The following is a 41,125-nucleotide window of genomic DNA, read 5'->3' as shown; positions in this document are numbered from 1 at the left end:
CGCTATGTGATGATTGATAGGCATCCACCTAGTAATGCCAAATCCATCGCGAAAACGGAAACTTAAGTACGTCATAAACGGTGCCAAATACGGCACAAGGAAGTGCCAAATCCATCGCGCGTTTACATCTGCTAAGCAAGCACGTGTGGCACAAGGATCCAAATATGATTGAAGTGGCTTAATGGATGTGACCAATCCAGTTTAGGAATAATACCCTCAACTGGAGTCTGTACTACAATGGTTCGGACAGTTTCATGACGCAATAGCGCCGTAGTGACACATCTGCTCAAAGTCGGGCCGGGATTTTATGCGATTGAAGTCCAGACCCAAGTAGGAAGAAAAGCGTTCCAGCAGATGTGCGTTAGCTTTGCGGGTTCTCCAGCGGGCGATAGAAATCACTCGTCTATCGCCTGACTGATGCTGCCGATCCTCAAGCTTAAGCAGGTTCAGCGCGGTCATTGATGCGTTGAAATGGAAGTGCAGCGCCTTTTCCTTGCGTGCCTGACAGTCGTTCAGCCCCAGAAACTGCTTGGCATCGCGAAACAGACACTCAACGCGCCTTGTCGTATGTCACTAATGTCATGGCGTCCAGCGACGTGTCCGTCGAAAACAGCAAGGCGGTTTTCACCTTGCCGCCACAACGCTTGGCTAAATACACCACCCGTAACGATCTGATGCAACCCCAGCGCCACGACGCCCTGGAGATAGCGGGTTTTACTGTAATAGCCATCCGCCACGAGATAACGCACCTGGGGCGGTAGTCAGGCACAACTTGCTGGAGGGGATGAAGATAGCTATCCACACGCGACAATTCACTCTCAGAGCGATCTATCGTTTGTCGTGTAGAGAGGTGATACGCCGTATTCTCCGTCACGTTCACCACGGCGAGCGTGGATATTTCCAGCCCCTTTTCGGCCCTGCCTGTGCCGCCGCTGTAGAACTTACCCAGCCCCTCGGTGTGTCGGCCGCTTTTCGGAATGAAGCTGCCATCTGAGCATCAGGCTTTCTTTAAAACTGTCCGAACCATTGATATAAAACAATAAATTAGAAAACTCTATCTCTTTTTAACTCCTCGACATTACGCCAATTAACGCCATACTGTGTGTTTTGATGGCACAATTTTGGCACATGCCGTGACTTTTCCGCGCCCTATGCTTGGCCAGATTTGCCCCTTGGCCATCACGTCATTTGTGCTCTGGCAACTGATCTGGCTGCGCGTTAAACGCACATAACGCCTCCACTGAAAACCAGGCACGCTACGCACAACCTCCCCTATCTGCCACCGTGCTAAACTCATCGCCAACGCGAACGGTTTATCATGGGAGGCCAACATGTCATCCGCTCATCGTCAGACACTGCCCATTGGCATTCAGTCCTTTGAGAAGCTGCGCAAGGGTCGGTATTACTACGTCGATAAAACGCCCTTGATTCACACCATGGCTGAGACGGGCGGTTACTATTTCCTCTCCCGCCCGCGGCGGTTTGGTAAAAGCCTGCTGCTGGATACCTTGCGTTGCCTGTTTGAAGGGCGCAAAGGCTTATTCGAGGGGCTTTATATTCAAGATAAGTGGGACTGGCAGCAGCAACATCCCGTCGTTCGCTTAAGCTTTGGCAGCGGCGTGATGCAAAACCGCGCTGAGCTAGATATGCGCATTCGCGAGCAGCTGCGCACCGAGCGCGAGCGTCTTGGGCTGACGTTAGACCATAAAACCGATATTGCCGGTGAGTTTGAAACCCTGATTCGTCAAGCTTGCGCTCAGACGGGTAAGCGAGTTGTGGTGCTGATCGATGAGTACGACAAACCCATATTGGATAATATTCTCGATGCTGATCGGGCTCGCGAACTGCGCGAGGGGCTGAAAAACCTCTACAGCGTGATTAAAGATGCCGACCCGCACCTGCATTTTGTGCTGCTCACAGGTGTCTCAAAATTCAGCAAAGTCAGTCTGTTTTCGGGGTTGAATAACCTCAACGACATCACGCTGGATGCACCTTACGCGGCGATTTGTGGCTACACCGACCACGATATCGATACCGTATTTGCCCCAGAAATGCCAGGCCTTGACCGCGAGGAAATTCGCCGCTGGTATAACGGCTACCGCTGGGGTGGGCAGGACGTTGAAGCGGTCTATAACCCCTTCGATGTACTACTGCTGTTTCAAAAGCGCAAATTCAGCCCTTACTGGTTTGAGAGCGCCACGCCCACGTTTTTGGTGGACTTGCTGCAAGCGCGCGGTGTGTTTACCCCGCAACTTGGCACCCTCCAGGCCAAGGCGCAGTTGTTAGGCCGCTTTGATGTCGATGACATCGCAACTGAGGCACTGCTGTTTCAGACCGGCTATATCACCATCAAGGATATGCAGGAGCCGATGGTAGGCTACCAACTTTACTCGCTGGGGTTTCCCAACCGGGAAGTCGAAAGCAGCCTGAACGAGTTTCTGTTGCCCGTGCTGGGCATCCCAGACAGCGAAGCGCAAACCTATCAACTGGCGCTGTTTAAGGTACTGCATGAGCATGATCTGGCAGGGCTAGAAACTCACCTCAAAGCCCTCTACGCCGGCCTGCCCCACGACTGGTACCGCAATAACCCGATTGCCCAATACGAAGGGCATTATGCTAGCGTGTTCTACAGCCACTTCGCCGCACTGGGCGTGGGCGTGACGGTGGAAGACGCCAGCCACCGGGGGAAAGTGGACATGAGCGTCGATTTCGGCGGCCATATCTACCTATTCGAGTTCAAAGTCGTGGAGCAGCTGCCCGAAGGCAACGCGCTAGCGCAGATCAAAGCCAAAGGCTACGCCGATAAGCACCGCGCCAGTGGCAAGCCGATTCACTTGGTCGGCGTAGAGTTTTCAAGCCGCGAGCGTCAGATTGTGGCGTTTGAGGTGGAAACGCTCTAGGCTCAAGCTGTTGTTTTTAAACAACAACGACCGCGTATATTCACGCTGTTATTTAATCGGATCACCCGATATTGCGTTCGATATCGGATTCCAATTAGCAGGTATGTGCAGGCTAACAGCGGCTCTGCCAAAACGCTGATCTGAATAGGCCGATGTTATTGAATGATGGTGAGTAGGTAGCGGCCATCCCAACCAGCCCTTTTTGGAACCCTTCGAGGGCGCTTTCCCGATGACATGAAGCGGGAGTTTGCACAACAGCGCCTGTTTTCAGCACCGTAGCCATAAAAAGCCGGTGGTCATAAACAAAAAAAGGGCCCACGCATTAACGTAAGCCCTTGAAAAACTAATGCTTTAAAAACGCTGGTGCGCCCGGCAGGATTCGAACCTGCGACCCTCGGCTTCGGAGGCCGATACTCTATCCAACTGAGCTACGGGCGCTTAGTGGATGCGTATCGTAACCGGGCACGCCGCTTGTGTCTAGCTGAGCGGCCGCTTACGCGCTAACACAATTGACCCTTTTTACTTCTCTGGTGCATGCTTCCCAAGCATCATTTTCAAGTGGCATTTTCGCGTAACAACGCACCCTGTGTGCCTCTTTGTTTAAAAAGGGAAAATCATAATGAAAACATTTGCACTTAACACGCTGGCACTCTCTGTTTCTCTCGCTTTGGTCGGTACGGCTAACGCCTCCGATTTTGCCGATATGGACGCTGTCACGCTGCGTTTAGCGCACGTAGTCAACGAGCAGGATGGCTTTCATATCGCCGCCACTAAGTTTGAAGAGCTTGTGGAAGAACGCACCGACGGTAAGGTCGATATCGAGATTTACCCCAATGCCTCGCTGGGGGATGAGCGCACCCTGCTGGAAGGCATGCAAATCGGCACTGTGGATATGGGCGTGATCACCAACGGGCCGGTGGCCAACTTCGTCGAAGAGATGGCGGTGTTCGAGTTGCCGTTTTTGTTTCCTTCACCGGAAGCCGCTTACGGCGTGTTAGATGGCGACATCGGCCAAGAGCTGTTGGACAAGCTTTCCGAGGTGAACCTGAAAGGCCTGGCCTATGCCGAACGCGGCTTTCGTAACCTGACCAACAGCGAACGTGCAGTCAACGCGCCGGAAGATATCGATGGCTTGCGCATTCGCGTGATGGAAAACCCGGTGTATGTCGATACCTTCCGCGAGCTGGGCGCCAACGCCGTTCCCATGGCATGGACGGAAGCCCTCACCGCCATGCAGCAGGGCACCATCGACGGCCAGGAAAACCCAGTCAACGTGATCCACTCGTTCAGCCTGGATGAAACCCAGAACTACATGACGCTTTCGCGCCACACGTATGCACCCGCCATTTTTGTGATGGGCATGCCAGTGTGGAACCAGCTTCCCGAAGCGGCACAGATGGTGCTCACCGAGGCTGCGCAAGAGGCCGCTGAACACGAGCGTCAAGTAAACGCCGAGATGAAAGCCGAGCAACTGGCCGATCTGCGTGAAGCGGGTATGGAAATTAACGACGCTCCTGATATCAAGGCTTTCCAAAACGCCGTAATGCCGGTTTACGAGAAGTACGGTGAGCAATTCGGCGACTACCTGCCGCGTATTCAGGAGGCGTTGAACCCGTGATGCCGTTTGCACAGCCGTTACTCACGCTGTTGCAACGCACCGAGCGCGGGCTGGATGCCATTATCCGGCCCGTTGTTTTTGCCTGCATGGTGGCGTTAATCGGCGTGATTACGCTACAAATTGTTTCGCGGGTGCTGTTTACCGCCGTGGGCTGGACGGAAGAACTCGCCCGTTTTTTGTTGGTGTGGCTGACGTTTTTAGGTGCCACCCTGGCGTTTCAGCGGGGGCGACACATCGCCGTAACGTTTATGGTCGATGCGCTACCTGCGCGCTTACGCCAGCTCACTCGATTCGTTGCGCTTATCGTGGTATTGGCCTTTCTGGTCTCGCTGATCGTGATCGGCTATCGCTATATGCAGGTACAAAGCTTTCAAAAATCCGCCTCGCTACGTATATCCATGACCTACGTTTACGCCGTGATGCCGTTCTGCTCAGCCATTATGGCGTGGTACACCCTGGTGGACCTCCTTGAAACGCTTGTTCACGGCAAACCGGGCACGCCTCAGGAGCCGTCGCCATGACGCTTGTGCTGTTCGGGCTATTTTTTGTGTTCATGCTGTTGGGCATTCCCATTGCCTTCGCGATTGGTGCCAGCACGCTTTATGCCCTATACCAATCCGGCGTGCCGCTGATGGTGGTCACCCAGCAGATGTTCCAAGGCATCAACTCCTTCGCGCTGGTGGCCGTGCCGATGTTCATCCTGGCCGGCGATTTAATGGCCCAGGGCAAGGTCAGCGAAAAGCTGGTTAACTTTGCCGACTCGTTGGTCGGTTTTATGCGCGGCGGCCTCTCGGTGGTCTCGGTGATGGCGGGCATGTTCTTTGCGGCGATTTCCGGCTCCGGTGCGGCGACGACCGCGGCGGTGGGTTCGAGCCTGGTACCGGAGCTTAAGCGCAAAGGCTATGACCCAGCCTCGGCAGCCAGTTTGATCGCCGCCAGCGGCACCATTGGCGTGGTGATTCCACCCTCGGTGCCGATGATTATCTACGCGGTCATTGCCCAGCAATCGGTCTCGAAACTGTTCTTGAACGGCTTTATTCCCGGAGTGGTGATGGGGGCAGGGCTTATGGCAATTGCCATTACGCAGGCTTACAAACGCCAGTACCCTCACGGAACGGCCTTCTCGCTGGCGACCGTCTGGCGCACGCTAAAAGACGCCAGCTGGGGGCTGATGACGCCGGTTATTATTTTAGGCGGTATTTTTTCGGGCATTTTCACGCCCTCCGAGGCGGCGGTCGTGGCGGTGAACTACGCCCTGCTCGTGTCGCTTTTCGTTTACCGCGACCTAACGCTAAAAGATGTTTACCACGTGCTCATCCGCTCAGCGATGACCACGGCGGTGATCATGCTGGTGATTGCGATGTCAGCGGTGCTGAGCTGGACACTCTCCAGCTGGCAGGTGCCCGGCGCCATCGCCCAATCCGTATTGTCACTGTCAACCAACCCTTACATCATCATGCTACTGGTTGTGGCCGTGATTCTGCTCACCGGGGTGTTTATCGAGACGGCAAGCGCCTTGATCATTCTCACCCCGGTGTTGTTGCCACTGGTATTGCAGCTGGGCATCGACCCGATTCATTTTGGTCTTATCATCGTGATGGGGCTGGCGATTGGCATGATTACCCCGCCGGTGGCGATCAACCTTTATGTCGCGTCATCGGTGACGCAGCTCCCGCTTGAGCGAATTACGCGGGCGATTATTCCTTATCTGCTCGGGTTGATTAGCGTATTACTGCTGGTGGTTTACGTCCCTATGTGGCTAGGTTGGTAGAGAGTTTAGTTTGGCCGGTTCGGTAGCAAGCTGAGATTAGGCATTGCTTTTGCCGGCCTGCTGTCGAGCCTGTTTTACCTCTGCCTGACGGCGGCGCCATAAACGTCGAACGATAAGCACGGCAGCCGTGATCCCCAGTACGCCAACCCCCAGCAGTAGCCACATCGCCGGGCTGCCTAAATGGCTGTGGACGTCTGTCGGGGCATGGCCAGGGTGGGCGCTAACCGCACTGGTTAGCACTAGTGTGATAAGGCCTAATAGCGGGCGGGAAAGCGTTTTTTTCATCGGGTTCATCACATTCTCCTTGTCTTTTATGGGATCAGGTATTGCCAACCTTTACGCAGTGGCAGCCACCGTGGGGCGACGGTCGTCGAGCATGCCTTGGTCTAAAATAAAACGAATAATGTCTTCCAACCCCACGCCATCGTAGAGGTTGGTAAACACAAAGGGCCGATCGCCGCGCATCTTCTTTGAATCGCGCGCCATTACCTCAAGCGAGGCGTGTACCTGCTCGGCAATATCCATCTTGTTGATAATCAGCAGATCTGACTTGGTAATGCCCGGCCCACCTTTACGGGGAATCTTGTCGCCGGCAGACACGTCGATCACGTAAAGCGTGAGATCAGAAAGCTCGGGGCTGAAGGTCGCCGACAGGTTATCGCCGCCGGATTCCACCATCACCAGCTCCAGCTTGGGGTGGCGTTCCTGCAGCTCATCGATCGCCGCCAGGTTCATGGAGGCATCTTCGCGAATCGCCGTGTGCGGGCAGCCGCCGGTTTCCACGCCCATGATACGGTCCGCCGGGAGTGCATCATGCTTGAGCAGAAAATCGGCGTCTTCGCGGGTGTAGATGTCATTGGTGACCACGGCGATGTTGTAGTGGTCGCGCAGTGCCAGGCAGAGTTGCTTGAGTAGTGCGGTTTTGCCCGAGCCAACCGGCCCACCCACGCCGATACGTAAACAGTGCGTCATTGTTCTCTCCTCTTTAATGTCTAATCGATTAACGTCTAAGCCGTTTAACTTCTGAACCGTTTAACTTCTAAACAGGCGCGAATACTGGGTTTCGTGCAGGGCGCTAGCCAGTGCAAGGCCGGGAAGCACCGGGCCGAGCTCGTCGTCGTCGAGCGACAGTGCCTGATCAACGGCAGTGACAAGCGCCGGGCGCAGCCGCTCGATTACCCGCTGCGCGGCAGTATGGCCGAGCGGCAGCGCTTTACAGGCGACGGCCAGCTGATTTTCCAGCCACGCCCAGGCAAAGCCGAGCAGCGTCTGGCGAACGGGCACGCCACGGGTATGGGCGGTATAGGCAAACAACGTTACATAGCCTGCCTGAGCCGGTAACAAGGGCGGTAGTGAGTCTTCACTTGGCATCAGTTCCAGGCTATTCAACAGGCGTTTCAGCGATGCTCCTAAGCGACTGTCTTCAGCGGCCAGCTCGGCGGTTTCGCGCGTGGCCGCTAGCCACGCGTCCCACTGGGCGAGTGTTTTCCTACCCACCTCACTGTCGCCCTGGTCAATGGCCTGATGCAGCCGCGCCAGCACCGGTAACTCGCAACGGGTTAAGCCATCTTCCAATACGCCGCTTAGCCATTCGGCCAGGCTGGTTTCGTCGCGCACCCAGTCAAGCTCGAAGGCACTTTCCAGGCCTTGCGAGAAGGCAAAGGCACCAATGGGCAGCGCCGGGCTGACCAACTGCATCAGGCCCAGCAGTGCCAACTCATCGTTTTGGCTTTCCCGCGCAGCGTCTTCAGTGGGCATGGTGGTGCTCATGGCCGTGTGAATGTTCGTGGTCATGGTCACGATCTTGAGAATGAGAATGACCGTGTGCGTGGCTGTGCGAGTGCCCGCCGCCGACTTGGTTATAGGCGCCCGGCTCCGGGTCAAAAGTGGCGTTGTGGTGCTCCAGTTCGGCCCCCAGCCGTTCGGCGAGTTCTTCCAGCACGTGGTCCGGCGGGAAACGCACCCAGCCGCCTTTTTCATCTTCACCCTGTTCATCTTCACCCAGAGCCAGCTGCACATGGCGGTTGCCTAAATGGTACGCCAGCCGCGCCAGCGGCAAGCCAGCACTGACTCGCGCGGTCACCACCGGTTCTACGGCCGCGCTGACGCGCACTACTTCGCCGCTTTCCGCTTTTAAGCCTTCGCCGCTGCGCAATACCGGGCCACGATCCAGAAACAGCCCCAGTTCGCGGCCGCTATCGCTTTGCGCTTTTAAGCGCCCACGGATGCGCAGCTCAAAGGGCAATGTCAGCGTATCGCTGGCGGCGCTCTCGTCGATCAGCCCCAGCCGTTCAATGAGTTTCAACATAGTCCCTCTCCTTTTCGCCCGATAAATCGGGCTCCTACATCCAGTCTTATCCGGTAGGAGCGCAATTTATTGCGCGAATTACACCTGTGCCTTAAAACCTAAAAAAGATGATACCGCTGGGCCAGCGGCAGTTCGGTGGCAGGCTCGCAGGTCAAAATTTCACCGTCGCAGCGTACTTCGTAGGTCTGCGGGTCAACGGTCAGCTCGGGGCAGGCGTCATTGAGCTTCATATCCTGCTTGCGCACCTGGCGTACGTTTTTGCACGCGGCCAGTTGGCTATTCAGCCCCAGTGTCTGTTTAATGCTAGCGTCTAACGCCGCCTGGCTGACAAAGCTGAGCCGGGTCTGGCTCGCCGCGCAGCCCAGCGCACCGAACATATAACGGTAATGCACCGGCTGCGGCGTGGGAATCGACGCATTGGGGTCGCCCATAGGCGCGGCCGCGATCATGCCACCCTTGATGATCATCGCCGGTTTGGTGCCGAAAAACGCCGGTTTCCACAGCACCAGATCGGCCATCTTGCCAACCTCTACCGAGCCGACCTCGTGGGCAATACCGTGAGTAACGGCCTGATTGATGGTGTATTTGGCGATGTAGCGCTTGGCTCGGAAATTATCGGCGCCCAGAGCTTCGTCTTCGGGCAACAGGCCGTGCTGGACCTTCATCTTGTGGGCCGTTTGCCAGGTCCGGCAGACCGACTCGCCGACACGCCCCATGGCCTGGGAGTCGGAGGCGATCATCGAGATCACGCCCAGATCGTGGAGGATATCCTCGGCGGCAATGGTTTCCCGGCGAATGCGCGAATCAGCGAAAGCCACGTCTTCGGGAATATTGGGGTCCAGGTGGTGGCACACCATCAGCATATCGAGGTGTTCGTCGATGGTGTTGACGGTGTAGGGCCGCGTCGGGTTGGTGGACGACGGCAGCACATACGGCTTGGCGCAGGCGGTGAGGATATCCGGCGCGTGACCGCCGCCTGCCCCCTCGGTGTGATAAGTATGAATGCAGCGCTCGTTGAACGCCGCCAGGGTATCTTCCACAAAGCCCGATTCGTTGAGCGTGTCGGTGTGGATGGCAATTTGCACATCATATTTTTCTGCCACGTTGAGGCAGTTGTTAATCGAGGCGGGCGTGGTGCCCCAGTCTTCGTGCAGTTTGAGGCCCATGGCGCCGGCTTGAAGCTGAGCTTCTAACGCTTCGGGCAGGCTGGCGTTGCCTTTACCCAGAAAGCCGATGTTCATGGGCATATCGTCCACGGCCTGCAACATCTTGCCGATATGCCATTCGCCGGGGGTGCAGGTGGTGGCATTGGTGCCGGTGGCAGGCCCCGTGCCACCCCCCAGCATGGTGGTAATGCCGCTCATCAGCGCTTCTTCCACCAGCTGCGGGCAGACAAAGTGAATGTGGGCATCCAGCGCCCCGGCGGTCAGAATCTTGCCTTCCCCGGCGATGATTTCGGTGCCGAGGCCAATCACGATCTCGACATCCGGCTGAGTATCCGGGTTACCGGCTTTGCCAATCGCGGCAATGCGGCCATTCTGAATGCCCACATCGGCCTTGACGATGCCCCACCAGTCGAGGATCAGTGCGTTGGTAATCACCGTGTCCATCACGCTGCTGTCGCTACGCTGGCTTTGCCCCATGCCATCGCGGATCACCTTGCCGCCGCCAAACTTCACCTCGTCGCCATAATGGGTGGCGTCTTTTTCGACTTCTATCCACAGTTCGGTATCGCCCAGGCGCACGCGGTCACCGACCGTGGGGCCATACATATCGGCGTAGGCCTGACGGCTGATTTTATTAACCGGCTTCATGGTTTACCTCCATCAAGCGCGCCCATCACTTCGCCACGAAACCCATAAATGTGACGCTTGCCAACAAACGGAATCAGCGTGACGTCGCGGGTCTGGCCAGGCTCGAAGCGAATCGCGGTGCCCGCTGCCACGTCCAGACGAAAGCCACGGGCTTTGCTGCGATCAAACACCAAGGCAGGGTTGGCTTCCGCAAAGTGGTAGTGAGAGCCGATCTGAATGGGGCGGTCGCCGGTGTTGGCCACTTCGACGCTTATCCGCTCGCGGCCCACGCAAAGCGCAATATCACCGTCTTTTAACTGATACTCACCGGGAATCATCTGTTTGCTCCTTCGTCGCTGTGCTGTGAGGGTTACCCTTCACACAATGGGCGTGTGAACGGTGACCAACTTGGTCCCATCAGGGAAGGTCGCCTCTACCTGCACTTCATCGACCATTTCCGCCACGCCCTCCATGACGTCGTCACGACCGAGGATTTCACGGCCGTAGCTCATTAAATCAGCGACGCTTCTGCCATCCCGGGCACCTTCAATGATTTCAAAGCTGATCAGCGCGACGGCTTCGGGATAGTTGAGCTTCAGGCCGCGTGCTTTGCGACGCTCGGCAAGCTGGGCAGCAGAAAACAGCAGCAGCTTGTCTTTGTCTCGTGGGGTCAGTTCCATGGGAGCTCCATTGATTAGAACAGTGGGGGGACTCAACAGAAACGACAGCGCTGGATTCAGAACAATCCTCCCAGACTATCGAAAACCGAGCACACCTATCTGAAGCAATATAGCGCAATCAACGTACCAAAATGGTGAATATAAAAAATAGTTATTAATATTCAATAGCTTGAAAAAAATAAAATTCTCTGTTTTGCTCCAGAAGTGCACCACGCCATTCAATCGCCACCTCTTTTACACCAAAGTAGTGCAAATAAAACCCATTATTTAGCACTACCTATCAAATAGAAATAAAACCTATTATTATTTATGGGCTGTTTTTAGATAGAGTTCTGGTTAAGCCTCTATTTCTACATCATTGTGAGACTCACCACGTGACTATCAGTAACCGCTACACAATTGATCATTTTTTGGGCTACGGACGCCGATATAGCATTGATTACTTTTTCCCTATCAGTTCTAACGTTTCCTGCACACCGAAAACATCGATCGCCCAAGGGCGTGTAGAAGAAATAAGCCTAGCGGCTGGTGTGGAGCTTTTTATTTCCGACTTGGATGTGCTGCGACCTTATCAATCGTTCTCTAAGGGCAATACCGACCTGCTGATTGTGGTGATGTTAGAGGGCTGCGCACATTTCGATATTGATGGCCAAAAGCGTTGGATAACGGCAGGGGAAGCTTGCTGGCTAAGGCTGGACACAGGTTTAACGCTAAGCGCTTTTCATCCTGCTAATCAACGACTTCGCACGCTTTGCCTGTCGCTCGACGCATCAGCCATGCGCGCTTGGTATGGTTCTCACATCTCATCGGCGTCTCCCCATGCCTGGCAACTCAGCCCTGGGTTACAGCTAACCATCGATGAAGCGTGCTGTGCTTCCAGTAGCGCTGAGTCACAACGCATGCGCTTTCAAGGGCTAGCACTGCAAATCATCGCCCAGGGGCTGGACTGCCGTTCGCCATATACGACTGACAGTGGCGCACTGTATCGACAGCGCTTGGCGCTGATACGCCGCTGGTTGGATGAAGAGCCGTCGTTTGACCACACGCTGCAACGCTTAGCGGATCGCGCGGCCATGAGCCCAAGTACGCTAATGCGGCATTTCAAGATGGCTTACGGCCTAGCGCCCATCGACTATTTGCGCAAGCGTCGGCTCTCGCTAGCCCGCGAGCTTCTGCTGAGCGGCCATAGCGTTCAACAAGCGGCACATTTAAGCGGCTACCATCATGCCAGCAACTTCGTGACTGCTTTTAAGAAAAATTATGGCATCTCACCAGGCGCCTTGACAGAAAGCTCCCTTAAACGCCCTTGAAACGACACGGCTGATGTTTGCGCATAATCAATTGCGTGGGGGCCATAACCGCTAGCCCGCCAAAGTTGGAATAATTCTCATAACCAAACACTAACTCTTTGCAATATCCACTTTGGAAAACCGCTCCATGCCATTTTTATATCGATCAACATGCACTGCGCTTATTCTTGCCTATCCTTTGCTTGCCTTCGCTGAAGCTCCTGACGAAACATTGGACAATTTGCTAGTGACCGGCGAGCGTCTCAGCACCAGCAGTGAAGGCACTCAACGCTACACAGTTCCCGCTAGCCGCAGTGCGGTCGGGCTGTCATTAACGCCACGCGAGACGCCCCAGTCAACAAGTGTTATTACTCGCCAACAGATCGACGACCGTGCGGTACAGACAGGCGGTGATGTTTTAGCCCAAGTACCCGGCGTTTCGCCAAGCCGAGCTGACAGCAACCGAATTAGCTATGCCGCGCGTGGTTTCTCGATACGTAGCGTGCAGTTTGACGGACTCAGCATTCCGCTCAGCGGTTTTTGGAATTTTGGCGATACCGACTGGGATGCGGCGATTTATGACCGTGTTGAAGTGGTGCGCGGGGCAACCGGTTTATTAACCGGCGCTGGCGAACCTTCGGCAAGCGTTAATTTTATTCGCAAACGCCCGTTATCCGAAGCGGCTGCGTCTGTTTCCGCAGGCATCGGCCGCTGGGATCGTCGCCGCGCCACGGCGGATGTGTCTGTACCGTTAAGCAGCGATGGCACGACAGGGGCCCGCTTTGTCGTGGCCAAAGGCCAGAACGATAGCTTTATCTCTCATCTCGAAGATGACCATGAGACACTTTACGGTGTTATCAGTAGCGAGCTTACACCTGCGACTCAATTAACCGTAGGTGTCGAATATCAGCACAACGAGACGCTCGGCGCAGGGGCCAGTGTCCCGGCTTTTTATGCCGACGGCAGCCGAACGGACTTTGACCGCAGCGCATCTAACAACACCGACTGGTCAACGTTTTACAACGAGACCACTCGCGTGTTCGCTGATCTTAGCCACCAACTGGATAACGGCTGGACGTTACGCGCCGCGGTCAGCCATAACGATGGTAACTATGGCCTAGAGTACCTTTATCGCGGCGGTTTCCCAGACAGGGAGACAGGCCTTGGTATGTCCAGCTCCTTCTTAAATTACCGCGGCAACCGCACTCAACAAACCGTGAACGTGACGGCCGAAGGTGATTTCAGCTTATTTGGCCGCCAGCACGAGCTGGGCTTTGGCTGGATGCATAACGAAGATGACTTCGAGATAAAACGGGCCACCCCAGTTGGTACACCGCCTTCCGCGGGCAGTTACTTTAATTGGCGAGACAGTGTGGTAGCCAAGCCTCAGTGGGGGCAATTCAACAGCTCAGATAATATGCAGGTAACGCAAAGCGGCGGCTATATGGTGTCGCGCTTTTCGTTGAGTGATCCGCTTAATCTCATTCTTGGCGCACGCCTGAGCGATTGGGAATTGGATCAAACCTACTATGGGTCTGAGCGGCAATATCGATACAGCAACGAAATAACGCCTTATGCGGGCATTATCTACGATATTAATGACTATGCCTCTGTTTACGCGAGTTATACCGAGATTTTCCAGTCTCAGAATGCCCGCCGTGAGGATGGCTCTCTGCTGGATCCTATTCAGGGTCGCAGCTATGAACTAGGCGCTAAGGCAACCCTTCTGAACGGCCAATTGGATAGCAGCATTGCACTGTTTAGAACAGAGCAAAACGGTGTGGCCGAAGCCATTCCTGGCGTAGATGTGATCGGCCAACCTGGAACGTCAGCCCACCGCAGTGTCGATGGTAATCAGGTCAATGGTGTAGAAGTCGAATTGATTGGCGAAGTGGCCTCTGGCTGGAATTTGAGCGCCAGCTACACGCTAGCTAATGCAGAAAATTCCGACGGCGAGCGTACCAACACGACCCATCCGCGCCAACAGATCAAACTGTTTACCACCTACCAACTGCCGGGCGCATGGAGTGGCTTAACATTGGGCGGCGGGGCACGTTGGCAAAGCGATATTTGGCGGAACACATCCAGCCCCAATGGCCAAGTGAAGGTTGGGCAAGACGCTTACGCCATTGCTGACCTAATGGCGCGCTATCGCTTCAACGATCAATTAAGCGCGCAGTTGAACATTAATAACGTATTTGACAAGGACTACTACGAGCAAATTGGTTTCTACAGCCAGTATTGGCTTGGCGAACCCCGTAGTGGCGTCATGTCAATCAACTGGGATTGGTGAGAAGCTAATGATGTTACGCTCATTAATCACGCTGTTGATTGCGGCTGTCCCCATGACGGGGGCAGTGGCTGACGCCGCTCTCTTTCCCGTTGTCATCCAAAGCCCACTGGGAACGGCCACCATTGACGAGCCACCTCAGCGCGTCGTCACCCTTGGCGTTGGTGCTGATGATATTGCTATTTCACTTGGCGTTGTGCCGGTAGGTGTCAGCCGTGCGGAGTGGGGCGGCGATGAAGATGGCTATTGGCCATGGGTACGAGACGCTCTGGAAGCACAGGCAACGCCGCTCCCCACAACGATTACACAATACCCCGAGCTGGATGTTGAAGCACTGCTCGCGCTGGAGCCGGATGTCATTCTAGCGCCTTCCAGTGGTGTTCCAGACGCTATTTATGATCTGCTGTCGCCACTGGTGCCCATTGTCGCTTACCCGGAGCGCCCTTATCTCACTTCTGTCGATGAGCAGATTGAACGTATTGCAGAAGCGCTTGGCGTGCCGGAGGAAGGTGCTGCCTTAATGCGTCATCTCGACACATCGCTGAGGTCTGCAGGCGAGGCTTATCCAGGCCTTGCGGACACCACTTTTGCTTATGTACGGCCCGACCCAGCCTCTGGAAATGTCTCCGTGTACTTAGCAGATGACCCTCGTGTTGGCACACTGACAGGCCTTGGGCTTCACTTGTCACCAACGATTGAAGGCTTATCACCCAGCGGTAATCACTTTGCGCACTACCTAGGGTTTGAACATCTGCCCATGCTGGAAGATGTCGATTTAGTGGTCTCTTGGTATCACAGCGAAGAGCAGCGCGATAGAGTGGCTGAGCTACCGCTTTTTGCCTCGTTGCCAGCCATTTCAGATGGCCGCTATCTGGCGCTGACCGATCAACCATTAATCGTTGCTAGTTCTGCCGGTTCGCCACTAGCGACTCAATGGATGATCGAGCGGCTCTTGCCACGCCTTGCCGAGGCAGCTGAACGGCGATGAATGCTGGAACTGGTATCGTGAATGGTCTATTTCCCTCTTTACGGCAGCGAACACGCTGGCTGGCGGGGCTAATGGGGGCGGTGCTGCTGTTTGGCTGGATCAACCTCTCGGTGGGAGCAGAACACCTCTCCCCTTATCAAGTATGGCGGGCACTTCAAGCGGCAGGCCCCAGCTACGCCAACGACTTAGTGGAAGCTCGTCTCTCACGCGCACTGCTCGCCATCGCTACCGGCGCGGCGCTTGCCGTCGCCGGTACGCTGCTACAAAATTTGACCCGCAACCCACTTTCCGAGCCGGGGCTTCTGGGCATCAATGCAGGCGCAGCCGCGTCTCTGGTCACCGCTGGCTTGGTGCTTGGCTCGTTGCCTGCAGGCGCTTTTTGGTTAGCGCTACCTGGTGCGCTTTTCGTGGCTGTTTTGGTAGGCGTTCAGAGCGCTTATCGCCAGCATGACCCATCACACCTGCTGCTGTTAGGGGCGGCGCTTAACGCCGTTCTATTTGCCTACGTACAAGCCATCACTCTTACCCACCCTGCCTTATTTGCCAACTATCGCTTCTGGATTGTTGGGTCCATCAATGGGCATACGCTAGATGAGGCCCAGCGGCTATTGGGCTGGATAGCGGTCGGGCTTGGCCTGTCGTTTATCCTCCCGCGCTTTTTACACGTCCTGCAAATGGGTGACGGCGTGACCAAAGCGCTGGGGCTGAATGCGGGTTGTTTGAGGCTGGCAGTGCTTAGCGGTAGCGCGTTGCTAGCGGCGATTTCAACCGCCACGGTGGGCCCTATCGCCTTCGTGGGCTTAGCCGTGCCGTTATTGGCCAAAAAAATTGCCGGTCATTACCTTTATTGGCAGCTTGCCATCGCGCTGGTGATGGGCCCCCTTATGATGATACTTGCAGACCTGCTCGCACGCCTTTTGCTAAGCCCTTCTGAAATCATGACAGGGATTCTGACGGCGCTGCTAGGCGCGCCATTTCTGTTAGTCGCTGTGCGCATTAACCAGCGCGGTGTGTGAGTCATGATGAAACGCTTTAATACGTTACTGCCAGCCTCCCGTATTTTGCTCCCCCGTCACTTGCCACCCTGTCTTTTGCCACCCCGAGCTTTAGCCCCCTACATATTGGCCAGCATTATCGCTTTAGGGCTATTACTGGGTTCTCTAATGCTGGGAAGCCAAGGGCTTAGCAAGGAAGCGCTTGGGCACCTTATCCAAGGTAATGCGACAGCGTTTGAACAGTGGCAGGCGTTTACGCTGCGCTTACCACGGGCATTCGTCGCGCTGTTTGCTGGCTTTGCGCTAGGTGTATCGGGTGCCTTGTTTCAAGGCATCACCCGTAACCCATTAGGCAGCCCCGATATTATCGGCCTTACCGCCAGCGCTAGCCTGGGAGCACTGCTGGCAAGCAGTTGGCTGGTGGGCATTGTCTCTACCACGACGGGGGCCGCACTGGGTGCGATCATCGGCACGCTAGCAGTCTATAGCGGCTCTGGGCGCGGTTTTCGCCACCCCTCTTCAATGATTATTGCTGGCATCGCTATCAATGCCTTAGCCCTAGCAGGCGTGCAGCTAAATTTGACCTGGCTGGGCCAAGAGCAAGCGCGAGACGCGATGATTTGGCTTAGCGGTAGCGTAGCAGGACGCCAATGGCACGATCTTTGGCCAATGTTAGGCCTGTGTTTGCTGTTACTGCCCGGTATTGTGCTGATAGCCCCGCGGCTGCGCCTGATGGCGCTTGGCGATCCAGTCGCCAAAAGCCTCGGCGTTAATCTGGCAGCCTCACGCTTATTAAGTGCCGTCATGGGGGCTTTTCTGGCAGGTGGCGCGGTTGCGACGGTAGGGCCGATTGCGTTTGTGTCACTTGCCGCGCCACAGCTAGCGTTACGCCTGTGGCGAAAACCTGGACCTCTCCCCTTAGGAGCGGGCGTGGTCGGAGCCCTGCTCCTGTTAGCGGCAGACTTAGCGGCTCAGTACTCATTACCTTCTGGGGCGTTACCCGTCGGGGTTTTAACAGCCGGGCTGGGCGGCGTCTATTTGGTTTATTTATTAAGTCGCCAGCGGCGGGGATAATTACAGCTGCTGGCGGAAGCGCTCAAACATCGCCAGACCAAGAAATACCACGCCCGCCGAGATGCTTAGACAGCCCAGCCATAGCGTTATTGCCAGCCCTGTGCTCCAGGTTTCCATCGCCAACCAAAGCGGCCAACCGAGTATCGCGCTGCCCGCCCAGAACCAACGTTTTTGTTGAGCAGGTTTAAGGCCACAACGGCGTCGGTGGCGGCTATCCGACAGCGCAGTTAATGCAAAACCCAGCGTACCGAGAACTAGAAGCGTGATAAGCATCATGACGCCACCTGAATAGGTGGCACACGCGGAAGCGTTTTTTTAGCGGCGCGTCTCATCTGCCATACGATGATCAGCGCGCCGATCAAGCACATCAGGTCGACGCTAACACGCTGCCAATTACCTGCGACAAGATCACCTAGAACACGATAGGAAGGCACCAAGAGATTCAGCATTGGCAGGCAAAGCAACAAGATAGCAGTCAGTGTTAACTGCTCTCGCCATGCCTGCGAGGCCGAGCGTCTTAAGGCAGCGTGTAGCAGCGCCAGCAGCCAGGCAGCAAAGAAAAAATGGATTTCCCATTGGGCACGCCCACTAAGCGCCACCGGTAAAAGTCGATTGCTAGCTAAAAAGGCCAATACGGCAATCGGCATGCCAGCCAACGTGGCTATATTAAGCCGCTCGACACACCACATCCCCACCACGCCACCCTTCTTATGCTTACGCTTTGACGTCCACAGCAGTAGCCCAGTTGCCACCATGCCACATCCAGCAGCCCCTAACGCAAAATAGATCCAGCGCATGCCCCAGTCGGCAAAACGGCCAGCATGTAATCCCACCATAATGCCGTGTGCTTGTTCATCAATGCGTTGCGATTGAGTCTCTGCTAACAACGCGCCCGAACTTGCCTCATAGATACGTTGTGGGCGGTGTGCAGATAACGCCTCGTGGGCACTCTGCCAAACCGCGACACGCGCGCCTGCATCGCCAGGGTGGCTGACCCTCAGGGACTGCACCGGCTTCTGCCAATGCGATTCAGCATCACCGACCAGTTCGCTAAGGGCATATAACGCTGCAGGCTGCCCCGTAGCTGGGCCGGAGAGGGGAAAGGCATGTAGCTCGCTGGTCGCTTGGCGGCGCGCGTCAGCATCGGGAAAGGCGCGTTCTACCCCCCAAGGCATATAGAGCGACATGAGTGTTATCAAGCCGGTATAGGTAATCATTAGCTGAAACGGCAGCGTTAACACAGAAAATGCATTGTGAGCATCTAGCCAGCTACGGGCGCCCTTTTGGGGCCGGAAAGCAAAAAAGTCGCGCAGGATTTTTTTATGGGTTATCACGCCGCTGATGATTGCTACGAACATCATCATGGTGGCGATACCAATGAGCCAGCGACCATAGATGGCGGGGAGGTGATGCAATTGAAAATGGAATCGGTAGAAAAAATCACCCCCACGCGTTTCTCGCGGGGTAACCAACGTCAGAGTGGTTGGGTCAAGTATCGACCGCTCTCTCCCATCCTGCCCAAACCAGACGGCTGTCGAGACCGTCTCGCGCTCATTAGGAAAGGTGATCTGCCAGCTTCTCGCTGAGGAAGCATGTTCAGTAAGATAGTGCTGCCAGTAATCCGCCAGGCGTCGATTGTCCCACTCAGCATTCGCGGCGACACTCGGTAGTTCGGGCTGCATCCACAACGAGATACTCTCTTTGAAGTAACTCAGGGTGCCCGTCAGAAAAACAGCAAACAGCAGCCAAGCAGCTAACAAGCCGCACCATGTGTGCAGTTGAGCCATATTACGCCTCACGCTGCGCTTAGTGGATGCCATAGTTAGCCACCACTAGAAGGCCGCAAGCGGCTAGACCGATAGCCCCCCAAAGACGTATCAAACTCGGCGTAATAAACGACCAGGTCGCCACGCCCGCCCAAATAATGAAGCTCCCCATCATTCCGATACGCAGAGACATCATGGTATCTAGCGGTAAGCCAAGCGCGGCCACCGAGAACAGTGCAGCGACTATATAGCCGCCAAGCGTCGCGGCCAGGATGCGTAAGATAAGCAGCCAATACGAGGAGGGCAAAACGTTGAGCAGCATGGTGCATCCCGGTGCAGGTCACAAACCAGCATTTTAATGCAAAAGGTTTTCATTTGCATTAGTGTAAATAACTTATTTAGCACCTGCTGCATAACGTCTAGGTTAACCAGATGCGCGGTGTGTGGGCCTCGCGCTCAATCCAGCGCGGGCGCAGCAGGTGCCAGGCCTGCTCACACAGCGCCCAGGCGTCATTACGGGAGTTTCCCTGGTAGCGAAGCAGCAGTACGCCATGGCGAACGGTGACCGCCCAACGTGGGTTGTCTGGCAGCGCCTCGCGTAGCTCATCAATTGCCGCACCGGCATTTTCCAGGCCGACTATCCATAGCGTGGCCTGCACGGTGGCGCCACCCTGCCCCCAGCGGCCGTTAAAGCGCGGGTGCAAAGGATCAAGAGGCTGGCGTTCCAGCCACAGCGGTTTGCCGTCCAGGGTCAGGCGAAAATGCTGTTCAATTCGGCCTGATGCGTAGGGCAGCTCACTGGCCGGGCGGCCCAGCGCCATGATTTCCCAGCCCAGGCAGCGGGCACTGCCATGCAGCGCTATGTGAGTCCGCTGAGCGCCTTTGGAGCCATCAAAGGCGATCGTTTCTTGAGGAAGCCACTCAAGGATGCCGCCATCTTCCACGTTAAGTTCAGTCTGTTGGTTCCAGGCAACGCCCTGACTGTCAGCTTTATAAAGCTTGTTAGCCGCAGGCGTGGTGAGCAGCGCATGGGCACCACGCTCAATATGGGCGCGAATCGTCAGGGCGTCACCACTGACTAAACCACCGGGTGGATGCAGCACGTACACATGGCAAGCTTCTGTGCTGCCTTCCGGGTAAAACGGACGCTGTACGCGCAGCGGCCCCTGATGGCGCGCCTGCACCAGCCGCGTGGGGCCATCGCGGTTGGCGAACCGCAGTGCCAGCGATGCCGCCCAGTGGCGTTGAGCATCAAAACGATGACCGGAAGCAATTTGTGGTTTTGCGAGGTCGCACAGAATCATGGGTCGCTGTCGCATCCTTACAGTAAGCCTTTAGCTAACCAATGCAATTTATGCGCCAGAAAGAGGAAGAAATGCTTAAGTGGTTTACGAGTGCGGTGGGGGGAAATTATCACGTCGCTTTTTTGCACCAAAAAAGTCAACTAAAAGACAGGTTGCACCATGGTTGTACGTTGATACGTTTTGTACGCCTTCCGTTCACGTCCGCCTGCTCTGCTTACTGGGCTAGGCTAGGCTGCAGCCTACTTTCACTCCCCAGCGGAAGTAATGTAAACGGCATTGCGATTCTCTTGACATTCAATACATAGTGCCAGAAACTTAGCCAAGGCTATACTTATTACCAAATAGAAAATAGGTTTCACCTCACTACATTGGCTAAACCCAACGTTTAAGCTGGCATTCCGACTGGGGGAATCATGACAACAAAATACGCAATCGCGCTGGCAAGCCTACTTCCGCTAGGCAATTTTGCCTCCGCCGACGAAGCCCCGCTTAATGTGGTCGCGACCATTGGGATGATTGCCGACCTCGCCCAAGAGATCGGCGGTGAGTGCGTTAACGTTGACGCGCTGATGGGGCCGGGGGTCGACCCGCACCTTTACCAGGCAAGCGCCAGCGATGTGGCGATGCTACGCAACGCAGAGCAGATTTTCTACTCAGGCTATTCGCTGGAAGGCCAGCTAGGTAACGTACTGGCAAAGTTCTCCGAGCGCACCCCAACACTCGCCGTGGCCCCCGCCTCGATTGCCCCCGCGTCGCTGATTACCGCGCAGGATGTCTACGGCATTGACCCTCATCTGTGGATGGACGTTTCTTTATGGGCGCAAACACTGCCCACGCTCAATGCAGAGCTGAGTGAAGCGCGCCCTGACTGCGCCGCGACATTTGACGCCAATACCGAGCGCTATCAGGCTCAGCTGCTTGCCCTGCACGAATGGGTGAAAGACAGTGTTGCCAGTATTCCCGATGAGCAGCGCATTTTAGTCACCGCTCACGATGCGTTTGGCTACTTTGGCCGCGCCTATGATATCGACGTGGAAGGCATACAAGGCATTAGCACGGAAACCGAAACGGGGATTGCTGATATTCGCAACATGACAGATATTGTGGTGGACCGCGCAGTTCCGGCGCTTTTTATCGAGAGCACCATCAACCCGCGCACGGTTCAGGCAGTGATTGATGCCGCTAAACAACGTGGTCAGGATGTTAAAATCGGCGGTGAACTCTACTCCGATGCCATGGGCGACCCGGATACGCTCGATGGCACTTACATGGGCATGATCTACCGCAACACCCAGCATATTGTCGAAGCGCTCGGCGGTACGCTAGCACCGCTCCCCGATGAAATGAACGATTGGGCTAGCGAGTGGCAGCTCGCTCACTAACCATTCGATAAGGCACCGCACCCATGGCGACACCCGTTACGACCGACACGGCGCTCAGTATTCAAAACCTGACCGTTAGCTATCACAACCAGCCCGTGCTCTGGGATATTAATCTGGAGATTCCTACTGGCGTGATGGCGGGCATTGTCGGCCCGAATGGGGCAGGTAAGAGCACGCTGATCAAAAGCCTGCTGGGGCTTGTACCGTCGCTTTCCGGCGACGTCATGGTGCATGGACGCGCCTACGCCTCGCAGCGCAAGCGCGTTGGCTATGTGCCGCAGCGCTCCAGCGTCGACTGGGACTTTCCAACGACCGCGCTGGATGTCGTCACCATGGGCCTTTATGGCCGCCTGGGGTGGTTCCGGCGGCCTGGGCGCAAAGAACGTCAAGAATCGCTGGAAGCCTTGGAGATGGTGGGAATGAGCGCCTATGCTGACCGCCAGATCAGCCAGCTTTCCGGCGGCCAGCAGCAGCGGGTGTTTCTGGCCCGCGCGCTGGTGCAACAGGCCGATGTGTACTTTCTCGACGAGCCCATGGCCGGGGTCGATGCCACCACGGAGCGGGTCATTATCGACATTCTGCGCCGTCTGCGCGATGCGGGTAAAACGCTGATAGTTGTCCACCATGACCTGCAAACCGTACGCAACTACTTCGACTGGCTGCTGCTACTTAACGTTCGCGTGATTGCCAGCGGCAAGGCCGAAGACGTGTTTACTATCGATCATCTTCGCCAGGCGTACGGTGGTCAGATTGCCCTGTTGAACGATAGCGACTCCCTGATGTTCGCTGCTTCCAAGGTGAAATAACTGATGCAGTGGCTCGACCTTCTGTCTGACTACACTTTTCAAAACGTGGTGATCGGTGCCTCTCTGCTGGGGCTGATCAGCGGCCCATTGGGCTGTTTTGCGGTGTTACGCCGTCAGAGCCTGCTCGGCGACGCCATCTCTCATGCGGCACTGCCCGGCGTGTGTTTGAGTTTCATCATCACCGGTAGCCGCGATATCGGCGGGGTGATCATTGGTTCACTGGTCACCGGCTCGTTAGCCGCGCTGACGATGCTGTTACTGACCCGTCAAAGCCGCCTGAAAACTGATGCGGCGCTCGGGATCTGCTTAAGCATTTTCTTTGCCATCGGCATCGTGCTGCTGACCTATATCCAGAGCACCAACAACGCCTCCCAAGGCGGGCTTGAAGCGTTTCTGTTCGGCCAGGCCGCCGCGACGCTGCGTTCGGATCTCTGGATAATGGGCGGTATCACCCTTGTCACACTCACGCTGCTCGCCATCTTCTGGAAACAGGCCAAGCTGGTCACTTTCGATGTGCAGTTCGCCCGCACCCTCGGCATGCCGACCACCGCCATCGAAGCCGTGCTCACCTCCATGGTGGCGCTCGCGGTGGTGGTCGGCCTGCAAATGGTTGGCGTAATATTAATGGCCGCTATGATCGTGGCACCGGCGGCGGCGGCCCGTCAGTGGAGCCGTCACTTGGGTGGGATGCTGGTCATTGCCGCTGGCATCGGTATTGTCAGTGGCGTCTCGGGGGCCACCATCAGCACCTTATCGCACGGCCTGGCGACCGGCCCGCTGATCATTCTCAGTGCAACGGCCATTGTACTTATCTCGCTGGCGCTCGCCCCCGGACGTGGCCTGCTCTGGGGCATCATCAAGCATTACCGCCAAAAAGAAGCGCTGCAGAAACAGCAACTGCTCTACGCACTTTACAAACATCCCTCTGCCGCCCGACATGATCGCGCAACGTTCGGTGCGCGCAGGGTGCTGAGTCAACTTAAACGCCAAGGCTACCTTGCACGCTCCCCTGACGATGGAACGAGATGGGCGTTAACGTCGCGGGGAGAAAAAGCAGCGAAACAGGTAGTCGCTGCCTTCAAGGAGGTCGCGACATGATCGCTGAGTTACTGACCAACACGGCCCTGCCCATTATCCTGGTCGGTGCCATGGTGGGCATCGCTTCTTCCGCGGTGGGTACTTTTCTCGTACTGCGCGGCAACAGCATGCTCTCTGATGCGATTAGCCACTCGATTGTCTTTGGTATTGTGATTGTCTGGCTGCTGACAAAACAGCAAAGCGGGCCCGTGCAGCTGGTAGGCGCCGCATTAACCGGGTTATTAACCGTGTTCCTCACCGAGGCACTGGCCAACACCAGGCGGGTAAAACAGGATGCCGCCATCGGCCTGGTGTTCCCCGCACTGTTCTCCATCGGCGTGCTGTTGCTCAATGTCTACGCCCACGATGTGCATATCGATACCCACACCGTCCTGCTTGGCGAGATCGGCTTTGTCTGGCTGGATACCATTGACCTGTTTGGCCTGCCCATTCCCCAGGCACTCGTTTCGATGAGCATCATGACGCTGCTTAACTACGCGTTTATCGGCCTGTTCTACAAAGAGCTAAAACTTGCCACCTTCGACCCGGCGCTGGCGAAAACCTTCGGTTTTATGCCAACCATTCTCTTCTATGTGATGCTGATGCTCACCAGTTCCACCGCCGTCGCCGCCTTTGATGCGGTGGGTGCGGTGCTGTTTATCGCTTTTGCCATTGTGCCTGCCTCCGCCGCGTACCTACTTACCGACCGCCTGTGGATGATGTTTATCATCGGCGCCCTCATCTCGATTGCCGCCAGCATTTCCGGCTATTATCTCGCCGTTTACCTGAACGTGTCGATCGGCGGCATGATGGCGGTAATGACCGGCGTGTTCCTGATACTCGCCTTCCTCGCCGGGCCGCGCTACGGCTTGATCACCCAATACATGAAACGCCGCCGCGCCCGCGAGGCACCTGTAGAGCCGCCTCCGTTGCGCTAAGGCTTTGAGCAACGGAGGTTAGAGGCGGTGCTGTTTGAAGTTTTCCGCCTGCTCAAACACATCCCGATAGACTTCGGCATGGGTTACCGGCGGATAGCCATTTTTAGATAGCAGCATAATCAGCTCAACGCGAAGCGCCGCCTTGATATCCTGACGATTGTTCCAGTCAGGATATTTTGTCTTGTCATCAACAACCGCTTTGACGTCTGCTGCGAGCGTTAACAGCCGCGCTTCTTGATAAGCAAACTGATATCTGACAGCGACTGCCTTGAGGATGTCGTAAAACGCTTTCTCTTCAACCGTAATACCCAATTCCTCGAACGACCCCATCTCCTGTTTGAGCGTTGTCATTAGTTCCAAAAAGCTATCGACGGCTTCCTGATGAACCTCGCTAGTGAAGGCATCTTCCTCTTTTCGCTCGTTATAAAGCTCAACCAGCGAGCGAAACTTCTTCGAGAACTCAATCGCCTTATGTTGGTTGGTTTTTTTCAGCTCATTGAGGGCTTTTGCCAACAACTGTTTAAGCAATTCAATCTTGGTATTGGGGAGCTTGATCTTCTCCAGGCGAGCCAGATAATCCTCGTCGAAGATATCAATCGTATCGTTGCTTTCTTCTCCCAACGCGAAAACCGCTTCGACACCATCGGCGCGCAGCGCATCGCTGATCATTTCCCTCACCCTGGCATTCATCTGTGCAGTATCCGGCGCATCGCCCTTGGTCAACTTGTAAACGATTGAGCGCACAGCCAGATAGAAGTGAACTCGGTCGCGCTCAGCTTGGCTCAGCCTCTCACTGCCACAACAAACGTCGTAGGCTGCCTTTAGCCGCTTGACCAGCGCCATGAAGCGTTTCTCACGCTTGCCTACACTTAGTACAAACTCAGCAGCGCGGTTGAGGCAGTCAAGCTGCGCTAGGGGCTCACCTTTGAAGTAGTCGCTATCATTGAAGCCATGCATCAGCTTAGCCAGCAGATCCAGATCATTTTTCACGGCGATCAGAGAGGTCTGAATATCCTCGAAGCTGGTTTCATCAGCCTTTGAAAACTGGGCAAGCGCCTGATTCATCTGACGCTTGATACCGATGTAGTCGACCACCAAGCCCTTATTTTTATCCGCGTAGTTGCGATTAACCCGAGAGATAGTCTGGATCAGGTTATGGCGCTGAACAGGCTTGTCGATATAAAGCGTATCCAAACTCGGCACATCAAAGCCGGTTAGCCACATATCCACTACGATGGCGATCTTGAAGTTAGACTTTTCCTTTTTAAACTGCTGATCCAACGTTTTACGGTACTCCTTGCTGCCCAGCAGATCGTAAAGCGCTTTTTCATCGTCTTTGCCACGAGTCATGACAAGATTGACCCGTGCCATCGGCTTGAGCTTCTCGCGTTCCGCTGATGTTGGGTCGCTACCTTCTTCAAAAGCCTTGATCTCAAACCACTCGGGCCGTATCGCCTTGATGTCCTGGTAGAGTAGCCAGGCAATCTCACGGCTGCTAGAGACAAACATCGCCTTGCCACATACGGTCGAGCCCTCTTCCAGGCGGCGTTCGTAGTGAGCCACGAAGTCTTCGGCTAGCACCCGAATACGATCCGGATCGCCCAGAATCGAATTCATCGAGGCCATCACTTTTTTGCTTTCCTCGATCTGATGCTCATTGCTTCCCGCCTTGGCACACTCCTCGTAGTAGCTTTCGATCTCGCGCAGCCGGGCATCATCTAACGTAACCTTGGCAGCACGGCCTTCATAGACAATACGCACAGTGATGTCATCGTTAACCGACTCGCTCATGGTGTAGCTGTCGACCACCTCACCGAAAACATCCAGCGTGGCGTCGATCGGTGTGCCGGTAAAACCCACAAATGTCGCGTTGGGCAACGAACGGTGCAGATAAAAGGCGAAACCGTAAGCCTTGCGCACGCCTTTCTCGGTGATCTGCACCTTTTGATCAAGATTGACCTGGCTGCGGTGCGCTTCATCCGAGATACACACCACGTTGCTGCGTTCGGTCAGAAGCTGCGTATCTTCGGTGAACTTGTGGATCGTGGTAAGAAACACACCGCCGCTTCGCCGTCCAGCAAGCTGCTCGCGCAGGTGTGCACGGCTTTGCACTTCAACAATGGTGTTATCGCCAATATAGCCGCGCGCATTGGTGAACTGCCTTGAGAGCTGATCATCCAGATCGGTGCGGTCGGTAATCAGCACAATGGTTGGGCTTTCAAATGCCAGACTCTTCATTAAGCGCCGGGCGAGAAACTGCATAGTGAAGCTTTTGCCGCAGCCAGTGGCACCGAAGTAGGTGCCACCCTTGCCATCACCCGCCGGGCGCTGCGCGGCCATGATGCTGTGATAAAGTTTGTTGACCGCATAGAACTGCGGATAACGGCAGACAATCTTCTCATCCTGATGCGATTTATCTGGAAAGAAGATGAAATCGCGCAGCACCAGCCGCAATCGGTCTTGGTCGAACAGCCCTTTCAGCATGCTATGCAGCGAATCGATGCCGTTCGTATCGATGGGTTCAAAGCCATTCACTTTGCGCCAACTGTAGAAAAACTCGTAGGGCGCAAAGAGACTACCCATTCGTGAATTCGCGCCATCACTGATAACGCATAAGGCGTTGAAGACAAAAAGCTGCGGAATATCGCGCCGGTAACGAACGGTGAGCTGCTTGTAGGCTTCATGAAGAGAGGTCTGATGCTCTCCAATGGCGCTTTTAAACTCAAACACCACCAGCGGTAGGCCGTTGATATAAAGAATTGCATCGGGGATACGGATATTTTCCTTACCCTCAATCTTCATCTGGCTGACCAGCGCATAGCGGTTGGTATCTGCCGTGTACGTATTCGGCGCCTCGGCTACCTGTGTCAGCGGTTCAGCTTCAGGCTGGGCACCAAGGGCTTCAAGCCCCGTATCATCGAAAAGCTGAACATAAAGATCCTTCTGGGTCGGATCTTCACGCTTGAGTAAAAAGCCATCCGAAAGCCAGCGACAGAAGGTTTTATTGCTCTCATAAAGATCCCCTGGCGATAGCCCCCGAAGCCGGGCGATGATGGTGTCGATCTCGCCAGTGGTTATCCCCGCATCTCCATAGCGCGTATACAAAAAAGCGCGCAGATCGTCTTCGATCAGCACGTCATCCGGCGCGCGCTCAATGTTCGCACCCAACCGGTGGGGGTAGCCCTGCTCGCCAAGTAGGGCAATAATCGCAGCTTCCAGCTTCGCTTCGGTAAACTTCATGCAGTAACGCCGTGTTTTTTAACTCAACTTATCATGATCGGCTAATAGAATCTTGCTTTGATGGCCGTTCTCAAACTGGGTACTTATCGCTATTTGTTCCACACGCTCTTGGTCAGCTTGCCGGTCTGCTGATAGATCCCCACCTGCTCGATGAAGTGATAGAAATCGCGGTTTTCCTCAACGATACGATTGACCGACTGCCAATCCACGGCGAGCTTTTCACGCGCAGGAATGAGAATTTGGCTATCGAATAGGGACTCCGTATTGAGCAGCAGCACGCCGATACCGTGCAGCGCGCAGAGCATCTGAAGCTCCTCTTCGACATCCCCCAGCTCGGTTGCTACAAGGTAACCAAAGTGCGCCCAGCTGGAGTTGGAAACGGCCTGAAAGAAACATTGGCGCACATTGCCGGGTAAGAGCGCTTTCTTGACCTCGAACGACCATAGCCGTATCGCGCTGTCGCTGCCGTGGCGCACACAGTCACGCACGGCCTGATGCCACCCTTTATCGATCGGCTGTAGCGCGACGATATCCGGGTGCAGCCACTGGTTGCCGTTTTTGCCTTTGCTGTTCTTGGAGGTCTTCTCGTCGATGCGCTGGCACTGCAAGCCCAGTTCCTGATGGAGAAAATCGATCAGCAGCGGATAGAGCGCTTGCTCGCTAAGCGTCTCTTCAAGGCTTGGCGAAGGCGCGGCCACCGGGGCAGGCTCAGGCACCGGCGTCTCCGCCAGCGCTTCGACTGCCTCCGGTTGTGGCTCCCAGTAGTAGAGGCGCGGACGCGGCTTATCGCGGGTCGCCACATTGGCACACAGTTGCTTGGCTTTTACCGTGCGATCGCCGCCAATTTCCGCTGCCACCTGGGTAATCAGCTTCTCCTCGGTGGCGTAATTGGGGTTCTGCTGTTTCTGCGCCATTGCTTCTGGATAGCGCTCGAGAAACTTCAGAGCCAGCTCCCGTGCTGTAAATTTTTGTTCCGGGCAGGCTTTAAGTGTCTCAATGATCATCTGAGCGCGGGTAGGCTGACTCATACGGTTTCGGCCTCCAGGGCATTTTCGACGACAGCTTCGGCCTCTTGGAGCTGGAGTTCGCCGGACAAAAGTTTGGGTAGCAGAGTGTCCCGGAGTTGGGTTAGTACTTCCACTTGGTTCCGGTTTTGTGAGCGAGCCTGAGAAAATACATTAATTTTAGCTTCCAGTTGCTCAAGACATTTAAACTCGGGCATAACAATCGGCGTATCCGCCACCATCTTTCGAGACAGTTCCGTTTGTCCTGTACTCCCCTCACCTAACGCAGTCACATGCGGCTCAAGAAAAATCATTTGCTGGGCAAGAACATGCTTTGGATATACTTTTGGATCAGCGCGAACTACCGTCACATGGGAATCAACAACCGTAGGCTCTGGCAACTGCTCCACCATTGCTATACGTCCCAATGTTCCGGTACCGGTCGAATTAATCAATAAGTCTCCCAATTCCAAAAAGCGCCCATCCACCTTTTTCGCGCCAGGATCATTTCGCCTGCATAGGGAGAAATTTACCTCGTGATGCCGAATGCATTTTTGATTGACGACTCGAATCCCACCTTCTTCAATATATTTTGGAGAAATGCCTCTACGAAGCTCTGTACTTATGTCTGAAAGCCGAGTTGCTTTCCACCCTACCGGCACCCACCCCAACACTTCGTCTTCCTCAAACCGATCCGGAAACAGTCGCCGCGTCTCGGCAGGCAGGCGCGCGGGTGCTGTCTCATGGTCTGCAGCCCACATCGCTTGCCGCCGCGCGGCGCGCTCGGCCAGCGGTTCGGGGATGAGGTTGCCCGCTTCCAGCGCGTTATCGATCACCAGATCGAAATCGACAAACCAGCTTTTGAACAGGGCCTGCGCCATCTGTTCAAGGGTTTGGTTGATTTGGGTGTTGAGGGTTATCTTGCGATCTAAAACCGACAACATCTTGGCTATTCTTATTTGATCCGCAACATTTGAAGGTACTCTTACCCAAGCCTTGTGAAGATGATTCCGGTTCACTCCTGGCACTGCAGCCTTGTCGCTATACTGCAAATAATCCAACGTCTTTAAAAAATAATAAACAAACTCTGGATGATTTCCCTTGAAGTCTTTCACATACAGCGTTGTATTGAGAGGCCAGAAATCACGTTCGGAATAAAAGACTTTACCAATAGTGCCATATCGGCCAGTCACTACACCTGGCCCTTTCACCTTCGCTTCATAGTGCAAACCGCTAGGCCCGGATGATGAAATAACTTCAACACCACCTGCTATACGTCTTTTAATAGGGAGGTCGTAACCCCTTTTTAACTCTAAAAAATCGCCTAGCTGAATTTCTAACCAATCAGAGTTCATAACCCAACCCTGCCAGATTCTTTCTGATCTGCTTTTCCAGCGCTGCCGATTCAGCCAACTGCTCGCCCAGCTTGGCCGTCAGTTCGCTCATCTTGGTCTCGAACGGAATACCGTCGTCTTCAATTTCAGCGGCGCCAACGTAGCGGCCGGGCGTCAGTACGAAGTCATGGCTTTTGATCTCATCGAAGCTCGCACTTTTGCAGAAACCGGCGATATCTTCATAAGCACCGGCTTCCGGCTGGCCGCGCCAGGCGTGGAAAGTACGGGCAATGGTAGCGATATCGTCATCGGTCAGGTCTTTCTGCTTACGGCTGATCATGGTGCCCATCTGGCGGGCGTCGATAAACAGCGTTTCATCCTCGCGGTTGCGGTAGCCTTTGGCCGCGTTGGCCTTCTTGCTGTTAGTGAGAAACCACAGGCAGACCGGAATCTGAGTGGTGAAGAAGAGCTGACCGGGCATCGCGATCATGCACTCGACCAGGTCATCCTCAATGAGCTGCTGGCGAATCTTGCCCTCACCGCTGGTGTTCGAGCTCATCGAGCCATTGGCCATGACGAAACCCGCCGCCCCCTGGTGGCTCAGCTTCGAGAGCATGTGCATAATCCAGGCGTAGTTAGCGTTACCGGTGGGCGGCACGTCATAGTCAGCCCAGCGCGGGTCATCGGTCAGCTCGGCGGGCGCGCGCCACTGGCTCTGGTTAAAGGGCGGATTTGCCAGGATGAAGTCAGCCTTTAGATCGGGGTGTTGATCGCGAAAAAAGCTGTCCGCCGCCGCTTCCCCCAGATTGCCTGAAATGCCATGAATGGCGAGGTTCATCTTGGCCAGCTTGCGGGTGGTGTTGGCGTACTCCTGCCCATAGACAGAGACTTCCCGGCGATTTCCCTTATGCTCTTCAATGAACTTGAGCGACTGAACAAACATCCCGCCAGACCCACAGCAGGGGTCATAAATCTTACCCTGATAGGGTTCGAGCATCTCGACCAGCAGATTGACCACGCTCTTGGGTGTGTAGAACTCACCACCGCGCTGTCCTTCGTTGGCCGCGAACCTACCTAAAAAGTACTCGTAGACTCGCCCAACAATATCTTCTTTGCTCTTATGCTGCTCATTGGCAATGGTCTCGATATTGTCGATGGTGTCGATCAACGAGCCGAGCTTGCTGGCTGTCAGATCAAGCCGCGAGAAGTAGTTATCCGGCAAGGCACCGGCCAGTTGGGCGTTGTTCTTCTCCACCGTGCTCATGGCGGTGTCGATCACCAACGCCAGATTGTCCTGCTTGGCGTGTTTCTGGATGTGCTCCCAGCGTGCCTCTTCCGGCAGGTAGAAGACATTGTCCTTGGCGTAGAAATCCACCATATCGACGTATTCCGCGCCAAACTCTTGCACGACTTTCTTCTGCTGCTGCACGAACTTATCGCTGATGAACTTCAAAAAGATCAGGCTCAGCACCACGTGCTTGTATTCCGCCGACTCCACGCTACCGCGTAGCTTGTTGGCGCTGTCCCAAAGGGACTCTTCGAAGCCTTTGACGGCCCCTTTTTTTGCCTGCGCTTTTGCCATTCTGATAACTGCCTTGCTGAATATGGAGCCCGACACAAGTGCCGGGAAAAATGTGAGGGAGTATAGCGAATACAGACAGCCTCTCGGTAGAGCAACTCCTGAATGCCTTCTTTAGCGCTCATCTCGCTTTACGTCTGAGCAGGCAAGAGGTATGTCATTTGATATATCACTAAAATATCAAATGATAAAACACCATGAATATCCAGCTCACCTAATACCAGCCGACTAAAGCCTTGGCATCAGGTTTCTGGCACCAGATCGGCCTGCCTGCCAGAGACCGCAAGCTGCATGAGCTTCTGCATCAAGGTGTGGAGTACCGGGTTTATCCTCGGTTGGCCAAAGTGTCGGGGATTGAGCAGAAGGCGCATGCGCACTACGTGAGAGGCGAACCCCTGCACTCCCACACCCTCCTCTACCCGGTATTCGGCAAGCGCCTGGTTGATCTACGGCCCTTTGCACAGCATTTTGGGCTTAAAACAGCCAGGCCATGACTCAAAGCATCGCACCCAATCGAAAAGTATGTTATGAATGAATCTCATTACCAACTAAGCGCGAGAGGTATTTTTTATGCCGTTTAAATTTGCCGCCGCCATCCTGCTATCGTTCGCCAGCCTGCCTGCATTGGCGGCAGAGTGTGAAGTAGATGTCGCCGCTACCGATAAAATGACGTTTGATACCGATGCCATCGAGATCAGCAAAAGCTGTGAGACCTTTACGGTTAATTTGCAACATATCGGCAGTATGGGAATTTCCAGCATGGGCCATAACTGGGTGTTGACCAAAGAGAGCGATGTTAGTGGCATCACGACTGCTGGCATCGCCGCGGGCCTCGACAATGACTACCTGCCCACTGAGGATGATCGCATCATTGCGCACACGGATTTGATTGGCGGTGGAGAGAGCAGCTCAACCACGTTCGATGTCGCTGATCTGGAAGAAGGCAAAGATTACACCTTTTTCTGTAGCTTCCCAGGCCACTCCACGGCGATGCGTGGCAGCGTTACGCTGGTCGAATAATTTTAACAGTCCATAAAAAACGGGGCGCCGACTGTCATCGACGCCCCGTTTTCAGGATGGCACGTGTTGTGTATCAATCGCTTCCTGGTGTGCCTTCTTCGATCGGATTTTGCATCCGACGGCGCAGCAAGGGTCCGACGATATAGGGCAAGATCAAGCCCAGCCCCGCGAAAATCCACAGGCCAATGGCCAAACCGCTGTCCCACAGAATCATCCAATCACCATCGGAGATATCCATGGCATGGCGCAGGTTTTTCTCCATCTCGGGCCCTAACAGCAGGCCGAGTATCACCGGCACCAGCGGGATCTCCAGCTTGCGCAGTATGTAACCGCCCACCCCGAATGCCACCATGAAATAGAGATCGAAGGTGGTGTTACTGATCGAGTAGATACCCACGAAAGCGATCATGGTGACGATCGGCAACAGGTACATTGGTGGCACCGACAGCAGCTTGACGAAGATGCCCACTAACGGAATGTTGAGTACCAGCAACAAGAAGTTACCGATCAACAGTGCCGCAATCACGCCCCAAACAATGTCGGCGTTCTGGGTGAACATCAATGGCCCCGGCGTGATGTTGAGCGAAATCAACAGCGCCAACAGCACCGCCGTGGTACCGCTACCCGGCACGCCTAACGTTAACATGGGCACCAACGCACCGCTGGAGGCGCCATTGTTACCCGCCTCGGGGCCGGCCACACCACGCGGGTCACCTTGCCCAAAATAGCCTTTCTTGCCAACGACCTTCTTTTCCAGGGTGTAGCCGACGAAGCTACCCAAAGAAGCACCAGCGCCCGGCAATACCCCGGCGATGAAGCCAAGCACCCCGCCACGCAGGCTCGAGGGCAAAATCTCGCGGATGTCCTTCCAGGACAGCGTGAGCTTGTTGACCTTCATCTTCTCCTTGCCGCCACCGGCTCGATCCTCGATGAAGAACATCAGCTCGGAAATGGCAAACAGACCGACAATGGCGATAATGAAGTCCACGCCTTCGAAGAGTTCGAGCACGCCGAAGGTATAGCGCTGCACGCCGGTGTTATCGATCCCTACGGTCGCAATCATCAGGCCGATACTGGCCGCGACCACCGTTTTGACGGGATTCTTGCCGGTGATGCCACCCAAGGTGGCGAACGCCAGCAGGAAGAGCGCAAAATATTCCGCCGGGCCGAACGTCAGGGCGAATTTAGCCAGCATCGGCGCCAGCAAAATCAGGCCCACAGTGGCCACCAAACTCCCGATGAAGGAGGCGACGGCAGAGATCGCCAACGCCTCGGCCGCCTTGCCCTTCTGGGCCATGGGGTAACCGTCCAGACACGTCATCATGGCCGGTTCATCACCGGGAATATTGAGCAGGATCGACGAAATACGCCCGCCGTACATGGCACCGGCATATACCGAGGTCAGCATGATCAGGGCAGTTTCCGGCGCGAGTCCCAAACTGAACGCCAGCGGAATCAAAATAGCCACGCCGTTAGCCGGGCCTAGCCCCGGCAAGGCGCCAATCAAGGTGCCCAGAAAAGCCCCCAACAGGGCAAACATCAGGTTATGGGGCTGCAGCGCAACGCCGAAACCATCCATCAGGTAACCGAGCGTTTCCATCAGTTCACCTCCAGGAATGACAGCAGACCCAGCGGTAAGGCAAGATCCAGCGCAAAGCTAAACAGGAAGTACACCACCACCCCGGAGACGGCCCCGGTGATGTAGGCGTTGACCGGACGCGAGCCCATGCGCCAGCAAAGCGTTCCCACGGCAAGCGTGGTGCTGATAATGAAACCCAACGGCTGAAGCAACAGGGCGTAGAGAATCAATACCACCACGGCGATGATCAGCTCGATACCGGTTCGGCTCCAGGGCCAGGCGTGGTCGGGGTCAGGCCGAACGATCAGATACAGGCTGGAAATGGCCAGCACTACGGCCAGCAACTTGGGAAAAGTGTCGGGGCCGACGGCCTCGGCCCCACCAAACGGCTCCGGGAACTGAGTCGCGCCCCAGCCGTACGCGACGGCCAGGACGATCATCAAGACCCCAAAGATGCGGTCGTTGAAGGTCATTACTTAATCAGCCCGATATCTTTAGACAGCTGCTCAATGTCATCGATCTGGTTGTGAACGAAGTCTTCGAACTCACCCGCCGTCATGTGGAAAGGCATCAAGCCGTTCTGCGTCATGACATTCTTCCATTCTTCGCTCTGGTAGATGGTGTCCATGGCATCGGTCCAGTACGTCTCAGCGTCTTCGGAGATATCTGCTGGCATATAAAAACCGCGCCAGTTAGGGCCCAAGGCGTCAATGCCTTGCTCACGAGCGGTCGGGATATCAGACAGATCGCCGGGTAGACGCTCCTCGGAGAGCACCGCCAGAACGCGCAGGTCACCGGATTCCATGAACCCTTGCGCTTCGGTGATATCGCCAGTAAAGGCATCGACATGCCCACCGATCACCTGGGTTAGCGCTTCGCCGCCGTTGTTATAGGAAAGATACGCAATGCGCGGAAGGTTCTCGACGTCAGCGGCCTGAGCGGCAATCAACACTTTAAGATGATCCCAGCCGCCCTTGGCGCTACCGCCAGCGAACTTGACGCTGCGCGGATCTTCCTTGAGCGCGTCCATCAGTTCGTTGAGGTCATCGATCTCGGAATCGTCGGCCACAGCGATAATGCCGTAGTCTGCGCCTAGCGCACCGACCCAGTTGACCATATCCGCGTTAAGCCCGGGGAACTGCCCTTGAGCCAGGCGTGTGGTGGTCGCCGTGGACGCGGCTACCAGCAGATGGTCGTCACCGGCGCGCTTGCTCACGGTATGGGCAAACGCCACACCGCCGCCGGCGCCGGCCATATTAATGGTCTGCACATTGGCCGGTACCAGGTCGAGGTCCTGCATGACGTTACCCACGCTGCGGCAAGTAAAGTCCCAACCGCCGCCTGGGTCGGACGGCGCGATACACTCGACCTTGCCTTCGGGTTCGAACGCAGCGGCAGTACTGGAAAAAGTGGTTGCGGCAGCTAGCGGAAGGGCCAGCAAGGTTACGTACTTTAAGGAAGGCTTGAGCGTCATAACGTTCTCCACGTTTCAATCTGTTTTTGTAGTGATGCGCGTTGTGATGATGCGTATTGTGGTGATGCATCGTGCGTCACACTGAGAACGTTAGAAGAAGGCAGACCCTAGCGACAAGCTTGTGAACATAAAGCACAAAAAGAGCATTGTGGCCATTTTGTTCATTGTGTTCACGGCAGTGCCCTTAAGGGATTTATCAGGGATATATGAGGGTTTTTTAGTGCCTATTCCAGGCCTTCCAGCCAGCCGTAAGCATCCGTTTGCAAACGATAACGCCGCTCGGGCCTACCCACATCGCCGTAGCCCAATTCGGCTTCTACCACCTGCACCGATACCAAAAACTCTAAATAGCGGCGTGCGGTGGAACGGCTAGCCCCCATCGCACGTGCTACCTGCGTGGCGGCCAGCGGGTCAGAAGCTTGCTTGAGTGCTTCCACCACCGAGCGCAACGTCAGCCGGTCGATACCTTTGGGCAGGCTACGCCCGCTAGCCGGATTGGCTTTTGCTGGCTGCGTGCGGGCCAGCACCTGGTCGAGCTCAGCCTGATTCATTTCGGCCCGGTTAGCCAAGGCTTCACGCTCGCGGCGAAAGCGGGTCAGCATCTGCTGCATGCGGCCAGCTTCGATGGGCTTAATAAGGTAGTCAAACACCCCGCCGCGCAACGCCTCGCTGATGGTGTCCACTTCACGGGCGGCCGTTACCATGACGATGTCAACATGCACGTAATCGCGTCGCAGCGCCCAAAGCAGTTCCAGCCCCTCTACATCGGGAAGATAAGCATCCAGCAAGACCAGCTGAATGTTGGCTGCATGGCGCGCCATCTGCTCGCGAGCTTCGGCCCCATTGCGGGCAACCGCGACCGCGGCAAACCCCTCGCTTTGCTCAATGAAAGCGCGGTGGATATCGGCGATGCGAAAATCGTCTTCCACTACCAAAATACCGTACTCATTCGCCGACATCGTCGCTCCCCTCACTGGCGTCGTTATTGTGATGATATGTGAGCACACAGCGAACGATCCAGCACGGCGATAAAGCACGCCCCGCCGAGTTCGCTGTCTTCCAGCGTGACCGTGCCGCCGTGCTGTCGACTCAGCCGCGCCACCAGCGCCAAGCCAATGCCCTGGTGCTGGCCGGTTTTGGTTGAGAAACCGTCGCTGAAAATCGACTCGACGTGCTCGGGGGCCACACCGGGCCCGTTATCTTCGACCTCAATCAGCAACTGCTCGCCCAAATCGGTGAAAAACAACCGCACGCGCGGCGGGTCGTTCGGCCCATGTAACGCCGCATAGCAAGCGTTATCCAGTAAGTTGCCCACCACGCTCATCATGACCTCTTGACCCGTCGGTGTTAGCGGGCAAGAAAGCGAGCTTTGTTCATCGATCTCCAGCGTCACCCCAAGCTCGCGGGCGCGGGTCAGTTTACCCATGAGCGTGCCGCTGAGCACCGTATCGGCCACACAGCGCATTAAAAAGCTCATCTGCGCCTGAGCGCGTTCATTTTCCTGGTGAATCAGCGCCAGCGCTTCATCAACGCGCTTGAGCTGTAGCAAGCCTGAAATGGTATACAGCTTATTGGAAAACTCGTGCGCCTGGGCGCGCAGCATGTCGACATCGCGGCTGGCCTGGGTCAGCGCCTGGGAAAGATCGACAATCTCCCGGCGGCTGCGGAAAGTTGCCACCGCCCCCTCGATGTCACCTTCATGCACAATGGGCATCCGGTTGACCACTACTGGGTGATCGCCCAGCCACATCTGCTCATCAAACTCCTGCTTACCATTTTTAAGCACATCTAACAGCCGCGAATTGGGCACCACCTCGCGGATCGGCTGGCCCAGCAACACATGATCATCGTCCAGGTTGAGAAAGCGCCGCGCCTGCTGATTGACCAGGGTTATCTGACCTTCGCGGTTAACCGCCAGAATGCCCTCATGAATCGATTGCAAAATGGCCTCTTTCTCCATCGCCAGGCGGGCGATTTCGTAGGGTTCCAGGCCGAGAATGACCTTCTTGAGATGCTGCGACAGCCAGTAAGCACCGGCAAAACCAAGACAGATCATCAGCGCGACCAACCCCCAGCCCAGGCTGTTGTAACGCGCGATATCCATCTCGACGCGGTCCAGCATAAACCCAACCGAGACAATGCCAATGATATCGCCCGCCTCATCGCGCACCGGCGTTTTGCCGCGTATCGCCGTGCCTAACGTACCGGTCGCCTCGGACACATACGATTTGCCTTCTTGAAGCGCCCGCGCGTTGTCCCCGCCGACCATGGTAAGCCCTATACGCTCGGCGACGGGATGGGAATAGCGCACGTCCAACGTATTGCCCACTACCACGTAACGCGCACCGGTTTCGCGGCGCACGCGCTCAGCAAGCGGCTGAATAACGCTGGCGGGGTTATCGTCGTCAAAGGCGTCAATCAGCTCGGGCATCGCGGCCACCGTCTTGGCCACCGCCAAGGCCCGCTCGCCCATCTGTAAGCTGATAATCTCGGCTTTACGGTAATTTAGGTAAGTGCCCTGAGCCAATAGCATGCCCGCCAACAGCAGCCCCACCAGCAGCATAACCTGGAGGCGAAAGCTGCGCTTGTACCAGCGGCGCTTGGCACGGGTACGGCGCCAGCGCTGTAATTCGGATAGCGTACGGGGGCGGGGTGCGGTCATGACGGCCTCGCTGGCAAGTGAAGCCATCATTATGGCATTAACGCTTGGTAACGAAAGACCCCCTTTCCGACACAACGGGGCACCACGAATAGACGCGGCGTATCGATGCGTGCACCAACATAGCGACGTTCGACCTTTAGCTACCAAAGTGGTAATCTAACGCCCGTTTTTTGCGCCATTCTATGAATGGCGCTTTTTTTTACGCCGTATTATCGGAAACGTCTCCTCGACAACTGTCTTCAACAACTGTCTTCAACAACATTCCCCTAACGCTTAATGGTGTATTCAATGCCTCAATCCCCTCAACGAACGTCCCCGCCTCGAGGGCTTCACGCCTTGGGCGACCCCATCGTGCTGATCTTGAGTATCGGCTTTATTGCAGCATTCATACTGCTGTCGCTGTTCGACATCAACCTGGTGGCTGACAGCATCAGCACCGGTTTTGCCTGGACGGCCATCACCCTGGGTACGTATTTTCAATTATTGCTGCTGGCTACCTTTTTCGTCGCTATCGGCCTTGCCATGACGCCAGCGGCAAAAGCCAAAATCGGCAACTTAGACGCGCCCGAAATGAGCACGTTTAAGTGGGTATCGATTATTTTGTGCACCTTGCTTGCCGGCGGCGGCGTGTTTTTCGCCGCAGGCGAGCCGGTGTATCACTTCGTGGTCACCCCGCCCGCCTTTGATACCGAAGCCGGTACCGAAGCGGCCGTTTCCGGCGCATTGGCGCAATCGTTTATGCACTGGGGCTTTTTGGCCTGGGCGGTGCTCGGGTCGCTCACCGCCGTGGTACTGGCGCATGCGCACTACGTGAAAGGCCAGCCACTGCAGCCGCGCACGCTGCTTTACCCGGTTTTGGGCCAGCGTCTGATGCAAGGCCCGCTGGGCGGGGTGGTGGATGCCTGCTGCGTGATTGCACTAGTGGCAGGCACCGTTGGCCCGATTGGCTTTTTGGCCACGCAGGTAAGTTTCGGTTTGCACGAATTGTTTGGCTTACCGCAGGGCTACCCGATGCAGCTGGCGATCCTGGCTCTGCTCGGCGCCGTCTACGTGGCATCCTCCATGAGCGGCGTGCATCGCGGCATTCAAATGCTAAGCCGCTTTAACGTCTTTTTGGCGCTGGCGATTGGCGCGGTGATTTTCCTGTTCGGGCCGACGCTGTTTTTGATTAATAGCTACGCCTCGGGCATGGGCGCTTACGTGAGCGAGTTTTTCACCATGGCCACCATGACCGCGGAAACCGCCCCGGCGTGGTGGATGCAGTGGTGGACGGTGTTCTTCTTTGCCTGGTTCATCGGCTATGCGCCGCTAATGGCAATTTTTGTCGCACGGATTTCACGCGGTCGCAGCGTCCGCGAAATGATTCTCGCCGTCGCGATTCTGGCCCCCATCGCCACTAGCGTCTGGTTTACGCTGTTAGGCGGCTCGGGCATTTACTACCAGCTAACCGGTGCGATTGATCTCACCGAGGCGCTGAACAACTTCCAGTTTGATGTCGCCACGCTAACGGTCGCCCAAGCGCTACCGGGTGGCACCTTGATGGCCATGGCGATTTTATTGCTGACCACGATTTTCGTCGCCACCACAGGTGATTCCATGAGTTACGCCATCGCCATGGTCGGCGCCGGGCACGACAACCCCAACCCGCTGATTCGCGCGTTTTGGGGCATTGCCATGGCGCTGATGGCGGCGATCCTGCTCTACATGGGCGCGGGGCAAATTAGCGCGCTCCAGCAATTTATCGTGATCACCGCCATTCCGGTGTCGTTGATTATTCTGCCATCGCTATGGAAAGGGCCGCAGGCCGCGTATGCCATGGCACGCGAGCAGGGCATCATCGAGAAGTAACCCCCTCAGGGGCAGCGGCGGCGCATTAAGCCATCGGTGACAAAAGCACGCAAAAGCGCCACCGGCACAAAGCCGATGGCGCTTTTGATATTTTACGAAGCCCTCCCCTTGAACCCGCCTCATTCATCGCGGCGGTGGTAGTGCCATTATTTAGCGCTTTACGTCTGCATGGTGGATGCGTTGAGGCTATTTAACGTCTTACCGACGCGATGATGATGCGAAAGAGTTTTTTAAGGGGATATCTACGAAGGCCTGCTGGAGCGCAATGCCGAAGACACCAAATCGGGCGCGGGCCAGTATTTCACTCCTCGTGCGCTAATTCGCGCGATGGTTGAGTGTGTGCGCCCTGAGCCAGGTAAAACCATCGCCGACCCCGCATGTGGCACGGGTGGTTTTTTTCTGGCGG

General features: G+C 55.7%; 38 protein-coding genes and 1 tRNA gene (1 of these 39 only partly in view). 17 read left to right on the top strand and 22 right to left on the bottom strand.

The window, feature by feature from the left end; genetic code table 11:
- Window positions 1-512: 512 nt before the first annotated feature.
- Window positions 513-737, bottom strand: a complete 225-nt coding sequence (locus M8006_RS02010) for a hypothetical protein (protein WP_250079509.1) — start codon at window positions 735-737, stop codon at window positions 513-515.
- A 594-nt stretch (window positions 738-1,331) separates the two neighbouring features.
- Between M8006_RS02010 and M8006_RS02005 the strand changes: the two genes are divergently transcribed.
- Entirely contained in the window at window positions 1,332-2,900 is a 1,569-nt protein-coding gene (locus M8006_RS02005; protein ID WP_250079506.1) for an ATP-binding protein, read from the top strand.
- 361 nt (window positions 2,901-3,261) lie between these two features.
- Here the strand turns inward: M8006_RS02005 and M8006_RS02000 are convergent.
- Window positions 3,262-3,338 (bottom strand) — tRNA-Arg (locus M8006_RS02000).
- A 181-nt stretch (window positions 3,339-3,519) separates the two neighbouring features.
- Here M8006_RS02000 and M8006_RS01995 point away from each other — a divergent pair.
- The 3 genes from M8006_RS01995 to M8006_RS01985 are packed head-to-tail and all read left to right on the top strand — an operon-like array spanning window position 3,520 to window position 6,289.
- The gene (locus tag M8006_RS01995) at window positions 3,520-4,518 is read left to right on the top strand and encodes a TRAP transporter substrate-binding protein (protein ID WP_250079503.1); all 999 of its coding nucleotides are present in this window, start codon (window positions 3,520-3,522) and stop codon (window positions 4,516-4,518) included.
- Window positions 4,518-5,039, top strand: coding sequence for a TRAP transporter small permease (locus M8006_RS01990; RefSeq protein ID WP_250079500.1), 522 nt, complete (start codon window positions 4,518-4,520; stop codon window positions 5,037-5,039). Before M8006_RS01995 ends, M8006_RS01990 begins: the two co-directional genes overlap by 1 nt.
- Window positions 5,036-6,289: a TRAP transporter large permease gene (locus M8006_RS01985; protein ID WP_250079498.1), complete on the top strand. Its 1,254-nt coding sequence runs from the start codon at window positions 5,036-5,038 to the stop codon at window positions 6,287-6,289. Before M8006_RS01990 ends, M8006_RS01985 begins: the two co-directional genes overlap by 4 nt.
- Before the next feature lie 36 nt (window positions 6,290-6,325).
- On the opposite strand, the gene M8006_RS01980 is transcribed toward M8006_RS01985, so the two are convergent.
- From M8006_RS01980 to M8006_RS01950, 7 genes are all read right to left on the bottom strand, one after another.
- Entirely contained in the window at window positions 6,326-6,583 is a 258-nt protein-coding gene (locus tag M8006_RS01980; protein ID WP_250079497.1) for a hypothetical protein, read from the bottom strand.
- Window positions 6,584-6,625: 42 nt separating this feature from the next.
- Window positions 6,626-7,261 carry an urease accessory protein UreG gene (ureG, locus tag M8006_RS01975; RefSeq protein WP_250079495.1) on the bottom strand — a complete coding sequence of 212 codons (636 nt, stop codon included), beginning with the start codon at window positions 7,259-7,261 and terminating at the stop codon, window positions 6,626-6,628.
- 60 nt (window positions 7,262-7,321) lie between these two features.
- On the bottom strand, window positions 7,322-8,047 hold the full coding sequence (locus M8006_RS01970) for an urease accessory protein UreF (protein WP_250079550.1): 726 nt from the start codon (window positions 8,045-8,047) through the stop codon (window positions 7,322-7,324).
- Window positions 8,037-8,597, bottom strand: coding sequence for an urease accessory protein UreE (gene ureE, locus M8006_RS01965; RefSeq protein WP_250079493.1), 561 nt, complete (start codon window positions 8,595-8,597; stop codon window positions 8,037-8,039). Before ureE ends, M8006_RS01970 begins: the two co-directional genes overlap by 11 nt.
- Window positions 8,598-8,695: 98 nt before the next feature.
- A complete protein-coding gene (ureC, locus tag M8006_RS01960; RefSeq protein ID WP_250079491.1) occupies window positions 8,696-10,411 on the bottom strand; it encodes an urease subunit alpha in 1,716 nt (571 codons plus the stop codon).
- Window positions 10,408-10,728 carry an urease subunit beta gene (locus tag M8006_RS01955; RefSeq protein ID WP_250079490.1) on the bottom strand — a complete coding sequence of 107 codons (321 nt, stop codon included), beginning with the start codon at window positions 10,726-10,728 and terminating at the stop codon, window positions 10,408-10,410. The genes ureC and M8006_RS01955 overlap by 4 nt, the downstream gene beginning before the upstream one ends.
- A gap of 39 nt (window positions 10,729-10,767) precedes the next feature.
- Window positions 10,768-11,070 carry an urease subunit gamma gene (locus M8006_RS01950; protein ID WP_250079488.1) on the bottom strand — a complete coding sequence of 101 codons (303 nt, stop codon included), beginning with the start codon at window positions 11,068-11,070 and terminating at the stop codon, window positions 10,768-10,770.
- Window positions 11,071-11,444: 374 nt separating this feature from the next.
- Between M8006_RS01950 and M8006_RS18225 the strand changes: the two genes are divergently transcribed.
- From M8006_RS18225 to M8006_RS01925, 5 genes are all read left to right on the top strand, one after another.
- Window positions 11,445-12,380 (top strand): AraC family transcriptional regulator, encoded by a 936-nt coding sequence (locus M8006_RS18225; protein WP_250079486.1) that lies wholly within the window; start codon window positions 11,445-11,447, stop codon window positions 12,378-12,380.
- A 127-nt stretch (window positions 12,381-12,507) separates the two neighbouring features.
- Complete coding sequence (fauA, locus tag M8006_RS01940) at window positions 12,508-14,652, top strand: TonB-dependent alcaligin siderophore receptor FauA (protein ID WP_250079484.1); 2,145 nt, start codon at window positions 12,508-12,510, stop codon at window positions 14,650-14,652.
- Between the two features lie 7 nt (window positions 14,653-14,659).
- Window positions 14,660-15,637 (top strand): iron-siderophore ABC transporter substrate-binding protein, encoded by a 978-nt coding sequence (locus M8006_RS01935; protein WP_250079482.1) that lies wholly within the window; start codon window positions 14,660-14,662, stop codon window positions 15,635-15,637.
- A 17-nt stretch (window positions 15,638-15,654) separates the two neighbouring features.
- Window positions 15,655-16,653 (top strand): FecCD family ABC transporter permease, encoded by a 999-nt coding sequence (locus tag M8006_RS01930; protein WP_250079480.1) that lies wholly within the window; start codon window positions 15,655-15,657, stop codon window positions 16,651-16,653.
- 3 nt (window positions 16,654-16,656) lie between these two features.
- Complete coding sequence (locus M8006_RS01925; protein WP_250079478.1) at window positions 16,657-17,706, top strand: FecCD family ABC transporter permease; 1,050 nt, start codon at window positions 16,657-16,659, stop codon at window positions 17,704-17,706.
- Here M8006_RS01925 and M8006_RS01920 read toward each other — a convergent pair whose 3' ends face one another.
- The 4 genes from M8006_RS01920 to M8006_RS01905 form a co-directional block, all read right to left on the bottom strand.
- Complete coding sequence (locus tag M8006_RS01920; RefSeq protein ID WP_250079476.1) at window positions 17,707-17,982, bottom strand: DUF3325 family protein; 276 nt, start codon at window positions 17,980-17,982, stop codon at window positions 17,707-17,709.
- Entirely contained in the window at window positions 17,979-19,493 is a 1,515-nt protein-coding gene (locus M8006_RS01915) for a PepSY-associated TM helix domain-containing protein (protein ID WP_250079474.1), read from the bottom strand. The genes M8006_RS01920 and M8006_RS01915 overlap by 4 nt, the downstream gene beginning before the upstream one ends.
- Window positions 19,494-19,512: 19 nt before the next feature.
- A complete protein-coding gene (locus tag M8006_RS01910; protein ID WP_250079472.1) occupies window positions 19,513-19,794 on the bottom strand; it encodes a hypothetical protein in 282 nt (93 codons plus the stop codon).
- A 97-nt stretch (window positions 19,795-19,891) separates the two neighbouring features.
- Window positions 19,892-20,776, bottom strand: coding sequence for an urease accessory protein UreD (locus M8006_RS01905; RefSeq protein ID WP_250079470.1), 885 nt, complete (start codon window positions 20,774-20,776; stop codon window positions 19,892-19,894).
- 413 nt (window positions 20,777-21,189) lie between these two features.
- Here M8006_RS01905 and M8006_RS01900 point away from each other — a divergent pair, with 413 nt between their 5' ends.
- The 4 genes from M8006_RS01900 to M8006_RS01885 are packed head-to-tail and all read left to right on the top strand — an operon-like array spanning window position 21,190 to window position 24,979.
- On the top strand, window positions 21,190-22,158 hold the full coding sequence (locus M8006_RS01900) for a metal ABC transporter solute-binding protein, Zn/Mn family (RefSeq protein ID WP_250079468.1): 969 nt from the start codon (window positions 21,190-21,192) through the stop codon (window positions 22,156-22,158).
- Between the two features lie 23 nt (window positions 22,159-22,181).
- Entirely contained in the window at window positions 22,182-22,964 is a 783-nt protein-coding gene (locus tag M8006_RS01895) for a metal ABC transporter ATP-binding protein (protein ID WP_250079466.1), read from the top strand.
- A gap of 3 nt (window positions 22,965-22,967) precedes the next feature.
- Window positions 22,968-24,062, top strand: coding sequence for a metal ABC transporter permease (locus M8006_RS01890; protein WP_250079463.1), 1,095 nt, complete (start codon window positions 22,968-22,970; stop codon window positions 24,060-24,062).
- The gene (locus M8006_RS01885) at window positions 24,059-24,979 is read left to right on the top strand and encodes a metal ABC transporter permease (protein ID WP_250079462.1); all 921 of its coding nucleotides are present in this window, start codon (window positions 24,059-24,061) and stop codon (window positions 24,977-24,979) included. Before M8006_RS01890 ends, M8006_RS01885 begins: the two co-directional genes overlap by 4 nt.
- 18 nt (window positions 24,980-24,997) lie before the next feature.
- On the opposite strand, the gene M8006_RS01880 is transcribed toward M8006_RS01885, so the two are convergent.
- The 4 genes from M8006_RS01880 to M8006_RS01865 all read right to left on the bottom strand — a co-directional run bounded on the left by M8006_RS01880 (window position 24,998) and on the right by M8006_RS01865 (window position 32,139).
- Entirely contained in the window at window positions 24,998-28,219 is a 3,222-nt protein-coding gene (locus tag M8006_RS01880; protein WP_250079459.1) for a type I restriction endonuclease subunit R, read from the bottom strand.
- 89 nt (window positions 28,220-28,308) lie between these two features.
- Window positions 28,309-29,247 (bottom strand): COG2958 family protein, encoded by a 939-nt coding sequence (locus M8006_RS01875; protein ID WP_250079457.1) that lies wholly within the window; start codon window positions 29,245-29,247, stop codon window positions 28,309-28,311.
- Window positions 29,244-30,578, bottom strand: a complete 1,335-nt coding sequence (locus M8006_RS01870) for a restriction endonuclease subunit S (protein ID WP_250079455.1) — start codon at window positions 30,576-30,578, stop codon at window positions 29,244-29,246. Before M8006_RS01870 ends, M8006_RS01875 begins: the two co-directional genes overlap by 4 nt.
- Window positions 30,568-32,139, bottom strand: coding sequence for a type I restriction-modification system subunit M (locus tag M8006_RS01865; protein ID WP_250079453.1), 1,572 nt, complete (start codon window positions 32,137-32,139; stop codon window positions 30,568-30,570). The genes M8006_RS01870 and M8006_RS01865 overlap by 11 nt, the downstream gene beginning before the upstream one ends.
- Before the next feature lie 233 nt (window positions 32,140-32,372).
- Between M8006_RS01865 and M8006_RS01860 the strand changes: the two genes are divergently transcribed.
- Window positions 32,373-32,630 (top strand): hypothetical protein, encoded by a 258-nt coding sequence (locus M8006_RS01860; protein ID WP_250079451.1) that lies wholly within the window; start codon window positions 32,373-32,375, stop codon window positions 32,628-32,630.
- A 76-nt stretch (window positions 32,631-32,706) separates the two neighbouring features.
- On the top strand, window positions 32,707-33,156 hold the full coding sequence (azu, locus tag M8006_RS01855) for an azurin (protein WP_250079449.1): 450 nt from the start codon (window positions 32,707-32,709) through the stop codon (window positions 33,154-33,156).
- Between the two features lie 73 nt (window positions 33,157-33,229).
- Here the strand turns inward: azu and M8006_RS01850 are convergent, their stop codons facing one another.
- From M8006_RS01850 to M8006_RS01830, 5 genes are all read right to left on the bottom strand, one after another.
- A complete protein-coding gene (locus M8006_RS01850; protein ID WP_250079448.1) occupies window positions 33,230-34,756 on the bottom strand; it encodes a tripartite tricarboxylate transporter permease in 1,527 nt (508 codons plus the stop codon).
- Window positions 34,756-35,208: a tripartite tricarboxylate transporter TctB family protein gene (locus M8006_RS01845; RefSeq protein ID WP_250079445.1), complete on the bottom strand. Its 453-nt coding sequence runs from the start codon at window positions 35,206-35,208 to the stop codon at window positions 34,756-34,758. The genes M8006_RS01850 and M8006_RS01845 overlap by 1 nt, the downstream gene beginning before the upstream one ends.
- Complete coding sequence (locus M8006_RS01840; RefSeq protein WP_250079444.1) at window positions 35,208-36,209, bottom strand: Bug family tripartite tricarboxylate transporter substrate binding protein; 1,002 nt, start codon at window positions 36,207-36,209, stop codon at window positions 35,208-35,210. The genes M8006_RS01845 and M8006_RS01840 overlap by 1 nt, the downstream gene beginning before the upstream one ends.
- Window positions 36,210-36,433: 224 nt before the next feature.
- Entirely contained in the window at window positions 36,434-37,168 is a 735-nt protein-coding gene (locus tag M8006_RS01835) for a response regulator (protein ID WP_250079442.1), read from the bottom strand.
- 23 nt (window positions 37,169-37,191) lie between these two features.
- On the bottom strand, window positions 37,192-38,871 hold the full coding sequence (locus M8006_RS01830; RefSeq protein ID WP_250079440.1) for an ATP-binding protein: 1,680 nt from the start codon (window positions 38,869-38,871) through the stop codon (window positions 37,192-37,194).
- A 288-nt stretch (window positions 38,872-39,159) separates the two neighbouring features.
- Here M8006_RS01830 and M8006_RS01825 point away from each other — a divergent pair, with 288 nt between their 5' ends.
- Together M8006_RS01825 and M8006_RS01820 are read left to right on the top strand one after the other, a co-directional pair.
- Window positions 39,160-40,719 carry a BCCT family transporter gene (locus M8006_RS01825; protein WP_250079438.1) on the top strand — a complete coding sequence of 520 codons (1,560 nt, stop codon included), beginning with the start codon at window positions 39,160-39,162 and terminating at the stop codon, window positions 40,717-40,719.
- Between the two features lie 240 nt (window positions 40,720-40,959).
- On the top strand, window positions 40,960-41,125 hold the 5' end (the start) of the coding sequence (locus tag M8006_RS01820; RefSeq protein WP_347709731.1) for an HsdM family class I SAM-dependent methyltransferase. Its footprint extends 923 nt past the window's final position; 166 of the gene's 1,089 nt are visible here — the first part of the coding sequence; its start codon is at window positions 40,960-40,962; its stop codon lies off the right edge, out of view.

Source organism: Halomonas llamarensis, assembly GCF_023555005.1.
GTDB lineage: Bacteria > Pseudomonadota > Gammaproteobacteria > Pseudomonadales > Halomonadaceae > Vreelandella > Vreelandella llamarensis.
Note: the sequence above shows the minus strand (reverse complement) of the source record. Positions and strands in the feature narration are given on the sequence as shown.

What these genes read in the sequence shown, in the direction of transcription:
- M8006_RS02005 (WP_250079506.1), top strand. Translation starts at nt 1,332, where the DNA reads ATGTCATCCGCTCATCGTCAGACACTGCCCATTGGCATTCAGTCCTTT.
- M8006_RS01995 (WP_250079503.1), top strand. Translation starts at nt 3,520, where the DNA reads ATGAAAACATTTGCACTTAACACGCTGGCACTCTCTGTTTCTCTCGCT.
- M8006_RS01990 (WP_250079500.1), top strand. Translation starts at nt 4,518, where the DNA reads ATGCCGTTTGCACAGCCGTTACTCACGCTGTTGCAACGCACCGAGCGC.
- M8006_RS01985 (WP_250079498.1), top strand. Translation starts at nt 5,036, where the DNA reads ATGACGCTTGTGCTGTTCGGGCTATTTTTTGTGTTCATGCTGTTGGGC.
- M8006_RS01980 (WP_250079497.1), bottom strand. Translation starts at nt 6,583, where the DNA reads ATGAACCCGATGAAAAAAACGCTTTCCCGCCCGCTATTAGGCCTTATC.
- ureG (WP_250079495.1), bottom strand. Translation starts at nt 7,261, where the DNA reads ATGACGCACTGTTTACGTATCGGCGTGGGTGGGCCGGTTGGCTCGGGC.
- M8006_RS01970 (WP_250079550.1), bottom strand. Translation starts at nt 8,047, where the DNA reads ATGCCCACTGAAGACGCTGCGCGGGAAAGCCAAAACGATGAGTTGGCA.
- ureE (WP_250079493.1), bottom strand. Translation starts at nt 8,597, where the DNA reads ATGTTGAAACTCATTGAACGGCTGGGGCTGATCGACGAGAGCGCCGCC.
- ureC (WP_250079491.1), bottom strand. Translation starts at nt 10,411, where the DNA reads ATGAAGCCGGTTAATAAAATCAGCCGTCAGGCCTACGCCGATATGTAT.
- M8006_RS01955 (WP_250079490.1), bottom strand. Translation starts at nt 10,728, where the DNA reads ATGATTCCCGGTGAGTATCAGTTAAAAGACGGTGATATTGCGCTTTGC.
- M8006_RS01950 (WP_250079488.1), bottom strand. Translation starts at nt 11,070, where the DNA reads ATGGAACTGACCCCACGAGACAAAGACAAGCTGCTGCTGTTTTCTGCT.
- fauA (WP_250079484.1), top strand. Translation starts at nt 12,508, where the DNA reads ATGCCATTTTTATATCGATCAACATGCACTGCGCTTATTCTTGCCTAT.
- M8006_RS01935 (WP_250079482.1), top strand. Translation starts at nt 14,660, where the DNA reads ATGATGTTACGCTCATTAATCACGCTGTTGATTGCGGCTGTCCCCATG.
- M8006_RS01925 (WP_250079478.1), top strand. Translation starts at nt 16,657, where the DNA reads ATGATGAAACGCTTTAATACGTTACTGCCAGCCTCCCGTATTTTGCTC.
- M8006_RS01920 (WP_250079476.1), bottom strand. Translation starts at nt 17,982, where the DNA reads ATGATGCTTATCACGCTTCTAGTTCTCGGTACGCTGGGTTTTGCATTA.
- M8006_RS01915 (WP_250079474.1), bottom strand. Translation starts at nt 19,493, where the DNA reads ATGGCTCAACTGCACACATGGTGCGGCTTGTTAGCTGCTTGGCTGCTG.
- M8006_RS01910 (WP_250079472.1), bottom strand. Translation starts at nt 19,794, where the DNA reads ATGCTGCTCAACGTTTTGCCCTCCTCGTATTGGCTGCTTATCTTACGC.
- M8006_RS01905 (WP_250079470.1), bottom strand. Translation starts at nt 20,776, where the DNA reads ATGATTCTGTGCGACCTCGCAAAACCACAAATTGCTTCCGGTCATCGT.
- M8006_RS01900 (WP_250079468.1), top strand. Translation starts at nt 21,190, where the DNA reads ATGACAACAAAATACGCAATCGCGCTGGCAAGCCTACTTCCGCTAGGC.
- M8006_RS01895 (WP_250079466.1), top strand. Translation starts at nt 22,182, where the DNA reads ATGGCGACACCCGTTACGACCGACACGGCGCTCAGTATTCAAAACCTG.
- M8006_RS01890 (WP_250079463.1), top strand. Translation starts at nt 22,968, where the DNA reads ATGCAGTGGCTCGACCTTCTGTCTGACTACACTTTTCAAAACGTGGTG.
- M8006_RS01885 (WP_250079462.1), top strand. Translation starts at nt 24,059, where the DNA reads ATGATCGCTGAGTTACTGACCAACACGGCCCTGCCCATTATCCTGGTC.
- M8006_RS01880 (WP_250079459.1), bottom strand. Translation starts at nt 28,219, where the DNA reads ATGAAGTTTACCGAAGCGAAGCTGGAAGCTGCGATTATTGCCCTACTT.
- M8006_RS01875 (WP_250079457.1), bottom strand. Translation starts at nt 29,247, where the DNA reads ATGAGTCAGCCTACCCGCGCTCAGATGATCATTGAGACACTTAAAGCC.
- M8006_RS01870 (WP_250079455.1), bottom strand. Translation starts at nt 30,578, where the DNA reads ATGAACTCTGATTGGTTAGAAATTCAGCTAGGCGATTTTTTAGAGTTA.
- M8006_RS01865 (WP_250079453.1), bottom strand. Translation starts at nt 32,139, where the DNA reads ATGGCAAAAGCGCAGGCAAAAAAAGGGGCCGTCAAAGGCTTCGAAGAG.
- azu (WP_250079449.1), top strand. Translation starts at nt 32,707, where the DNA reads ATGCCGTTTAAATTTGCCGCCGCCATCCTGCTATCGTTCGCCAGCCTG.
- M8006_RS01850 (WP_250079448.1), bottom strand. Translation starts at nt 34,756, where the DNA reads ATGGAAACGCTCGGTTACCTGATGGATGGTTTCGGCGTTGCGCTGCAG.
- M8006_RS01845 (WP_250079445.1), bottom strand. Translation starts at nt 35,208, where the DNA reads ATGACCTTCAACGACCGCATCTTTGGGGTCTTGATGATCGTCCTGGCC.
- M8006_RS01840 (WP_250079444.1), bottom strand. Translation starts at nt 36,209, where the DNA reads ATGACGCTCAAGCCTTCCTTAAAGTACGTAACCTTGCTGGCCCTTCCG.
- M8006_RS01835 (WP_250079442.1), bottom strand. Translation starts at nt 37,168, where the DNA reads ATGTCGGCGAATGAGTACGGTATTTTGGTAGTGGAAGACGATTTTCGC.
- M8006_RS01830 (WP_250079440.1), bottom strand. Translation starts at nt 38,871, where the DNA reads ATGACCGCACCCCGCCCCCGTACGCTATCCGAATTACAGCGCTGGCGC.
- M8006_RS01825 (WP_250079438.1), top strand. Translation starts at nt 39,160, where the DNA reads ATGCCTCAATCCCCTCAACGAACGTCCCCGCCTCGAGGGCTTCACGCC.